At 71.1% G+C, this 56,316-nt stretch carries 52 protein-coding genes, 1 tRNA gene and 4 pseudogenes (1 of these 57 cut by a window edge); 39 read left to right on the forward strand and 18 right to left on the reverse strand.

What is annotated here, in order from left to right; translation table 11 throughout:
- Positions 1-269: 269 nt before the first annotated feature.
- Entirely contained in the window at positions 270-1,616 is a 1,347-nt protein-coding gene (murA, locus tag ACIRF9_RS00440) for a UDP-N-acetylglucosamine 1-carboxyvinyltransferase (protein ID WP_403814079.1), read from the reverse strand.
- 286 nt (positions 1,617-1,902) lie between these two features.
- On the opposite strand from murA, the gene ACIRF9_RS00445 reads away from it, so the two are divergent.
- The 11 genes and pseudogenes from ACIRF9_RS00445 to ACIRF9_RS00495 all read left to right on the forward strand — a co-directional run bounded on the left by ACIRF9_RS00445 (position 1,903) and on the right by ACIRF9_RS00495 (position 15,022).
- Positions 1,903-2,475: a YqgE/AlgH family protein gene (locus ACIRF9_RS00445; protein ID WP_133914983.1), complete on the forward strand. Its 573-nt coding sequence runs from the start codon at positions 1,903-1,905 to the stop codon at positions 2,473-2,475.
- A gap of 29 nt (positions 2,476-2,504) precedes the next feature.
- Positions 2,505-2,792, forward strand: coding sequence for a DUF3039 domain-containing protein (locus tag ACIRF9_RS00450; RefSeq protein ID WP_390821655.1), 288 nt, complete (start codon positions 2,505-2,507; stop codon positions 2,790-2,792).
- Between the two features lie 218 nt (positions 2,793-3,010).
- Entirely contained in the window at positions 3,011-4,303 is a 1,293-nt protein-coding gene (locus ACIRF9_RS00455; RefSeq protein WP_403814083.1) for an extracellular solute-binding protein, read from the forward strand.
- 38 nt (positions 4,304-4,341) lie between these two features.
- The gene (locus ACIRF9_RS00460; protein WP_403814085.1) at positions 4,342-5,283 is read left to right on the forward strand and encodes a carbohydrate ABC transporter permease; all 942 of its coding nucleotides are present in this window, start codon (positions 4,342-4,344) and stop codon (positions 5,281-5,283) included.
- Positions 5,280-6,100: pseudogene (locus tag ACIRF9_RS00465) on the forward strand (carbohydrate ABC transporter permease). Before ACIRF9_RS00460 ends, ACIRF9_RS00465 begins: the two are co-directional and overlap by 4 nt.
- Position 6,101: 1 nt before the next feature.
- Entirely contained in the window at positions 6,102-7,763 is a 1,662-nt protein-coding gene (locus ACIRF9_RS00470; RefSeq protein ID WP_403814087.1) for a beta-N-acetylhexosaminidase, read from the forward strand.
- A gap of 251 nt (positions 7,764-8,014) precedes the next feature.
- Positions 8,015-8,908, forward strand: a complete 894-nt coding sequence (locus tag ACIRF9_RS00475) for an FAD binding domain-containing protein (protein WP_403814090.1) — start codon at positions 8,015-8,017, stop codon at positions 8,906-8,908.
- Complete coding sequence (locus ACIRF9_RS00480) at positions 8,905-10,740, forward strand: 2Fe-2S iron-sulfur cluster-binding protein (protein ID WP_403814093.1); 1,836 nt, start codon at positions 8,905-8,907, stop codon at positions 10,738-10,740. The genes ACIRF9_RS00475 and ACIRF9_RS00480 overlap by 4 nt, the downstream gene beginning before the upstream one ends.
- Complete coding sequence (locus ACIRF9_RS00485; RefSeq protein WP_403814096.1) at positions 10,737-13,046, forward strand: xanthine dehydrogenase family protein molybdopterin-binding subunit; 2,310 nt, start codon at positions 10,737-10,739, stop codon at positions 13,044-13,046. Before ACIRF9_RS00480 ends, ACIRF9_RS00485 begins: the two co-directional genes overlap by 4 nt.
- Before the next feature lie 126 nt (positions 13,047-13,172).
- Positions 13,173-13,703 (forward strand): AAA family ATPase, encoded by a 531-nt coding sequence (locus ACIRF9_RS00490; protein WP_403814099.1) that lies wholly within the window; start codon positions 13,173-13,175, stop codon positions 13,701-13,703.
- A gap of 125 nt (positions 13,704-13,828) precedes the next feature.
- Entirely contained in the window at positions 13,829-15,022 is a 1,194-nt protein-coding gene (locus ACIRF9_RS00495) for an SUKH-4 family immunity protein (protein WP_403814102.1), read from the forward strand.
- Here ACIRF9_RS00495 and ACIRF9_RS00500 read toward each other — a convergent pair.
- Both ACIRF9_RS00500 and ACIRF9_RS00505 read right to left on the reverse strand, forming a co-directional pair.
- The gene (locus ACIRF9_RS00500) at positions 15,019-17,400 is read right to left on the reverse strand and encodes an endonuclease/exonuclease/phosphatase family protein (RefSeq protein ID WP_403816044.1); all 2,382 of its coding nucleotides are present in this window, start codon (positions 17,398-17,400) and stop codon (positions 15,019-15,021) included. The two genes, ACIRF9_RS00495 and ACIRF9_RS00500, sit on opposite strands and share 4 nt — an antisense overlap.
- A 318-nt stretch (positions 17,401-17,718) precedes the next feature.
- Positions 17,719-17,790 (reverse strand) — tRNA-Cys (locus tag ACIRF9_RS00505).
- Between the two features lie 209 nt (positions 17,791-17,999).
- On the opposite strand from ACIRF9_RS00505, the gene ACIRF9_RS00510 reads away from it, so the two are divergent.
- From ACIRF9_RS00510 to ACIRF9_RS00535, 6 genes are all read left to right on the forward strand, one after another.
- Positions 18,000-19,493 (forward strand): MFS transporter, encoded by a 1,494-nt coding sequence (locus tag ACIRF9_RS00510; protein WP_403814105.1) that lies wholly within the window; start codon positions 18,000-18,002, stop codon positions 19,491-19,493.
- Between the two features lie 43 nt (positions 19,494-19,536).
- Positions 19,537-19,737: a hypothetical protein gene (locus tag ACIRF9_RS00515; protein ID WP_403814108.1), complete on the forward strand. Its 201-nt coding sequence runs from the start codon at positions 19,537-19,539 to the stop codon at positions 19,735-19,737.
- Positions 19,734-20,156: a type II toxin-antitoxin system death-on-curing family toxin gene (locus ACIRF9_RS00520; RefSeq protein ID WP_403814111.1), complete on the forward strand. Its 423-nt coding sequence runs from the start codon at positions 19,734-19,736 to the stop codon at positions 20,154-20,156. Before ACIRF9_RS00515 ends, ACIRF9_RS00520 begins: the two co-directional genes overlap by 4 nt.
- Positions 20,157-20,299: 143 nt before the next feature.
- The gene (locus tag ACIRF9_RS00525) at positions 20,300-22,099 is read left to right on the forward strand and encodes a DEAD/DEAH box helicase (RefSeq protein ID WP_403814114.1); all 1,800 of its coding nucleotides are present in this window, start codon (positions 20,300-20,302) and stop codon (positions 22,097-22,099) included.
- A gap of 356 nt (positions 22,100-22,455) precedes the next feature.
- Entirely contained in the window at positions 22,456-23,097 is a 642-nt protein-coding gene (locus tag ACIRF9_RS00530; RefSeq protein WP_403814117.1) for an IclR family transcriptional regulator, read from the forward strand.
- Positions 23,098-23,550: 453 nt separating this feature from the next.
- A complete protein-coding gene (locus ACIRF9_RS00535; protein WP_403814120.1) occupies positions 23,551-24,342 on the forward strand; it encodes a PDZ domain-containing protein in 792 nt (263 codons plus the stop codon).
- A 3-nt stretch (positions 24,343-24,345) separates the two neighbouring features.
- Here ACIRF9_RS00535 and ACIRF9_RS00540 read toward each other — a convergent pair whose 3' ends face one another.
- From ACIRF9_RS00540 to ACIRF9_RS00560, 5 genes and pseudogenes are all read right to left on the reverse strand, one after another.
- On the reverse strand, positions 24,346-24,537 hold the full coding sequence (locus ACIRF9_RS00540) for a hypothetical protein (protein WP_403816046.1): 192 nt from the start codon (positions 24,535-24,537) through the stop codon (positions 24,346-24,348).
- Positions 24,537-25,136 (reverse strand): ArsR/SmtB family transcription factor, encoded by a 600-nt coding sequence (locus ACIRF9_RS00545; protein WP_403814123.1) that lies wholly within the window; start codon positions 25,134-25,136, stop codon positions 24,537-24,539. The genes ACIRF9_RS00540 and ACIRF9_RS00545 overlap by 1 nt, the downstream gene beginning before the upstream one ends.
- Before the next feature lie 179 nt (positions 25,137-25,315).
- Positions 25,316-25,948, reverse strand: a pseudogene (locus tag ACIRF9_RS00550) (ATP-binding cassette domain-containing protein); the annotation flags it as partial.
- The gene (locus tag ACIRF9_RS00555; RefSeq protein WP_403814126.1) at positions 25,941-26,396 is read right to left on the reverse strand and encodes an ABC transporter permease; all 456 of its coding nucleotides are present in this window, start codon (positions 26,394-26,396) and stop codon (positions 25,941-25,943) included. The gene ACIRF9_RS00555 and the pseudogene ACIRF9_RS00550, both read right to left, overlap by 8 nt.
- 23 nt (positions 26,397-26,419) lie before the next feature.
- A pseudogene (locus ACIRF9_RS00560) lies at positions 26,420-26,557 on the reverse strand (Lrp/AsnC family transcriptional regulator); the annotation flags it as partial.
- 145 nt (positions 26,558-26,702) lie between these two features.
- Here ACIRF9_RS00560 and hppD point away from each other — a divergent pair.
- Together hppD and ACIRF9_RS00570 are read left to right on the forward strand one after the other, a co-directional pair.
- Complete coding sequence (hppD, locus tag ACIRF9_RS00565) at positions 26,703-27,848, forward strand: 4-hydroxyphenylpyruvate dioxygenase (RefSeq protein WP_403814129.1); 1,146 nt, start codon at positions 26,703-26,705, stop codon at positions 27,846-27,848.
- 67 nt (positions 27,849-27,915) lie between these two features.
- Positions 27,916-28,740, forward strand: a complete 825-nt coding sequence (locus tag ACIRF9_RS00570; RefSeq protein WP_403814132.1) for a Teichoic acid biosynthesis protein C (Precursor) — start codon at positions 27,916-27,918, stop codon at positions 28,738-28,740.
- A 9-nt stretch (positions 28,741-28,749) separates the two neighbouring features.
- Here the strand turns inward: ACIRF9_RS00570 and ACIRF9_RS00575 are convergent, their stop codons facing one another.
- A complete protein-coding gene (locus ACIRF9_RS00575) occupies positions 28,750-30,207 on the reverse strand; it encodes a tetratricopeptide repeat protein (RefSeq protein ID WP_403814135.1) in 1,458 nt (485 codons plus the stop codon).
- A gap of 92 nt (positions 30,208-30,299) precedes the next feature.
- On the opposite strand from ACIRF9_RS00575, the gene ACIRF9_RS00580 reads away from it, so the two are divergent.
- Positions 30,300-31,706: an FAD-binding oxidoreductase gene (locus ACIRF9_RS00580; RefSeq protein WP_403814138.1), complete on the forward strand. Its 1,407-nt coding sequence runs from the start codon at positions 30,300-30,302 to the stop codon at positions 31,704-31,706.
- Between the two features lie 11 nt (positions 31,707-31,717).
- On the opposite strand, the gene ACIRF9_RS00585 is transcribed toward ACIRF9_RS00580, so the two are convergent.
- Entirely contained in the window at positions 31,718-32,194 is a 477-nt protein-coding gene (locus ACIRF9_RS00585; protein ID WP_403814141.1) for an SsgA family sporulation/cell division regulator, read from the reverse strand.
- A gap of 254 nt (positions 32,195-32,448) precedes the next feature.
- Between ACIRF9_RS00585 and ACIRF9_RS00590 the strand changes: the two are divergent.
- Positions 32,449-32,541: pseudogene (locus ACIRF9_RS00590) on the forward strand (DUF2510 domain-containing protein); the annotation flags it as partial.
- Here the strand turns inward: ACIRF9_RS00590 and ACIRF9_RS00595 are convergent.
- Positions 32,499-32,759, reverse strand: coding sequence for a hypothetical protein (locus ACIRF9_RS00595; protein WP_403816139.1), 261 nt, complete (start codon positions 32,757-32,759; stop codon positions 32,499-32,501). The pseudogene ACIRF9_RS00590 and the gene ACIRF9_RS00595 sit on opposite strands and share 43 nt — an antisense overlap.
- Positions 32,760-33,318: 559 nt before the next feature.
- On the opposite strand from ACIRF9_RS00595, the gene ACIRF9_RS00600 reads away from it, so the two are divergent.
- Both ACIRF9_RS00600 and ACIRF9_RS00605 read left to right on the forward strand, forming a co-directional pair.
- Entirely contained in the window at positions 33,319-34,320 is a 1,002-nt protein-coding gene (locus ACIRF9_RS00600) for an RDD family protein (protein WP_403816049.1), read from the forward strand.
- Positions 34,321-34,377: 57 nt separating this feature from the next.
- Entirely contained in the window at positions 34,378-35,100 is a 723-nt protein-coding gene (locus ACIRF9_RS00605; RefSeq protein ID WP_403814144.1) for an RDD family protein, read from the forward strand.
- Positions 35,101-35,172: 72 nt separating this feature from the next.
- On the opposite strand, the gene ACIRF9_RS00610 is transcribed toward ACIRF9_RS00605, so the two are convergent.
- Positions 35,173-35,463, reverse strand: a complete 291-nt coding sequence (locus ACIRF9_RS00610) for a hypothetical protein (RefSeq protein ID WP_403814147.1) — start codon at positions 35,461-35,463, stop codon at positions 35,173-35,175.
- Positions 35,464-35,819: 356 nt separating this feature from the next.
- Between ACIRF9_RS00610 and ACIRF9_RS00615 the strand changes: the two genes are divergently transcribed.
- The 3 genes from ACIRF9_RS00615 to ACIRF9_RS00625 all read left to right on the forward strand — a co-directional run bounded on the left by ACIRF9_RS00615 (position 35,820) and on the right by ACIRF9_RS00625 (position 39,537).
- Entirely contained in the window at positions 35,820-38,165 is a 2,346-nt protein-coding gene (locus ACIRF9_RS00615) for an immune inhibitor A domain-containing protein (RefSeq protein ID WP_403814149.1), read from the forward strand.
- 133 nt (positions 38,166-38,298) lie between these two features.
- Positions 38,299-38,634: a hypothetical protein gene (locus tag ACIRF9_RS00620; RefSeq protein ID WP_403814152.1), complete on the forward strand. Its 336-nt coding sequence runs from the start codon at positions 38,299-38,301 to the stop codon at positions 38,632-38,634.
- Between the two features lie 33 nt (positions 38,635-38,667).
- On the forward strand, positions 38,668-39,537 hold the full coding sequence (locus ACIRF9_RS00625; RefSeq protein WP_403814155.1) for a restriction endonuclease: 870 nt from the start codon (positions 38,668-38,670) through the stop codon (positions 39,535-39,537).
- On the opposite strand, the gene ACIRF9_RS00630 is transcribed toward ACIRF9_RS00625, so the two are convergent.
- Together ACIRF9_RS00630 and ACIRF9_RS00635 are read right to left on the reverse strand one after the other, a co-directional pair.
- Positions 39,534-40,121, reverse strand: a complete 588-nt coding sequence (locus ACIRF9_RS00630; protein WP_403814157.1) for an isochorismatase family protein — start codon at positions 40,119-40,121, stop codon at positions 39,534-39,536. The two genes, ACIRF9_RS00625 and ACIRF9_RS00630, sit on opposite strands and share 4 nt — an antisense overlap.
- A 79-nt stretch (positions 40,122-40,200) precedes the next feature.
- On the reverse strand, positions 40,201-41,529 hold the full coding sequence (locus tag ACIRF9_RS00635) for a nicotinate phosphoribosyltransferase (protein ID WP_403814160.1): 1,329 nt from the start codon (positions 41,527-41,529) through the stop codon (positions 40,201-40,203).
- Positions 41,530-41,586: 57 nt separating this feature from the next.
- On the opposite strand from ACIRF9_RS00635, the gene clpS reads away from it, so the two are divergent.
- The 4 genes from clpS (at position 41,587) to ACIRF9_RS00655 (ending at position 44,872) form a co-directional block, all read left to right on the forward strand.
- Positions 41,587-41,904, forward strand: a complete 318-nt coding sequence (gene clpS / locus ACIRF9_RS00640) for an ATP-dependent Clp protease adapter ClpS (protein ID WP_327320744.1) — start codon at positions 41,587-41,589, stop codon at positions 41,902-41,904.
- 11 nt (positions 41,905-41,915) lie between these two features.
- Entirely contained in the window at positions 41,916-42,524 is a 609-nt protein-coding gene (locus ACIRF9_RS00645) for a DUF2017 domain-containing protein (RefSeq protein ID WP_403814163.1), read from the forward strand.
- A gap of 355 nt (positions 42,525-42,879) precedes the next feature.
- Positions 42,880-44,316 carry an amino acid permease gene (locus ACIRF9_RS00650; RefSeq protein WP_403814166.1) on the forward strand — a complete coding sequence of 479 codons (1,437 nt, stop codon included), beginning with the start codon at positions 42,880-42,882 and terminating at the stop codon, positions 44,314-44,316.
- A gap of 133 nt (positions 44,317-44,449) precedes the next feature.
- Positions 44,450-44,872, forward strand: coding sequence for a Mov34/MPN/PAD-1 family protein (locus ACIRF9_RS00655; RefSeq protein ID WP_403814169.1), 423 nt, complete (start codon positions 44,450-44,452; stop codon positions 44,870-44,872).
- 12 nt (positions 44,873-44,884) lie between these two features.
- Here ACIRF9_RS00655 and ACIRF9_RS00660 read toward each other — a convergent pair whose 3' ends face one another.
- Positions 44,885-45,520 (reverse strand): hypothetical protein, encoded by a 636-nt coding sequence (locus ACIRF9_RS00660; protein WP_403814171.1) that lies wholly within the window; start codon positions 45,518-45,520, stop codon positions 44,885-44,887.
- Between the two features lie 190 nt (positions 45,521-45,710).
- On the opposite strand from ACIRF9_RS00660, the gene ACIRF9_RS00665 reads away from it, so the two are divergent.
- The 6 genes from ACIRF9_RS00665 to ACIRF9_RS00690 all read left to right on the forward strand — a co-directional run bounded on the left by ACIRF9_RS00665 (position 45,711) and on the right by ACIRF9_RS00690 (position 51,208).
- A complete protein-coding gene (locus ACIRF9_RS00665) occupies positions 45,711-46,733 on the forward strand; it encodes a LacI family DNA-binding transcriptional regulator (protein ID WP_403814173.1) in 1,023 nt (340 codons plus the stop codon).
- 106 nt (positions 46,734-46,839) lie between these two features.
- Positions 46,840-46,935, forward strand: coding sequence for a putative leader peptide (locus tag ACIRF9_RS00670; protein ID WP_020132206.1), 96 nt, complete (start codon positions 46,840-46,842; stop codon positions 46,933-46,935).
- Between the two features lie 98 nt (positions 46,936-47,033).
- The gene (locus tag ACIRF9_RS00675) at positions 47,034-47,312 is read left to right on the forward strand and encodes a MoaD/ThiS family protein (protein ID WP_403814177.1); all 279 of its coding nucleotides are present in this window, start codon (positions 47,034-47,036) and stop codon (positions 47,310-47,312) included.
- A gap of 16 nt (positions 47,313-47,328) precedes the next feature.
- The gene (locus tag ACIRF9_RS00680; RefSeq protein ID WP_403814180.1) at positions 47,329-48,279 is read left to right on the forward strand and encodes a PLP-dependent cysteine synthase family protein; all 951 of its coding nucleotides are present in this window, start codon (positions 47,329-47,331) and stop codon (positions 48,277-48,279) included.
- Positions 48,280-48,557: 278 nt separating this feature from the next.
- Positions 48,558-50,624, forward strand: a complete 2,067-nt coding sequence (locus tag ACIRF9_RS00685) for a putative Ig domain-containing protein (RefSeq protein ID WP_403814183.1) — start codon at positions 48,558-48,560, stop codon at positions 50,622-50,624.
- Positions 50,625-50,701: 77 nt separating this feature from the next.
- Positions 50,702-51,208, forward strand: a complete 507-nt coding sequence (locus ACIRF9_RS00690) for a hypothetical protein (protein WP_403814186.1) — start codon at positions 50,702-50,704, stop codon at positions 51,206-51,208.
- A 15-nt stretch (positions 51,209-51,223) separates the two neighbouring features.
- Here the strand turns inward: ACIRF9_RS00690 and ACIRF9_RS00695 are convergent, their stop codons facing one another.
- Positions 51,224-51,766 (reverse strand): type II toxin-antitoxin system PemK/MazF family toxin, encoded by a 543-nt coding sequence (locus ACIRF9_RS00695; RefSeq protein ID WP_403814188.1) that lies wholly within the window; start codon positions 51,764-51,766, stop codon positions 51,224-51,226.
- Positions 51,767-51,990: 224 nt separating this feature from the next.
- Between ACIRF9_RS00695 and ACIRF9_RS00700 the strand changes: the two genes are divergently transcribed.
- Positions 51,991-52,743, forward strand: a complete 753-nt coding sequence (locus ACIRF9_RS00700) for an MBL fold metallo-hydrolase (protein ID WP_403814191.1) — start codon at positions 51,991-51,993, stop codon at positions 52,741-52,743.
- A gap of 102 nt (positions 52,744-52,845) precedes the next feature.
- On the opposite strand, the gene ACIRF9_RS00705 is transcribed toward ACIRF9_RS00700, so the two are convergent.
- Positions 52,846-54,096, reverse strand: coding sequence for a PTS transporter subunit EIIC (locus ACIRF9_RS00705; protein WP_403814194.1), 1,251 nt, complete (start codon positions 54,094-54,096; stop codon positions 52,846-52,848).
- Positions 54,097-54,189: 93 nt separating this feature from the next.
- Positions 54,190-55,482, reverse strand: a complete 1,293-nt coding sequence (locus ACIRF9_RS00710; RefSeq protein WP_403814196.1) for a PTS transporter subunit EIIC — start codon at positions 55,480-55,482, stop codon at positions 54,190-54,192.
- A gap of 127 nt (positions 55,483-55,609) precedes the next feature.
- Between ACIRF9_RS00710 and ACIRF9_RS00715 the strand changes: the two genes are divergently transcribed.
- Together ACIRF9_RS00715 and rph are read left to right on the forward strand one after the other, a co-directional pair.
- Positions 55,610-55,843 carry a glucose PTS transporter subunit EIIB gene (locus ACIRF9_RS00715; RefSeq protein ID WP_133915021.1) on the forward strand — a complete coding sequence of 78 codons (234 nt, stop codon included), beginning with the start codon at positions 55,610-55,612 and terminating at the stop codon, positions 55,841-55,843.
- Positions 55,844-55,926: 83 nt separating this feature from the next.
- Positions 55,927-56,316, forward strand: partial view of a ribonuclease PH gene (rph, locus tag ACIRF9_RS00720; RefSeq protein ID WP_403814199.1) — the 5' portion only. Its footprint extends 348 nt past the window's final position; 390 of the gene's 738 nt are visible here — the first part of the coding sequence; its start codon is at positions 55,927-55,929; its stop codon lies beyond the right edge, outside the window.

The raw sequence follows: 56,316 nt of genomic DNA on the forward strand, positions 1-56,316 counted from the left end.
CCGAGTGCCTTGCCCGGCAGTTCCACCTTCGCTCCCAGCTCCACGAGCTTCTCCATGCTGTGCCTGCCCGGGGGACGACCCCCGGACCCCCGGCCGGGGGGCGGTGGCGTGGGCCGGTGCGGGGAGGCGGTGGTCAGCCGAGTGCCTTGCCCGGCAGTTCCACCTTCGCTCCCAGCTCCACGAGCTTCTCCATGCTGTGCCTGCCCGGGGGACGACCCCCGGACCCCCGGCCGGGGGGCGGTGGCGTGGGCGGTGCCGGGAGGCGGTGGTCAGCCGAGTGCCTTGCCCGGCAGTTCCACCTTCGCTCCCAGCTCCACGAGCTTCTCCATGAAGTTCTCGTAGCCCCGGTTGATGAGCTCGATGCCGTGGACGCGGGACGTGCCCTGGGCGGCCAGGGCGGCGATCAGGTAGGAGAAGCCGCCGCGGAGGTCGGGGATGACCAGGTCGGCGCCCTGGAGCTTGGTGGGGCCGGAGACGACCGCGGAGTGCAGGAAGTTGCGCTGGCCGAAGCGGCAGTCGGAGCCGCCCAGGCACTCGCGGTAGAGCTGGATGTGGGCGCCCATCTGGTTCAGCGCGGACGTGAAGCCCAGGCGGGACTCGTAGACCGTCTCGTGGACGATGGACAGGCCCGTGGCCTGCGTGAGCGCGACGACCAGCGGCTGCTGCCAGTCGGTCTGGAAGCCCGGGTGCACGTCCGTCTCCAGCGCGATGGACTTCAGCTGGCCGCCGGGGTGCCAGAAGCGGATGCCCTCGTCGTCGATCGCGAAGGCACCGCCCACCTTCCGGTAGGTGTTCAGGAACGTCATCATCGAGCGCTGCTGCGCGCCACGGACGTAGATGTTGCCTTCGGTCGCCAGTGCCGCCGACGCCCAGGAGGCGGCCTCCAGCCGGTCCGAGAGGGCGCGGTGGTTGTAGCCGCCGAGCTTGTCCACACCGGTGATGCGGATCGTGCGGTCGGTGTCGATGGCGATGATCGCGCCCATCTTCTGCAGCACGCAGATGAGGTCCTCGATCTCCGGCTCGATCGCCGCGTTGGACAGCTCGGTGACGCCCTCGGCGAGGACGGCCGTCAGCAGCACCTGCTCGGTCGCGCCGACCGACGGGTACGGCAGCCGGATCTTCGTGCCGCGCAGCCGCTGCGGGGCCTCCAGGTACTGGCCGTCGGCCCGCTTCTCGATCTTCGCGCCGAACTGCCGCAGCACGTCGAAGTGGAAGTCGATCGGGCGGCCGCCGATGTCACAGCCGCCCAGACCGGGGATGAACGCGTGCCCGAGACGGTGCAGCAGGGGACCGCAGAACAGGATCGGGATACGGCTCGAACCCGCGTGGGCATCGATGTCGGCGACGTTGGCGCTCTCGACATAGGTCGGGTCGAGCACCAGCTCACCCGGCTCCTCACCCGGACGGACCGTCACCCCGTGCAGTTGCAGCAGACCGCGTACGACCCGCACGTCACGGATGTCCGGAACGTTGCGCAGCCGACTCGGCTCACTGCCCAGCAGGGCGGCGACCATGGCCTTCGGTACGAGGTTCTTCGCACCGCGGACACGGATCTCGCCCTCGAGCGGGGTCCCGCCGTGGACAAGCAGTACGTCGTCAGAGCCGTTGACGGTCATGTATCTCGCGTTCCATGGGTGGTGGACGGGGGCAGGCCTGGATCGGTGCAAGGGCCAGAGGAGACAGGGTAATCGCCACCGGGGCCCCTCCCGTAAGCCCGAGGACGGCCCAGGAAGGTCATAGCTGTGTCACAACACGAACCGTTCCACAGCGGGCACATGGGGTCACCATGAGGAGGCTTCCGTGTTCGTGCGCCCGGACCGCATCCGTGCGCCCGACCTGCCCCTCGTCCCCGTGCCCGCATTGGCTCCCCACTTCTCGGCAAGATGCGGGATCATGTCTGGCATGACCGAGGTGTCCTCGCTCACAGGGCGGCTGCTCGTGGCCACTCCCGCCCTGGCGGACCCGAACTTCGACCGTGCGGTGGTGCTCCTTCTCGACCACGACGAGGAGGGTTCCCTCGGTGTCGTCCTCAACCGTCCGACGCCCGTCGGCGTGGGCGACATCCTGGAGGGCTGGGCCGACCTCACCGGGGAACCGGGCGTGGTCTTCCAGGGCGGCCCGGTGTCCCTCGACTCCGCGCTGGGCGTCGCCGTGATCCCCGGCGACTCCTCGGGTGACCGCGGCCCGCTCGGCTGGCGCCGGGTGCACGGCGCGATCGGCCTGGTCGACCTGGAGGCCCCACCGGAGCTCCTCGCCTCGGCCCTCGGCTCCCTGAGAATCTTCGCCGGGTACGCCGGCTGGGGCCCCGGCCAGCTCGAGGACGAGCTCGTGGAGGGCGCCTGGTACGTCGTCGAGTCCGAGCCGGGCGACGTCTCCTCCCCGTCCCCGGAAAGACTCTGGCGCGAGGTCCTGCGCCGCCAGCGCAACGAGCTCGCGATGGTGGCGACGTACCCGGACGACCCTTCGCTCAACTGATCCGTGTGCGCTTCAGTACCCTTGGCGGCATGAGCACTCTTGAGCCCGAGCGCGGCACCGGTACGGGGACCCTCGTAGAGCCGACACCGCAGGTGTCGCACGGCGACGGCGACCACGAGCGCTTCGCGCACTACGTCCAGAAGGACAAGATCATGGCGAGCGCCCTCGACGGGACGCCCGTCGTGGCGCTGTGCGGCAAGGTGTGGGTGCCCGGCCGCGACCCGAAGAAGTACCCCGTGTGTCCGATGTGCAAGGAGATCTTCGAGTCGATGGGCGTGGGCGGCGGAGACGACAAGGGCGGCAAGGGCGGCAAGTAGGCCCGAGCGACTCCTGATTCTCTGAGGCCCCCGGGGCGCGGTTTTGCGCGCCCCGGGGGCCTTTGGCCTGTTCTGGCTTTGCACGGAGTGCGTCCTCCGGTCACAGAGTGGTTGAGACCTCTTGTGGTCGTGTTCATGAAGTCCCTAGCCTCCCGTGTGTTGTGCACAGCGAAACCGTCATTGCGCATGTTGCAACGCATCTGCGGAGGCTCCCCCCCATGAAGCTCCCCGTCCGGCTCGCCGCGGTCACGGCCGTTCTTCTCACCGCCGCCTGCACCCCCCAGACCTCCTCCAACTCCTCCTCCGACACCGACGACAAGACCGGCACCCTGCGTGTCTGGCTCTTCCAGGAGGTCGGCAACAAGCCGAAGGAGAAGATCGTCGACTCCGTCGTCAGCGCCTTCGAGAAGGCCCACAAGGGCACCGAGGTCGACGTCGAGTACATCCCGGTCGACACCCGCGCCCAGCGGGTCAAGGCCGCCTTCAACGACCCCGGGTCCGCCCCCGACGTCATGGAGTACGGCAACACCGACACCGCCGGCTACGTCCACGACGGCGGCCTCCTCGACGTGACCGAGGAGTTCGGCGACTGGAGCGAGGCCAAGGACACCGACCCCACCGCCAGGCAGTCCGTCACCGTCGACGGCAAGATCTACGGCGCCCCCTTCTACGTCGGCGTCCGCGCCCTCTACTACCGCACCGACGTCTTCGAGGAACTCGGCCTCGACGTCCCGAAGACCATGGACGAGCTGGCGACCACCGCCCGCAGGATCCGCGCCGCGAAGCCCGACCTGTACGGCCTGGTCGTCGGCGGCGCCTACACGTACGGCGCGATGCCGTTCGTCTGGGCCAACGGCGGTGAACTCGCGACGGGCAAGAACGGCTCGTACGCCGCCGCCATCGACAGCCCGGCCGCCCAGAAGGGCATCACCGCCTACACCTCCCTCTTCGGCGACGACAACTGTCCCGCCGCCAAGTGCGCCGGCATGGGCGGCAACGACACGATCACCGCGTTCGCCGCGGGCAAGGCGGGCATGGCGATCGGCGGTGACTTCAGCCACACGGCCGTGGAGGCCGGCAAGGTGAAGGGCAAGTACGCGGTCGTCCCGCTGCCCGGTGTCACCTCAGGCTCGATCGCCCCGGCCTTCGCGGGCGGCAACAACATCGGCGTCCTCAAGAGCACCTCGCACCGCACCCTGGCGGTGCGGCTGATGGAGGCGCTCACCTCGAAGAAGACGCAGGCGTCGTTCTTCGACGCGATGGGCTTTCTGCCGACCTTCACGGACGTGCGGGAGCAGGCCGCCGCGAAGGAGCCGTTCGTGAAGCCCTTCGTGCGGACCCTGACCTCCGGCACCAAGTTCGTGCCCGCCTCGCCCGCGTGGTCGCAGATCGACTCCCAGCTGGTTCTGCCGACCATGCTGCAGGAGGTCGTCAGCGGGAAGAAGGGCGTGGCGGCGGCTTCGGGGGAGGCGGCGAAGAAGATGGACGAGGCGTTTGGCTCCGCCGGGTGAGTGCGCCTACTGAGTCGGGGGGCGCGTCGCGTGGGCGGGTGCGGGCCGTACGTGGCCGGTCGCGCCCACGCGGCGGAGCCGCACATGTCAGGGCCCCGCGCCCCTGGAGTGGGACCGGCACACCCTGGCTGTATCTCGCCCCCGCTCTTGTCGTCCTTGGTGCGCTGCTCGTCTACCCCGTCTGTCAGCTCGGGCTCATTTCCCTCTTCAAGTACACCCAGGCCCAGGTCAGTGGTGGTGAGCCGACTGTTTTCCTGGGGTTCGGGAATTACGCCGGGCTCTTCTCGGACCCGCGGTTCCGGTCGGTGCTGCTCGCCACCGTCCTGTTCGCCGCCGCCTGCGTCGTGTCCACCCTGTCCGTCGGGTGTGCGCTCGCCGTGCTGCTCACGCGCGTGCGTGCCGTGCCCCGGCTCGCCCTGATGCTGGCCGCGCTGGGAGCCTGGGCGACCCCGGCGGTCACCGGGTCCACGGTGTGGCTGTTCCTGTTCGATCCCGACTTCGGCCCGGTGAACAGGGTCCTCGGGATCGGCGACCACTCGTGGACGTACGGCCGGTACAGCGCCTTCTTCCTGGTCCTCCTCGAAGTGGTGTGGTGCTCCTTCCCGTTCGTGATGGTCACCGTGTACGCCGGGATCCGCGCCGTGCCCGCCGAGGTGCTGGAGGCGGCCGCCCTGGACGGCGCCTCGCAGTGGCGGATCTGGCGGTCCGTGCTCGCACCGATGCTGCGGCCGATCCTGACCGTCGTCACCATCCAGTCGGTCATCTGGGACTTCAAGGTGTTCACCCAGATCTACGTGATGACCAACGGGGGAGGAATCGCCGGGCAGAACCTCGTCCTGAACGTCTACGCCTATCAAGAGGCCTTCGCGTCCTCGCAGTACGGCCTCGGCTCGGCGATCGGCGTCGTGATGCTGCTGATCCTGCTCGCCGTCACCCTGGTGTACCTGAGGCTGCTGCGGCGTCAGGGGGAGGAACTGTGAGGCTTTCCCGGCGGTTGGCCGACGCGGTGGCGCTGCTCGTCGCCGCGCTGGTCGCCTTCCCGCTCTACTGGATGGTGCTCGGCGCCTTCAGACCGGCCGGCGAGATCGAGTCGGCCGAGCCGCGGCCATGGACCTGTCCCCTTCCCTGGATTCCTTCCGGCGCGTGTTCGGGCAGCAGGAATTCGGCCGTTACTTCCTCAACAGTCTTGTCGTCGCGGGCACGGTGGTGATCGCCTCCGGGATGATCGCGTTTCTCGCCGCGACCGCCGTGACGCGATTCCGGTTCCGCTTCCGGACCACCCTGTTGATCATGTTCCTGGTGGCCCAGATGGTGCCCGTGGAGGCACTGACGATCCCCTTGTTCTTCCTCATGCGGGACTTCGGTCAGCTGAACACCCTGGGGTCCCTGATCCTGCCCCACATCGCCTTCTCGCTGCCGTTCGCGATCTGGATGCTGAGGGGGTTCGTGAAAGGCGTCCCGGAGGCCCTGGAGGAGGCCGCCTACCTCGACGGGGCGAGCCGTACGCGCTTTCTGTGGCAGATCCTTTTCCCGCTCGTCCTGCCGGGTCTCGTGGCCACCAGTGTGTTTTCCTTCATCTCCGCCTGGAACGACTTCCTGTTCGCCAAGTCGTTCATCATCAGTGACACTTCGCAGTCGACCCTGCCGATGGCCCTGCTGGTCTTCTTCAAGCCGGACGATCCGGACTGGGGCGGCGTGATGGCCGGCTCGACGGTGATGACGATTCCGGTGCTCGTGTTCTTCGTACTCGTACAACGACGACTCGTCTCCGGCCTCGGCGGAGCGGTGAAGGACTGACGTGACTGAACTGATTCCAGAGCCCCGCGGCCTCGTCGCCGGTTCCGGCGGCGAGGTGAGGCTGACAGCCCGCTCCCGGCTCTACGCGGGCGACGCGACGGAAGGCGTCGGTCACTGGCTGCGCACCGCCCTCTGGCAGGCCACCGGCCTGCCCCTGCGTGAAGGGCGGGAACTCGACGACACCGACGGCGACGGCATCGGCCTCCGACTCGACCCCCGACTGGGTCCGGAGGAGTACCGCCTCGTCAGCGACTCGTACGGAGTCCTCATCGAGGGCGGCAGCGCGGCCGGTGTCTTCTGGGGAGCCCAGACCCTGCGGCAGCTCCTCGGCCCCGACGCGTACCGCAGGGCGCCGCTCAGCCGTGACCGCGTCTGGACCGTGCCGCACGTCAGGATCGAGGACAGCCCCCGATTCCGCTGGCGCGGCCTCATGCTCGACGTCGCCCGGCACTTCATGCCCAAGGAAGGCGTCCTGCGCTACCTGGACCTGATGGCCGCGCACAAACTCAACGTCTTCCACTTCCATCTGACGGACGACCAGGGCTGGCGGATCGAGATCAAGAGGTATCCCCGGCTCACCGAGGTCGGCTCCTGGCGGTCCCGCACGAAATTCGGCCATCGCGCCTCACCTCTGTGGGACGAGAAGCCGCACGGTGGCTTCTACACCCAGGACGACATCCGCGAGATCGTGGCGTACGCCGCCGAGCGGCATATCGCCGTCGTCCCCGAAATCGACGTACCGGGCCACTCGCAGGCCGCGATCGCCGCGTATCCGGAACTCGGCAACACCGACGTCATCACTGCGTCCATCGAGGGGGGCACCCGCCTCTCCGTCTGGGACACCTGGGGGATCAGCCCAAACGTACTCGCCCCCACCGACAACACCCTGCGCTTCTACGAGGGGGTGTTCGAGGAAGTCCTCGAGCTGTTCCCCGCGGACGCCGCCCGGTTCTCGTCGTTCATTCACGTCGGGGGTGACGAATGTCCCAAGGACCAGTGGCGGCAGTCGCCCGCCGTACAGGCCCGCATCGAGGAACTCGGGCTCGCGGACGAGGACGCACTGCAGTCCTGGTTCATCCGGCACTTCGACACCTGGCTCTCCGCGCGCGGGCGCCGGCTCATCGGCTGGGACGAGATCCTGGAGGGCGGGCTCGCCGAGGGCGCGGCCGTGTCGTCCTGGCGCGGCTACGCGGGCGGGACCGCCGCCGCGCGCGCGGGGCACGACGTCGTCATGTGCCCCGAGCAGCATGTGTACCTCGACCACCGGCAGCACGGCGGCCCGGACGAGCCGGTGCCCATCGGGTACGTGCGCACCCTGGAGGACGTCTACCGGTTCGAGCCCGTTCCCGCGGAGCTCACGTCCGAGGAGGCGGCGCACGTGCTCGGCACGCAGGCCAACCTGTGGACCGAGGTGATGGAGGATCACGCGCGCGTGGACTACCAGGCCTTCCCCCGGCTCGCGGCCTTCGCCGAGGTCGCCTGGAGCGCGCTGCCCGCGCCCGGGGAGCGGGACTACGCCGGCTTCGAGCGGCGGATGGAGGCCCACTACGGGCGGCTCGACGCCTTGGGCGTCGGCTACCGCCCGCCGCGGGGACCCCGTCCGTGGCAGCGGCGGCCCGGCGTCCTCGGGCGCCCGATCGACGGCCCGCCCCCGCACCGGTAGCCCCGGAGGCGGCTCCGGTGCGCGTCACGGAAAAACCCCGGCATGGTCACCAAAGAGTGGCAATTCACGCGCACCGGTGATGCCGTACGAAAACGGACCATCTCCAGGGTGAGGTGGGCGAATGCCTCCTAGCGGACCCCCGTCTTCGGGTGTGGCGAACATGTGCCAGAGTTGCCACGTCCGCCCTGTCAGCACGTACCGTACGGCGCACAGGTGGGACCACGTGGGGCAGCGGGAAGGGGCAGCCGGTTTTGAGCACGCACGCACCGCAGGCGGCGCAGGCCGTCACGCTGCCCACGACGCTGGACGAGGCGGTGGCGGCCCTGGCGGCCATGCCCGCCGCCGTGCCCGTGGCCGGCGGCACCGACCTGATGGCCGCCGTCAACTCCGGACAGCTCCGGCCCGCCGGACTGGTCGGCCTCGGCCGGATCAGCGAGATCCGCGGCTGGCAGTACCAGGACGGCCACGCCCTGCTCGGCGCCGGACTCACGCACGCACGCATGGGCCGCCCCGACTTCGCCGCCCTGATCCCGGCGCTCGCCGCCGCCGCGCGCGCCGCGGGCCCGCCGCAGATCCGCAACGCGGGCACCCTGGGCGGCAACATCGCCACCGCCGCCCCCACCGGCGACGCGCTGCCCGTGCTGGCCGCGCTGGAGGCGACCCTGATCGTCGCGGGCCCGGGCGGAGCCCGCCGGGAGGTCCCGGTGTCGCATCTGCTGGCCGGCATGGACATGCTGCGCGGCGGCGAACTCATCGGGTACGTTCGCGTGCCGCTGCTGCACGCCCCGCAGGTCTTCCTGAAGGCGACCGGCCGCACCGGCCCCGGCCGCGCCGTCGCCTCCGTCGCCCTGGTCCTCGATCCCGCCCGACGCGGGGTCCGGTGCGCCGTCGGCGCCATAGCGCCGATGCCGCTGCGGCCCCTCGACGCCGAGCAGTGGGTCGCGCGGCTCATCGACTGGGACAACAACCGTACGATCGTCCCGGAGGCGCTGAACGCGTTCGGGGAGTACGTCGCCGCGGCCTGCATCCCGGACCCGACCCCGGGCGTGGACGGTTCCGTACCGGAGCTTCCGCCCGCCGTACTGCACCTGCGGCGCACCGTCGCCGCGCTGGCCCGACGAGCACTGGGGAGGGCGCTGTCGTGACCGACGACCAGCACGGAGAGGGCACGCTGCCCCAGAGCGGCGGCCGCTGGGACCCGCTGCCCCAGGGCGACTACGACGACGGCGCCACCGCCTTCGTCAAGCTCCCCGAGGGAGGCATCGACGCCCTGCTGGCCGGCGACACGCCGCTCGCCGCGCCCGGGCACGGGTACGTGCCGCCGCAGATAGCGGCGGTGCCCCCCGCGACGGACGGCACCGGCACCTGGGCGGCCCCGGCGGGCGGCACCGAGTGGCCCGCTCCGCAGCTGCCGCCGGAGACCTCCGGTGGCGACCGGTTCACGTACAACCCGGGCTCGACCGGCCAGTGGAGCTTCACCGACAACGCCGCCGACGCGACGGGCGGGGCCGCTTCCGCCCCGGGCCACGACGTGACCGGCCAGTGGTCGATCCCGGTCGTCGGCGGCGACCTCCCCGACGAGTCGGGGGAGTTCACCGCGTCGTCCCTGGTCGAGCAGTGGGGCGGCACCCCGCCGGCCACCCTGCCGGGCGGCGCGCCCGCGCCCTGGGCGACCGACGCCACGAACGGCGCGGGCCGGCCCTGGGGGCAGGAGGCGGAACAGTCCGGCGTGGCCGAGGCCGCCACGCACACGGGTGTCCGGGAGACCGGTCACCGCGGGGCCCCCGCAGCGGGGCAACCGGCGCCGGAGTCGCCCGCGTTCGGGCACCCACAGCAGCAGGGCGCGGCGCACGGGACGGCGCGCGAGACGGCGTACGGGGCGGTGCACGACACGGCGCACGGGACCGCGTACGGCGTCGAACACACCCCGCCGTACGGTGTCGGCCACACGGCGGCGCGCGACACCGACCACACACCCCCGCACGGCGCCGACCACGCGTCCGCGCACGGTGCGGCACCAGCGGACGCCGCACCGCCGGCCTCCGGGCCCCGGCCCGGCGACCTGCCCGACGGACCGCGCCCGGGAGCGGCTGCGGCTCTGGACGCCGTGGAGGACGCCTCCGAGGCCGCTGGGGTCCCCGGAGCCCCGGGAGCCCCCGAGGACGCTCACGAGCCCGCAGAGGCCGCCCAGGGACCCGCCGAGCCCCCCGCCGGACACGAGCCGGAACCCGCGCCGTCCGCAGCCGACGACGAGGCCGGCCACGCGCGCGCGGAGGCCGCGGGAGCCGACGAGGACACCGCGCAGGAGCCCGAGGAGATCCCCCCGCCCCCGGCGGAGGAACACCCCCTCGCCTCCTACGTCCTGCGCGTCAACGGCTCCGACCGGCCCGTCACCGACGCCTGGATCGGCGAGTCGCTGCTCTACGTCCTGCGCGAGCGCCTCGGCCTCGCCGGCGCCAAGGACGGCTGCTCGCAGGGCGAGTGCGGGGCCTGCAACGTCCAGGTCGACGGGCGGCTCGTCGCCTCCTGCCTGGTCCCGTCCGTCACCACCGCCGGCAGCGAGATCCGCACCGTGGAGGGACTGGCCGTCGACGGACAGCCCTCGGACGTGCAGCGGGCGCTCGCCCGGTGCGGCGCGGTGCAGTGCGGCTTCTGCGTGCCCGGCATGGCGATGACCGTGCACGACCTGCTGGAGGGCAACCCCGCGCCCACCGAGCTGGAGACCCGCCAGGCCCTGTGCGGCAACCTGTGCCGCTGCTCCGGCTACAAGGGCGTCCTGCGGGCCGTCAAGGACGTCGTCGCCGAACGCGAGGCCCAGGCCGCCGCCGAGGCTGAGACGGACGGGGACGAAGCACGTATCCCGCACCAGGCGGGCCCGGGCGCAGGCGGCGTCCACCCGTCGGCGTTCGAGAACCCGGCACAGCCCCACCCGCACGACCCGGTGTACGGACAGGGCCAGGACGGAGGCCAGGCGTGACCAACGAAGCAGCCACCGCGACGACCACCGCGGAGGCCGCGCCGGCCCCCGAGCCGATCCCGCACGGCCTCGGCGCCTCACTGCAGCCGGCCGACGCGCGCGCGAAGACCGAGGGCACGTTCCCGTACGCGGCCGACCTGTGGGCCGAGGGCCTGCTGTGGGCGGCCGTACTGCGCTCACCGCACCCGCACGCGCGCATCGTGTCGATCGACACGTCCCACGCGCGCGAGATGCCCGGTGTCCGCGCCGTCGTCACCCACGAGGACGTGCCCGGCAGCCCGGTGCACGGCCGCGGCAAGGCCGACCGCCCCGTGTTCGCCTCCGAGGTGGTCCGCCATCACGGCGAGCCCATCGCGGCCGTCGCCGCCGACCACCCCGACACCGCGCGGATGGCCGCCGCGGCCGTCATCGTCGAGTACGAGGTGCTCGACCCGGTGACCGACCCCGAGCGGGCCTTCGAGGCCGACGCCCTGCACCCCGACGGCAACCTGATCCGGCACATCCCGCTGCACCACGGCGACCCGTCCGCCGCCGGCGAGATCGTCGTCGAGGGCCAGTACCGCATCGGCCGCGCCGACCCGGCCCCCATCGGCGCCGAGGCCGGGCTCGCCGTGCCCCGCCCCGACGGGGGCGTGGAGCTCTACCTGGCCTCCACCGACCCGCACACCGACCGCGACACGGCCGCGGCCGTCTACGGCCTGGCACCCGATCGGGTGAAGATCGTCGTCACCGGGGTGCCGGGCGCGACGGCCGACCGCGAGGACCAGGGCTTCCAGCTCCCGCTCGGCCTGCTCGCCCTGAAGACCGGCTGCCCGGTGAAGCTCACGGCGACCCGCGAGGAGTCCTTCCTCGGTCACGCCCACCGCCACCCGACCCTGCTGCGCTACCGCCACCACGCCGACGCCGAGGGCCGGCTGGTCAAGGTCGAGGCCCAGATCCTGCTGGACGCGGGCGCGTACGCCGACACGTCCTCCGAGGCCCTCGCCGCCGCCGTCTCCTTCGCCTGCGGCCCCTACGTCGTCCCGAACGCCTTCATCGAGGGCTGGGCCGTCCGCACCAACAACCCCCCGTCGGGCCATGTGCGCGGCGAGGGCGCCATGCAGGTCTGCGCCGCCTACGAGGCGCAGATGGACAAGCTGGCGAAGAGACTCGGGCTCGACCCGGCGGAACTGCGCATGCGCAACGTCATGGCGACCGGCGACGTCCTGCCGACCGGCCAGACCGTGACCTGCCCGGCCCCCGTCGCCGAACTCCTCCAGGCCGTCCAGGAGCACCCGCTCCCCCCGCTCCCCAAGGACACCCCCGAGGAGGAGTGGCTGCTGCCCGGCGGCCCCGAGGGCGCGGGCGAACCGGGCGCGGTGCGCCGGGGCGTCGGCTACGGCCTCGGCATGGTGCACATGCTCGGCGCGGAGGGCGCCGACGAGGTCTCCACCGCGACCGTGAAGATCCAGGACGGCATCGCGACGGTCCTGTGCGCGGCGGTGGAGACCGGCCAGGGCTTCACCACGCTGGCCCGTCAGATCGTCCAGGAGACCCTGGGCGTCGACGAGGTGCACGTGGCCCCCGTGGACACCGACCAGCCGCCGGCCGGCGCCGGCTGCCGCGGCCGCCACACCTGGGTCTCGGGCGGCGCGGTGGAACGCGCGGCGAAGATGGTCCGCACACAGCTGCTGCAGCCCCTCGCGCACAAGTTCGGCATGTCCACCGAGCTGCTCCAGATCACCGACGGCAAGATCACCTCGTACGACGGCGTCCTGTCGACCACCGTCGCCGAGGAACTGCACGGCAAGGAGCTGTGGGCGACGGCCCAGTGCCGCCCGCACCCCACCGAGCCGCTGGACGGCTCCGGCCAGGGCGACGCCTTCGTGGGGCTCGCCTTCTGCGCGGTCCGCGCGGTGGTGGACGTCGACATCGAGATCGGTTCGGTGCGGGTCGTGGAACTTGCGGTCGCGCAGGACGTCGGCCGCGTCCTCAACCCGGCGCAACTCGCCGCCCGTATCGAGGCGGGCGTGACGCAGGGTGTGGGCATCGCGCTCACCGAGAACCTGCGCACCCCGCGCGGCCTGATCCGCCACCCCGACCTGACCGGCTACTCCCTCCCCACGGCCCTCGACGCCCCGGACATCCGGATCGTCAAACTGGTCGAGGAACGGGACGTGGTCGCCCCCTTCGGCGCGAAGGCCGCCAGCGCGGTCCCGGTGGTGACGTCCCCGGCGGCCGTCGCCTCCGCCGTACGCGCCGCCACGGGCCGCCCCGTCAACCGTCTCCCGATCCGCCCGCAGGCCGCGGTGGTGACGGGCCAGTGAGCGATCCGCAGCGCTACGAACCCCCGCCGAGCGTGGGCAGGCTGCTGCTGTGGATCCTGGTGTTCGTGGTGGCGGCGCTGGCGGTCGTGCTGGGCGGCGTCTACCTCACGTGAGGGGCGTCCTCCCGTGAAGGGCGTCGTCCTCGTCACCGGGGTCATGGCGGCCGGGAAGTCGACGGTCGCGCAGGCGCTCGCGTCGCGGCTGCCCCGGGCGGCACACGTACGCGGGGACGTCTTCCGGCGGATGATCGTGTCCGGCCGCGAGGAGTACGTCCCCGGCGCCGGCGGTGAGGCCGAGGCGCAACTCCTGCTCCGGTACCGGCTGTCGGCCGCGACGGCGGACGCCTACGCGGAGGCCGGCTTCACGGCGGTGGTGCAGGACGTGGTCCTCGGCCCCGCCCTGCGGACGTACGTCGGACTGGTCCGCACCCGCCCCCTGTACGTGGTCGTCCTGGCGCCGGACGCGACGGCGGTGGCCGCCCGGGAGGCGGGCCGGGACAAGACCGGTTACGGGGCGGCCTGGACGGTCGCGGGACTCGACGGGGAACTGCGCGCCCGCACCCCGCGCATCGGGCTGTGGCTGGACACCGCGGAGTGGACGGTGGGGGAGACGGTCGAGGCGATTCTGGCGGGAAGGGAACGCGCCAGGGTGGTTTGACGTCTACTCAGTGTGGGCGGCTGCTGCCGCCGGTGCGTCGTCGCAGGTCGGGGCCGTTGTCAGTGGCTCCGCGTAGGCTGCGGAGCAGTGGGACGGCGCACGCACTTTTCACGCACGGGGGACCGATGACCACGACCAGGAGCACCACCACGATCGTTTTCACCGATGACGAGCTCAACCCGTACGTCACGCACGCCGCGACGCGCCGCTGGCTGACCGGCCCCGGACTGCCGGGCGAGGGCGGCCTGCTGACGTTCGAGGCACTGCGCACGGACGGACTGCGCACGGTCGCCGACTCCACCGGCGACCCCGAGGGCCGCCTCGCGGCGGAACTGCGCGACCGCCTGGTCATAGGCGGCATCCTGGGCATGGACGGCCGCGAGCACGAGTCCGTCCTGCTGGACGGAGCGACGGGCGAGATCTCGACGACGTACTTCCTGCACGACCGCCCCGACCTGATGGACACCCGCCCCCTCGCGCCCTCCCTGGAGAAGCTGGTGCGCTTCGCCACGGCCGTGGACGAACTGGCGGCCCTGCGCGGCCAGTTCGCCTCCTACGCGGGTCGGCTCGGCCCGCAGGCGGTGGCGGAGGCGACCCAGCAGCTGCTGGCGGTGTTCGAGGCGGGCGGCGGCACGGACGGCGAGCCGGGGCTCTTCTGGAAGCTGGCCGCGGTGATCCGCCCGCTGGCCCTGGTGGCCGGTCCCGGCACCACCTCCGGCCTCACCGTGGACCTGCCCTCCCGTCTCCTGGACGAGGAGTTCGGCCCGGGCGGGATCGTCCGCTTCGAGGACGTCGACTTCCCGAAGGCCCTCACCCACGCCCCGACCCGCCGCTTCCTGCGCGAGGTGGGCCTGCCGGAGGAGGTCGTCTGGTTCACGCTGGAGACGGACATGCCGCTGCAGACCCTCGCCGAGTACTGCGCGGACGCCCGCGAGGGCGTCTTCACCGACGAGCAGCTCCCGGCGAACGCGGACCGGCTGATCCGCCTCGGTCATCTGCTGGAGGACACCAGCCTGGTCGTCGACGGCGACACGGGCGCGGTGCTGAGCTGGAGCGAGCCGGACCTCGTACTGCGCCCGCTCAACGCCGATGTCTCGACCCTGGCGTTCACCTTCTGGCTGATACGGCGCGAGCACGCCCTGGACGCGGTGTACGAACTGACGGAGGCCTACGACCAGCTCGCCGAGACGATGTGCCGCACTCTGGCGGCCGTCGACCCGGTGGCCTGCGACCCGACCCCGAACACCCCGACCGACGACGGCTGGCGCTATTGGCCGGAGGTGTTCGAGGACGAGGCAGGCGGAGGGCTGTACGCCTAACGGCGGCACCTGCTGACGTCGATCCGCACGATCTGCGGGTCGTGGTCGCTGGCCTGGTCGGCGAACTCGGCGTTGAGGTGCACCACGTCGTAGTCGAAACGGGTGACGGCCGGGCTCGTCAGGATGTGGTCCAGGGTCTGCGAGTTGCCGTCGTACACATAGGTGTAGCGCTCGGCGGCCGGCAGGGTGGTGATCAGCGGGGTGAGGACGCCGCCGTCGGTGAGCGTGGTGACGGTCTGGGAGAACTCGTAGTCGTTGAGGTCCCCGAGGACGACCGCCTTGGCGTTCTTGTCCGCAGCGAGCAGCGACTTGACGAAGGTGTTCACCTCGGCGGCCTGCGCCTGACGCTGGGTCTCGGAGCTGCGGGCGGGAGGCTGGTAGCGGCCGTGCAGGGGCTGGTCGCCGCCCTTGGAGTTGAAGTGGTTGGCAATGACGAAGACGGTCTCGCCGTGGAAGACGAACTCGCCGACGAGCGGCTTGCGGCTGCTGTCCCAGGCGTCATTGGTCGGGTCGATCCGCCCGGGGGAGTAGGTGAGACGGGCACCCTTGCGCGTCTTCACCACACCGGTGGCCGTGGTGGCGTCACCGCCCGGCCGGTCGGTGAACGAAACCCGCTTGGGGTTGAAGAGGAAGACCTGACGGATGTTGCCGCCGGGCTCGCCGCCGTCCTGCCCGTCGGTGGGGGCGATGTAGCGCCACTGGTAGCGGGGCCCGCCGGCGGCGCGGATCGCGTCGGTGAAGCGGGTGAGCGTGGCCTCCGAGGTGACCGTGCCGTCGTTCGTGGCGCCGTTGTCGTCCTGGATCTCCTCCAGGGCGACGACGTCGGGCGAGCTGAGGTTGACCGCGACGCCCTGGGCGAGCCGGTCGAACTTCTCCTGGTCGTCCAGGGCGTCCAGGTTCTCCACGTTGTACGTGGCGACGGCCAGCTCGTCGCCCTTCTGCCGGCGGGTCACCTCCTGCTTCAGCCCGTTGTCGACCAGGGCGCCGAGCTGGGTGGCCTGGACGTTGTAGCCGCCGTAGGTGGAGTAGTCGAGCGGCCCCGTGGTGGTGCCGGACAGTTCGTCGCCGACATCGGCGGCGGGGAAGGAGGTGGTGGTGTCGAGCGACATCACCTCCAGACGGCCGGTGTTGGGCTGGTCGTAGGAGGAGTAGAGGGTGCCGCCGCGCAGGGTCGGGTTCTCGTCCGGCTTCAGCGTCACCCACAGCTCGCCGTACTCGTCGCTCGCGCCGACGACCCGCGCGTCGGAGAACGAGACCCGCATGCCCTCGGTGGACTCGTACAGGTCCTGGGCGTACACCGCGGGCTCGAGGGGCAGCGACTCGATGCTGCCGCCACCGGCAGTGGGGATGTAGGCGGAGGGAACGCTCGTGGCGTCCAGGGTGACGGCGGCGGGCAGGGCGTTGCCGCTGGTCAGCACGGTCGCCGTCGGTCCCGTGATCTCGGTGAGGGACTGGCTGGTGCTGCTCGGGTAGTACTCGCTGATCTTGCCGCTGACCAGCACCGAGTCCCCGACGGCGACCGTGGGCGTGACGGACCCGGTGTAGACGAAGATGCCTTCGCTGGTGCGGGGGTCGGAGTCGGCGGTCGGATCCTGGATCCAGTAGCCCTTCGACCCGGTGGTCCGCACCCCGGTGACGATGCCCGGCACGCGGGTGACGGTCTGTCCGGCGAGCGGGGAGAGACGGGTGGTGCCCTGGATGTCGTGGACGCGGACGCTACCGGGCTGTGTGGGATCGTCCCCGCCGCCGTCTCCGTCACCGTCCCCCGAACCGGGTGTCTGTCCCGCCGAGTTGACGGGGGAGGGGGTGCCGGAGGTGAGGTCGGCGGCGTTGTCGTCGGTGTCGGCGAGGGAGGCCCCGCGGGTGACGGAAGCGGTGTTGGAGGCCCCGGTGACCGGCCCGCTCCCCTCCCGGACGACGGCACTGCCGTACCCCACCAGGTCGACGATCCGGCTGTCGGCCGCGCAGTCGGCGGCGGTCTTGCAGGTCAGGGCGGTGGTGCCGGAGACGAGGGCGATGGTGCCGCTGGTGGCGCTCATGGCGATGGAGCCGGTGGCGTCGGGCGTGGGCAGCGCGGTCGTCCCCCCGGAACCCGCCGCCTCGGCGACGAGGAACCGCCCGCCCGGCGCGACGGACCCGCTGAGCGTGGTCACCTGCCACGTCGACGACGAGGACGGCGAACCGGGCAGGTACTGCACGCTGTAGCCGGCCAGGTCGTAGGCCGCCGACCCGGCGTTGCCGAGCTCGACGAAGTCCCGGGTCAGGGTCGCCCCCGAGTTCCCGCCACCGCCGTACACCTCGGAGACCACCACCGAGGCGGACGGCGTGGCGTACGCGGCGGGAAGGGAGACGATGGCGAACGCGCTCGCCACGCCCACGGATATCAGCGCACGGGCGGCACGGCGGGAGCCGCGGGCGCCGGCCGCGTCGGTGGTTCCGGTGGTTCCGGTGGTCCGGTGGTTTCCGGTGGCTCTGCTACCTGCGGGACTGGACACGCTGGCGATCTCCTCGTACGTCGTCGTGTACGGCCGGTGGTGTGGGGGAGGTCGGCTCAAGTTACGCGCGTAGAGAGGGGGTCGCCAAGGGGTCGTAGGTTAAATCCGGGGAACAGGAAGGGAATTGAGGGGGGAGATTGCAAGAGGGCGACACCCCCGGAAGGGTGCCGCCCTCTCTTTTTGTCTGGTCAGGCCAGGTAGAGGCCGTGGCGGGAATTGAACCCACGTACCTCGCTTTGCAGGCGAGTCCCTAAGCCACTCGGGCACACGGCCAGGTCGGGAGCGGGGGGTTGAGGCCCGATCCGTCTTGGTGAGATGAACGTACGGCGGGGGTGGGACCGGGCTCAAGGAGGAACGGGCCGCTGCAATGGGACTGCCATACGCCGTTCATGAAGGAGGGGGTGGGTGTACGACCAAGGGCGGAGGGGGAGTCCGTCTTCTGACAGGGGTCAATGTCGGTCGTGGACCTTACGCTGGCGGGCATGGCTGCCCTGGAACCCCGCGACACCGGTGTCGCAGACCTCGTCGAGAGCTACGGTCCGTCCGATGGTGAGGGTGTCCTGGGGCGGGCCTATCGGGCGCTGAGTGTCGGGATCGTCTCCGTGGTGCTGCTCATCGCCTTCGAGGCGACGGCGGTGGGGACGGCCATGCCGGTCGCCGCTCGGGAACTGGGCGGGGTGTCGCTGTACGCGTTCGCGTTCTCCGGGTACTTCACCACCAGCCTGTTCGGGATGGTGTTCGCCGGGCAGTGGTCGGATCGGCGGGGGCCGCTGGGGGCGTTGAGCAGCGGGATCGCGGCCTTCGGGGTGGGGCTCGTGGTGGCCGGGACCGCGCAGGACATGTGGGTGTTCATTCTCGGGCGGGCCGTGCAGGGGCTGGGGGGTGGGCTGGTCATCGTGGCGTTGTACGTGGTCGTGGGGCGGGCCTATCCGGAGCGGTTGCGGCCCGCGATCATGGCTGCCTTCGCCGCCGCGTGGGTCGTGCCGTCCGTGGTCGGGCCGCTGGCCGCGGGGACGGTGACGGAGCGTCTCGGGTGGCGGTGGGTGTTCCTGGGGATGCCCGTGCTCGTGCTGCTCCCGCTCGCGCTCGCCCTGCCTCAGATACGGCGGCGGGCCGGTGGGGCCGTTCACAGCGGCTCCGGCGGCTCCAGCGGCTCCGGTGGTTCCGATGGCTCCGGTGGTTCCTCCTCCTCGGACCGGCGGCGGATCCGGCTCGCTCTCGGGATCTCGTTCGGGGCCGGGCTGTTGCAGTACGGCGCCCAGGATCTGCGGCCCCTCTCCGTTCTGCCGCTCGCGGCCGGGCTCGCGCTGCTCGTGCCCGCCGTGCTCGGGCTGCTGCCGCGCGGGATCTGGCGGGCGGCCCGCGGGCTGCCGTCCGTGGTGCTGTTGCGAGGGCTGGCGGCCGGGGCCTTCATCTCCGCCGAGTCCTTCGTGCCGTTGATGCTCGTCACCGAGAGGGGGCTGAGTCCCACGCTCGCCGGGTTCTCGCTCGCGGCCAGCGGGGGGACCTGGGCGCTGGGTTCCTGGGTGCAGGCGCGGGCGCGTGTGGAGCCGTACCGGGAACGGCTGATGACGGTCGGGATGGTGCTGGTGGCCGGGGCCGTCGCCGCCGCGCCCAGTGTGCTGATCCACTCCGTGCCCGTCTGGACCGTCGCCGTCGCCTGGGGCTTCGGGTGTTTCGGGATGGGGCTCGTCATCTCCTCCACCAGTGTGCTGCTGCTCCAGCTCTCCGCTCCGGAGGAGGCGGGCGCCAACTCCGCGGCCCTGCAGATCTCGGACGGTCTGTCCAATGTGCTGCTGCTGGCCGCCGGGGGTGCCGCCTTCGCGGCGCTCGGCGGGGGGAGCGTGGCGCACGCGGCCACGGCGGCCGGCGGTTCCTCTCATCCGGCCGCCTTCGCCGCCGTGTTCCTGCCGATGGCCGGGGTGGCGCTGGTCGGGGCGTGGGTGACCACCCGGCTGCACGAGCGGCGCCCGTAAATCCCCTGGCCCGCGCGCCCTTCCGTTTCCTGACCTCGGCGGCATGCAGCACCTGACCCTCGCCCTCGACCCCGGCCTCCACCAGGCCCTCGCCGACCTCGCGGACGCCACCGGCCGCAGCCCGGAGGACATCGCGCTGGACGCCGTACGCGAGCGTCTGCGGGCGGAGGAGGCACGGGTGCGGGAGACCGCCGAGCGGCTCGCGGGAGCGCACACCGAACTGCTGCGGAGGCTGGGGGAATGAGCGAGCGCATCGGTCGGCAGCCGGCTGACCACACGGGCCCGCACGCCACCCGTCACCTGACCGTCGCCGAGGTCACCGACATCGCCCGCATCGCCTTCGGCGGGCGTGCCCCCGAGGCCCGGGCGCCCGGGCTGCTGGCCTCCGCCGTGCACCGGCCGCGGGCCCGGATGTTCGGCACGGCCGCCTACGACGACCTCCACGAGCAGGCCGCCGCGCTCCTGCACGCCGTCGCCACGAACCATCCCCTCGTCGACGGCAACAAGCGCGCCGCCTGGCTCGCCGCCGTGACGTTTCTCGCGCTGCACGGCGTGGACCTCGCCGGCTGCGACCAGGACGCGGCATACGACCTGGTCATCGATGTCGCTTCCGGTACGGAGCCGGAGGTCGGCCGGATCGCGGAGCGACTGCGGGCGCTGTGACGTGGGTCCCACCCTGCGGCGCCCCGGCCCCGTTGGCGGGTGGACGGTCCCGGGCCGCCGGTAGGGTGGCCCGGTTGTCATACGTAGCCGAGTCCTAGACCGAGACGCCCAGCCGAGCCGCCCGACCCCCGAACCCGGAGACCGTGACTACCACCGCCACCTCCTCCTCCCACTCCCACCACCTCTCTCCCGCCTTCCCCGGCCGCGCGCCCTGGGGTACCGCCAGCAAACTGCGGGCCTGGCAGCAGGGGGCGATGGAGAAGTACATCCAGGAGCAGCCGCGCGACTTCCTCGCCGTCGCCACGCCCGGCGCCGGCAAGACGACCTTCGCGCTGACGCTCGCCTCCTGGCTGCTGCACCACCACGTCGTGCAGCAGGTGACCGTGGTCGCGCCCACCGAGCACCTGAAGAAGCAGTGGGCGGAGGCGGCGGCGCGGATAGGGATCCGGCTCGATCCCGAGTACAGCGCCGGACCGCTCAGCAAGGACTACCACGGGGTCGCGGTCACGTACGCGGGCGTCGGCGTACGGCCGATGCTGCACCGCAACCGGAGCGAGCAGCGCAAGACCCTCGTCATCCTCGACGAGATCCACCACGCCGGTGACTCCAAGTCCTGGGGCGAGGCCTGCCTGGAGGCCTTCGAGCCGGCGACGCGACGGCTGGCCCTGACCGGTACTCCCTTCCGGTCCGACACCAACCCCATCCCCTTCGTGACGTACGAGGAGGGGGCGGACGGGATCCGCCGGTCCTCCGCCGACTACACGTACGGATACGGGTCCGCGCTCGCGGACAACGTCGTCCGGCCCGTCATCTTCCTCTCCTACAGCGGCAACATGCGCTGGCGGACCAAGGCCGGTGACGAGATCGCCGCGCGGCTCGGCGAGCCGATGACGAAGGACGCGATCAGCCAGGCGTGGCGTACGGCCCTGGATCCGCGCGGCGAATGGATGCCGAGCGTGCTGCGCGCCGCCGACCAGCGGCTGACGGAGGTCAGGAAGTCGATCCCGGACGCGGGGGCGCTCGTCATCGCCTCCGACCAGGACTCGGCGCGGGCGTACGCCAAGCTGATCCGGGAGATCACCGGCAGCAAGGCGACGCTGGTGCTGTCCGACGACGCCGGTGCCTCCGACCGCATCGACGAGTTCAGCGGCAACACCGACCGGTGGATGGTCGCCGTCCGGATGGTGTCCGAGGGCGTCGACGTGCCGCGGCTGGCGGTCGGGGTGTACGCCACCACCATCTCCACGCCGCTCTTCTTCGCGCAGGCCGTCGGGCGTTTCGTACGGTCCCGGCGGCGCGGCGAGACCGCGTCCGTGTTCCTGCCGACCGTGCCCGATCTGCTCGGCTTCGCCAACGAGATGGAACGCGAGCGCGACCACGTCCTCGACAAGCCCAAGAAGGAGGGCGAGGAGGACCCGTACGCCGAGGAGGAGAAGCTCCTCCAGGAGGCGGAGAAGCAGCAGGACGAGGACACCGGGGAGCAGGACATGCTGCCTTTCGAGGCGCTGGAGTCCGACGCCGTCTTCGACCGGGTCATGTACAACGGCGCCGAGTTCGGCATGCAGGCCCATCCGGGGAGCGAGGAGGAGCAGGACTACCTCGGCATCCCGGGGCTGCTCGAGCCCGACCAGGTGCAGCTGCTGCTCCAGAAGCGGCAGGCCAAGCAGATCGCGCACAGCAAGAAGAAGCCGGACAGCGAGGCCGATCTGCTGGAGGTGCCGGCCGAGCGGCGGCCCGTCGTCTCGCACAAGGAGATGATGGAGCTGCGGCGGCAGCTCAACACGATGGTCGGCGCGTACGTCCATCAGAGCGGCAAGCCGCACGGGGTCATCCACACCGAGCTGCGGCGGGTGTGCGGGGGACCGGCGAGCGCGGAGGCGACGGCCGGGCAGTTGCGGCAGCGCATCGCCAAGGTCCAGGAGTGGGCGACTCGCATGAAGTGAGTCCGTCCAGGATCCGTCCAGGACTTCCTCCGGGAGTCCGTCCGGGAGTTCTTCCAGGAGTTCTTCCAGGTGGGGCGACGTTTCAGGGCAAATGCGAGGTAAACACTAGTAGTCCGTACCGGCCAATGACCGGATTCTGGACGTTCTCTTCCGCTCAGCGAACCTGCTTCGCTACTGTCCCGCTACGCACACGCCCCGTGGCAGCGCCGCCGCGGAGCGCAGCCGTGAAGCGACTGGGCCCGGACAAGCTGGGCCCATCTGTCGATCGGCGGCCTCTGAAGCGCGTCACTGACGGGACTCGGTGACGCATCCGCCGCGACGGGGGCTGCCGACCTCACCACTAAGGAGTGGGCGTCGTGACCGCGGAGACCTCCCAGACGCTCGACCGGGGACTCAAGGTCCTCAAGCTGCTGGCCGACACGGACCACGGGCTGACCGTCACCGAGCTGTCCCAGAAACTGGGCGTGAACCGGACCGTCGTGTACCGGTTGCTCGCCACGCTGGAGCAGCACGCACTCGTACGACGTGACCTGGGCGGGCGAGCCCGGGTCGGCCTCGGGGTGCTGAGGCTGGGCCGCCAGGTGCATCCGCTGGTCCGCGAGGCGGCGCTGCCCGCGCTGCGGTCGCTGGCCGAGGACATAGGGGCGACCGCCCATCTGACGCTGGTGGACGGGACGGATGCGCTCGCCGTCGCCGTCGTCGAGCCGTCGTGGACGGACTACCACGTGGCGTACCGGGCCGGTTTCCGGCATCCGCTGGACCGGGGGGCCGCCGGCCGGGCGATTCTCGCTGCGCGGCAGAGGCTGCCGGGGGAGCCGGGGTACACGCTCACGCACGGGGAATGGGAGGCGGGGGCGAGTGGTGCCGCCGCGCCGCTGCTCGGTGTGACGGGGGTCGAGGGGAGTGTGGGTGTGGTGATGCTGGCCGATGCGGTGCCGGAGCGCGTGGGGCCGAGGGTGATGGATGCGGCTCGGGAGGTGGCGGAGGCGTTGCGCTGACGCTGGGTCTGGGCGGGTGCGCAGCGTGGGCACCGGTGCTGGTGTCGGGCGGGGGTGGGTCCGCTTGCCCGCGCCGGCGGGGTGCCGCCTGCGCCCACCCGTACCGCCCCAGCGGCACGCCTGCCCGCAGGCTGTGTGGGGTGAGTGCGCGCGGGCTGTGTGGGGTGAGTGCGCGCGGGCTGTGCGGGGTGAGCGCGCGCGGGTTGTGTGCGGCGACTGGCTGAGGGCTGTGTGGGGTGACTGGCCGCAGGCTGCGTGGGGTGAGTGCGCGCGGGCTGTGTGGGGTGAGTGCGCGCGGGCTGTATGGGGTGAGCGCGCGCGGGTTGTGTGCGGCGACTGGCTGAGGGCTGTGTGGGGTGACTGGCCGCGGGTTGTGTGGGGTGAGTGCGCGCGGGCTGTGTGGGTGGTGGCCGCCAGGTCGGGGGCTTGCCTGCGCCGGTTACATTTGGCCCCGTGCTCTCTCGTCTCACACGCCTCCAGGCTCTCGTCGTCTGCGCCGTGCCCTTTGTGGGGCTGCTCGCCACGGCGGTGTTCGCTCCGTTGCCGTTCTCGGTGGCGCAGCCCGGCATGACGGCGAACGTGCTCGGGGAGAACCAGGGCACCCCCGTCATCACGATCTCCGGCGCGCCCACCCGGGACACGTCCGGGCAGCTGCGGATGACGACGATCGAGGCGACCGGACCCGACGCCGACGTCAGGCTCGGCGATGTGATCGACGGCTGGTTCCGCAGCGACCAGGCGATCATGCCGCGCGACTCGGTCTACCCCAGCGGGCAGACCACCAAGGAGATCGAGGAGCACAACACCGAGCAGATGGAGGAGTCCCAGGACGCCGCGACCGACGCCGCGCTGAGGTACCTCGACCGTACCGACGACGGGATCAAGGTCACGCTGAAGCTGTCCGACGTGGGCGGCCCCAGCGCGGGGCTGCTGTTCTCGCTGGGCATCGTCGACAAGCTCGACGGGAACGGTGCGGGCGGCGACCTCACCGGCGGCCGCACCATCGCCGGTACGGGCACCATCGAGGCGAACGGGACGGTCGGCGCGGTCGGCGGCGTCGCCCTGAAGACGCAGGCCGCCCAGCGGGACGGGGCGACGGTCTTCCTCGTCCCGAAGGACGAGTGCGGCGACGCGAAGTCCGACCTGCCCAAGGGGCTCCGGCTGATCCCGGTGACCACGCTCAAGGGCGCGGTGAGCGCCCTCACGGCACTGGGGAGCGGGAAGGGGTCCGTGCCCAGCTGCTGATTGCTAGCTGCTAGGGGCGAGAATCGTGGGCTTGGGGGTGGCGAGGCGCAGGCCCACTTCCACGAGGGTCCAGCCGAGGCGGCTGCGGAGGCCGTGAGGGCGCCCGGCTTCCGCGGCGAGACGGTGGGCTTCGGCTAAGGCGTGGAGTTCGGCGGCTCGGGCGTGGTGCAGGGCGAGGTGGGTCTCGGGGGTGATCACTGGTGCCTCTCTCGGTCCGTCGTGAGGGGGAACGCGTGCGTGTGCAGGCGGACCTGCGCCGTGTCGGCGTCGTCCGCGTCGGAGGCGCGGTCGCGGTAGGTGTCGATCAACGTGTGCATCTTCTCGACGAGTTCGCGGGTCAGTTCCGGGGTCAGCCGTAGCGTCGCGCTGCTCATGTCCCAGACGCTGTTCCACTCGTCGGGCCAGGAGTCACGGTTGCCCAGCCAGGTCGACAGATCCCGGGTCTGGGTGGTCGCGACCTCGTGCAGATACATGTCGGCTGCCCCGCGTACGGCCGGGTCGGCGTCCGTGAGCAGTTCGTCGCCGAAGCGCAGACCCTGGTGGGCCGCCTTCCACCACCGCTCCCGGCCCTTGCCCCGCTCGGGGTCGTCCTCGACGAAGCCGTGGGCGGCGAGCTGGCGCAGGTGGTAGCTGGTGGCTCCGCTGGACTCACCCAGTTTCTCGGCCAGTTGGGAGGCGGTGGCCGGTCCGCCGAAGCGCAGGGCGTCGAGGAGCTGCATACGCAGCGGATGCGCCAGCCCTCGCAGCGACCGCGCGTCGAGCTGGCGAACCTGTGGATCCCGGGGCTCGTTCATGCATGCAAAGGTATCCTTGCAAAGAAGTCTATGCAAGGGTTTCTTTGCAACTGGGGCTCCCTTTGCCACTGCCGGTCGTCCTCCTGCAACTGCCGGTCGTCCTCCTCACCCCTCCAACCCCCTCGGCCGCAGCAACACCTCCCCCAGCGACGCCACCCAGTCGACCAGCAGGGCGAGGGCGACTTGCGCAGCTCGCCCTGGAGTCGGATCAGTTCGTCCTGGAGGTGCCCGCGGGTGGCCGGGTCCAGCCCGCCGAACGGCTCGTCCATCAGCAGCACGGGCGGATCGGCCGCGAGCGCCCGGGCCACGCCCACCCGTTGCCGCTGCCCGCCGGACAGCTGGTGCGGATAGCGGCCGTGGAAGGTGCCGGGGTCGAGCCCGACCAGGCCGAGCATCTCCTCCACCCGGTCCCTGATCCGCGCCTTCGGCCAGCCGGCCGTCCTGGGCACGAGCGCGATGTTCCGGGCGACGGTCATGTGCGGGAACAGCCCCGACGACCGGGTCGCGTACCCGACCTTGCGGCGCAGCCGCACCGGGTCGATGCCGGTGACGTCCTCGCCGTCGATGCGGATCCGGCCGCCGCTGGGCTCGATCAACCGGTTGATCATCTTCAGGGTCGTGGACTTCCCGCAGCCCGGCGGCCCCACCAGGACGACGGTCTCACCGGCCTCGATCCGCAGGCTCACGTCGTCCACGGACGGCCGCGGACTGCCGGGATACCGCTTGCTCAGGCTCTCCAGCTCGATGCCGGCGCCGTGCGAACCACCCTCGTGAGCACCGACTCCGCGAGAAGCGGACCGTGTCTCAGCCACGGATCCCCCCGGGAATCGTCAGCCGCCCGACGACGACATACGCGGCGTCGAACAGGAGCGCCAGGACGATGATCCCGAGCGTGCCCGCGAGGACCTGGTCGAGCGCGCTCGCGCTGCCCGGGGAGGCGATGCCACGGAAGATCTCGTTGCCGAGGCCGGGCCCGGAGACGTACGCGGCGAGCGCGGCGATCCCCATCAGCATCCGGGTGGAGACCCGGATCCCGGTCAGGATCAGCAGGCCGATCAGGGCGAGGGACGGAACGGTGAGGATCGTGGCGCCCGCGGTGGTGGCGAGGCCGCCGGCCCGGTCGCCGCCGCGGGTGACGACGGCGATCAGCACTCCCAGGACGGCGGTCGCGACCACGCAAAGGAAGACCACGAAGGCATGGTGGCCGGCGTCCGTGAGCAACTGCCGGTGCCGGGTGTCCAGGTACTCCCAGAAGCTCACAGGCCCTCACCACCCCAGGTCGGCTACGTCCTCTCCCGGCCCTCGGAGGCGGCCTGCTCCACCAGCGGGATGATCCGCAGCGGAACGGCGTTCTCCCTCACGATCGCGGTGGAGGCCCGGACGGTGCCATCAAAGCCCACGCCCTGGTCGATCGCCCCTTGGGTACGGCCGTAAGGGCAACGGAAGAGGGGCCGTCGACTGGGCCCCGCGCCTCACACGGTCGGCACTCCATGTCAACCGGGTCCATCGGCAGTAGCGAGAATTCAGCTGTTGCGTCTGCTTGTCGACACGTTGCAGGCTGTCACTGTGATCCAGGCCACACACCACACTCCCGACACCGCCCGGCAGGCAGACCCCTTCCCGGTCAGGGGAATGGACGCGGTCGTCTTCGCCGTGGGCAACGCCAAACAGGCCGCGCACTACTACTCCACCGCCTTCGGCATGAAGCTGGTCGCGTACAGCGGACCGGAGACCGGCAGCCGTGAGACCGCGTCGTACGTGCTCACCAACGGGTCGGCCCGCTTCGTCCTCACCTCCGTCGTCAAGGCCACCACCACCTGGGGCCACTTCCTCGCCCAGCACGTGGCCGAGCACGGCGACGGGGTGATCGACCTCGCCATCGAGGTTCCGGACGCCCGCGCCGCGTACGCCTACGCGATCGAGCACGGCGCCCGCTCGGTCGCCGAGCCGTACGAGCTGAAGGACGAGCACGGCACGGTCGTCCTCGCCGCGATCGCCACGTACGGCGAGACCCGTCACACCCTGGTCGACCGCTCCGGCTACGACGGCCCCTACCTCCCGGGGTTCGTCGCCGCGGCCCCGATCGTCGAACCGCCGGCCCACCGCACCTTCCAGGCCATCGACCACTGCGTCGGCAACGTCGAGCTCGGCCGGATGAACGAGTGGGTCGGCTTCTACAACAAGGTCATGGGCTTCACGAACATGAAGGAGTTCGTGGGCGACGACATCGCCACCGAGTACTCCGCCCTCATGTCGAAGGTCGTCGCCGACGGCACGCTCAAGGTCAAGTTCCCGATCAACGAGCCCGCCGTCGCCAAGAAGAAGTCCCAGATCGACGAGTACCTGGAGTTCTACGGCGGCGCGGGCGTCCAGCACATCGCGCTCAACACCAACGACATCGTCGCGACCGTACGGACCATGCGCGCGGCCGGGGTGCGGTTCCTCGACACCCCCGACTCCTACTACGACACCCTCGGCGAGTGGGTCGGCGACACCCGCGTGCCCGTGGAGACCCTGCGCGAGCTGAAGATCCTCGCCGACCGCGACGAGGACGGATATCTTCTCCAGATCTTCACCAAGCCGGTGCAGGACCGCCCTACGGTGTTCTTCGAGATCATCGAACGCCACGGCTCGATGGGCTTCGGCAAGGGCAACTTCAAGGCCCTGTTCGAGGCGATCGAACGTGAGCAGGCGAAGCGGGGCAACCTGTAGCAGCACGGGCCCCCGCCGAAGGCGAGGGTGGACCGTGGCCGACCGTTTCGACCTTACCGTACCGGCCGTGCGCTGGCTGAGTACCAAGGCCCTGCGGGAGGGCACGGTCCTGCAGTCCTTCGCCTTCGACGAGACCCACAAGCACCTCTACGTCCTCCAGGTCCGGGCGGACGGCGAGGCGGCCGGCAACCTGTGCCTCAACCGCCTCGACCACCAGGGCAACGCACTCGGCCACATGTACCTCCAGGGCTTTGGGCACGGCGTCAGCATGGGTGTGCAGAACGCGCCCGACGGCACCGTCTGGATCTGGACCGAGGCCGCCTCCAAGGGCGGCTACGGCCAGGGCGTCACCCGCTTCCGCTTCACCGCCGGTGCCGTCCGCACCGCCGAGGACGTCAAGGTCCGCAAGCCGATACCCGGGTCCACCAACAACCAGCCGTCGGTCTGCATGACCTCCAAGCGCGTCTCGGTCCGCTACCGCATGGACGGCAAGGCCCGCTACCGCGTCTGGGACCTCGAGTCCTTCGTCGACCGCGACTACGACGACCCCGTCGCCGACTTCGCCCAGACCGGCGCCCACCCCGACGCGACGATCCCCTTCCAGGGGTACGCCCTGCACGGCGACCACGTCTACCAGCTCGCCGGCACGGCCTACGACGCGAAGACGAACCCGCCCGCCGAGCGCGGCAACGCCTACCTCTCCTGCCTGGACATCCGCACCGGGAAGCTCGTCCAGCGCACCCGCACCGGGGCCGGCGCCTCCCTCACCTACCGCGAACCGGAGGGCCTCGCCGTCCGCGGCTCCCGCCTCTACATGGGCTTCGCCTCCGGCACGTCCGGCGCCCGCCGGTTCTCCCTCTACTACAAGCCGGCGGCCAAGAAGGACGCGTAGGCCCCGCGCTCACGGGGACGGCAACCCCGTGGGCGGCGGCACGTCCGCGGGCTCGCCGAGAGCCCCGAGCGCGGCCCGCGCCGTACGGGCGTGCAGCGGGGAGAAGTACGGGTTGAGCCGCAGCGCCTCCCGCAGGTGGCGGCGCGCCGACGACGTCCGCTTCAGACCCCGCTCGATCATGCCCCGGTGGTAGACGTACGGCGCGCTGAGCACCGCGCCGGCGTGCGTCCGGTCGGTGGCGATCACGGCGAACCGCAGCGCCTCCTCGTCGTTCCCGGCCCGGTGCAGCGCCCAGCCCAGCGCGTCCGCGACCGCGACGCCCGGCTGGCGCCGCCACTCGGCCCGCAACCGCCGTACCGCCGACGCCGGATCGCCGTGGTCCGCCTCGCACAGACCGAGCACCAGCTCCCCGTCCACGCCGCCCGCCGCGTCCTTCCGCACCCGCTCGCGCAGCAGGCCGTACTGCTCGCGCGCCTGCCGCGTCCGCCCCGCCGCCTCGTACAGTTCGCCCAGTTCGAGCGCGTACTGCGGCAGCGGCTGCCCGGCGAGTGCCTTCCGGTACGCGGTCACCGCCTCCGAGGTGCGGCCGAGCGCCGCCAGCGCCCGCCCCTGTCCGGCCCGCGCGGCCCCCAGGTCCGGGTCCAGCCGTACGGCCGTCCGGAAGTGCCGCAGCGCGCTCTCCCGCTCACCGCGCTCGAAGGCCAGCTGCCCGGCCCGCTCCAGCCACGCGGCCTCCTCGGCGGGGGAGGCGGCCCCGGCCGCCGCGTCGGCCAGCGCGGCCTGCGCGTCCTCCCGCCGGCCCTGGTCCCAGTACACGCCCGCCGCCCGCGCCAGCACCGGCGGACCTGACCGCAGCTCGGTCAGCCTCTCCAGCGCCTTGAGCGCCTTCTTGTGGTCGCCGAGACCCGTGTAGGCGCCGATGAGCTGCGCATACGTCGTCCAGCGCCTCGGCGCCTGCCGGCGCGCGCCGTCCGCCCAGACCAGCGCCGCCCGGAAGTCGCGACGCGCGTTGGCCAGCGCGGCCAGTGCGTCGAGGGCCTCGGCGTTGTCCTTCGGCCGCACCTTCAGCGAGGTGCGCAGCGCCCGCTCGGCCTTCGGGTAGAGGACGCCGGCCTTGGAGGTGCGCCGGCCCTGCTCGACGTAGGCCGCGCCCAGCACCGCCCACGACCGGGCGTCGCGAGGATGCTCCCGCACCCGGCTCTCCTGCGCGTCGATCAGCACCGCCAGATCGGGCAGCGCGGCCGGCGCCCCGGCCGCCACCGCCGCCCGCGCCCCCGGAGCCGGTGCGGGCGCCGCCCCGCGTTCCGCCCGCTCACCCGGCAGACACAGCAGCACCGCCCCGCCGGCCAGCACGAGACACCCCACGAGCGAGCCGACGAGCGGACGCCGGCGGTACCAGGGGGCCGCGCGAGGCGGCTCCTGCGCCGCGGGCGCGGTCTGTTCTTCATTCCGTACGACGCTGTCCATGGCGCTCACTGTGCGGCAGCGCCTGCGCCGCACCCGGGCAGGTGACGGCCGCCGTGGACGGGGTTCACACCGATGGCCCCGGGTGCGAACCTGTGATCATGAGCCGTATCGAAGCGCCACGCGACGAGGTCACGGGCAACCTCGTCGACCGTCTGCTCGCCGGCCTGCCCGCCGAGGCCGTCCTCACCGACCCCGACGTCACCGCCTCGTACGCCAACGACATGGCCAGCTTCTGCCCGGCCGGCACCCCGGCGGTCGTCGTGCTGCCGCGCACGGTCGAACAGGTGCAGCACGTCATGCGCACCGCGACCGAGCTGCGCGTCCCGGTCGTCCCGCAGGGCGCGCGCACTGGTCTGTCCGGCGGCGCCAACGCGACCGACGAGTGCGTCGTGCTGTCGCTGACGAAGATGGACCGCATCCTGGAGATCAACCCGGTCGACCGCATCGCCGTCGTCGAACCGGGCGTCGTCAACGCCGTCCTCTCCCGCGCGGTGGGCGAACACGGTCTGTACTACCCGCCGGACCCCTCCAGCTGGGAGATGTGCACCATCGGCGGCAACATCGGCACAGCCTCGGGCGGCCTGTGCTGTGTGAAGTACGGGGTGACGGCCGAGTACGTCCTCGGCCTCGACGTCGTCCTGGCCGACGGGCGGCTGATGTCCACCGGCCGCCGCACCGCGAAGGGCGTCGCCGGGTACGACCTGACCCGGCTGTTCGTGGGCTCCGAGGGCTCGCTCGGCATCGTCGTACGGGCGATCCTCGCCCTCAGGCCGCAGCCGCCGCGGCAGCTGGTGCTGGCGGCGGAGTTCGCGTCGGCGGCCGCCGCCTGCGACGCGGTGTGCCGGATCATGGCCGGCGGGCATGTGCCGTCCCTGCTGGAGCTGATGGACCGTACGACCGTCAAGGCGGTCAACGACCTCGCCCACATGGGCCTGCCGGAGTCCACCGAGGCCCTCCTGCTGGCCGCCTTCGACACCCCCGCACCGGCCGCCGACCTCGCCGCGGTGGCGGCGCTGTGCGAGGAGGCGGGCGCCACCCAGGTGGTCCCGGCCGACGACGCGGCGGAGTCCGAACTCCTCCTCCAGGCGCGGCGGTCGTCACTCGTCGCCCTGGAGGCCGTCAAGGGCACGACGATGATCGACGACGTGTGCGTGCCCCGGTCGCGGCTCGGCGACATGATCGAGGGCGTGGAGCGCATCGCGGAGAAGCACCGGCTGACCATCGGGGTCGTCGCCCACGCCGGCGACGGCAACACCCACCCCACCGTCTGCTTCGACGCACAGGACCCCGACGAGTGCGGGCGCGCCCGCGAGTCCTTCGACGAGATCATGGCCCTCGGCCTGGAACTCGGCGGCACGATCACCGGCGAGCACGGCGTGGGCGTCCTGAAGAAGGAGTGGCTGGCGCGCGAGATCGGCCCGGTGGGGGTGGAGATGCAGCGGGCGGTCAAGCAGGTGTTCGACCCGCTGGGGATCCTCAATCCGGGCAAGCTGTTCTGACCCACCCCCGTTCATTCACCGTCCTTGGACTCGTCCGAGAGCCATGGGTCGCGCAGCCACAGATCGTCCGCCGGGGTCGGGGTGAACAACTCGGCCAGGCCCTCGTCGAGACCGAGCTGCTCCGCCTCGGTCCCCGGCGGCACCACCCGCAGCGTCCGCTCCAGCCAGGCCGAGACCTGGGCGGCCGGCGCCTCCAGCAGGGCGTCGCCGCCGGGCGAGCTGAGCGCCATCAGCACGACGCCGCGCCCCTCCACCTTCGTCGGCCACACCCGCACGTCCCCGTGCCCGCACGGCCGGAACACCCCCTCCACCAGCAGCTCACGGGCGAAGGTCCAGTGGACGGGCTGCTCGGAGTTGATGTGGAAGGCCACGTGCACGGCGAAGGGGTCGTCGGCCCGGTAGCTCAGCAGGGCCGGGACGGGGATGCTCCGCTCCGGCGACAGGATGAGCTTCAGCTCCAGCTCGCGCTCCACCACGGTGTGATGCATGGTCGTTCTCCTCTCGGTACGGATGTGTACGGAGGGAGAGAGCGCGAGGGATGCGGAGCATTACGCGGGTTCGGAGAACTTTTTTCGTGAGTTCTGTCTGCTGATCTTCGGCCGGACGGTTCCGAACGTGTGAAGGGCGTGCACGGGGTTGCCCGGAAAGGGGCGGGTACGGCGGGACTGGCGGTGGGGGTTGCGTCCGTCTGATAGATGTGGATGCCCCCATCCCACCTCCGAGCAGATACGGGACGACGGACATGAGCGCCCCAACCCCGGCCCCCGGCGACGACAGGCCCCGCGAGGGGTATTACCCGGACCCGTCCATTCCCGGATACGTCCGGTACTGGAACGGTTCCGCCTGGGTACCGGGCACCAGCCGCCCGGCCCCGTCGGACGGCGCGCCGCTCACGCCTCCGGCCTCGCCCGTGGAGGAGACCGGCCCGCACTTCTTCGACGAGGACCCGAACCCGGCGGAGCAGTACGGCGGCGGCCGCCCCGAGCCCGCCTCGGCCTGGGGCGCCGACCGCTCCCACCAGTCCGGCTTCGGCGGCGACCAGGACCGCCGCATCTCCTGGGGCGCGGCCCCGAACAGCGACCCGAGGACCCGACTGACGGGCGGCCCCCAGCCGGGGGTTCCGGGGCAGCAGGCGGCCGCGGGCCAGGCTGGGGTTCCGGGGCAGGCTGGGGTTCCGGGGCAGGCTGGGGTCCCGGGCCAGGCTGGGGTCCCGGGCCAGGCTGGGGTTCCGGGGCAGGCTGGGGTCCCGGGCCAGGCTGGGGTTCCGGGGCAGGCTGGGGTCCCGGGCCAGGCTGGGGTCCCGGGCCAGCCGGGCGTCCCGGGCCAGTCGGGGGTTCCAGGGCAGTCGGGGTCTGCGGGCCAGTCGGGCGTCTTGGGCCAGTCGGGGGTTCCAGGGCAGTCGGGGTTCCCGGGCCAGGCAGGTGCCCCGGGCCAGTCGGGCGTCCCGGGCCAGGCAGGTGCCCTGGGCCAGTCGGGCGTCTCGGGCCAGTCCGGCGTCCCGGGCCAGCCCGGGGACCTGGGCGTGCAGGCGGCCGGCGGGCGTCAGGCGGGGGCTCCGGCCCAGCCCGACGGGTGGGCCGCCAGTACGGACGGTACGGCGACGATTCCGCCGGTGGAGCCGGAGACGGGTGCCGATGACGTGGCGTCGCCCGGCACCTTCGTCTTCCGGCGCCCCACGCCCGGGGACGCGCCCGCCGACACCGGCCGCGCCAAGCCCGGGTTCGCCGCGGGCAAGGCCGCCGCCGAGCGCGCGGCCGCGGCCCAGTCGGCCCAGGCGGCTCACTCGGCCCAAGCGGCCCAGCCGCAGGCTCAGTCCGGCCCAGGTCTTCAGGCCCCCGCCTCCCCGGCGGCCCAGGGCCCGGCCCAGCAGGGCCCCGCCGTGTTCCCGCCCGCCGCAGGGCAGACGGGCGGCCCCTCAGGGGCCCCGCAGCAGTCCACCCCGGCCCAGGCCGCCGCCCAGGCACCCGCACCCGTGCCCACCCCCGCGTCCACTCCCATGGCCCCCGGTCCGGGTGGGGGACAGTCCTCGTGGGCGCAGCAGGTGCACCGGCTCGCGGGGGCCGACGAGCAGCCCGGCCCCTGGAAGCCGCCGGTCGAGGACATCTTCCAGGCGGCCGCCCGCAGGCAGGCGGCGGCCCGTCCGGCGGGGCTCGGGAAGCGGTTCGCCGCCCGTCTGGTCGACACGCTCGTCCTCGCCGCCGTCACCTCCGCCGCCGCCGTCCCCCTCGGCGTGAAGGCCGTCGACCACGTCAACGAGAAGATCGACGAGGCCAAGCTCACCGGACAGACCGTCACCGTGTGGCTGCTCGACGGCACGACGTCCGTGTACCTCGGCATCGTCGTCGGCGTCCTCCTCGTCTTCGGGATCGTGTACGAGGCCCTGCCCACCGCCAAGTGGGGGCGCACGCTGGGCAAGAAGCTGTTCGGTCTGGAGGTGCGGGACATCGAGGGCCACGAGCCCCCGTCCTTCGGGGCCGCCCTGCGCCGCTGGCTCGTCTACAGCGTGCCCGGGCTGCTCGTGATCGGTGTCGTGGGCGTCGTATGGGGCGTGTTCGACAGGCCGTGGCGCCAGTGCTGGCACGACAAGGCCGCACACACGTTCGTGGCCGGCTGACACCCGTATAGCCGCTCGCCGGATGCGGCCCCGTGGGCCCCGGGTTCCACTCGGGCCATGACCACCGAACCGCCCCCCGGCTCCGGCGGCCCGCCGGAGGAGGACCCGCTCCGGAAGAAGCCCCCGCAGGAACCGCCGCAGGAGCCCTCCCAGGAGCCTCCGCGGCAGCCCCCGCAGGGTCCGCCGCCCTCGTCCGGCGAGGGGCGGGGCGGCTCGCCGTACGACACCCCGTACGACGGGGAGCCGCCCCCGCCGTACTCGGGCGGCGGCGGCCCCTACGGGGGCCAGGGCGGTGACGCGTACGGCGGCCACCCGGCCGACCCGCTCGCCGGGATGCCCCCGCTGGCCGAGAGCGGCAAGCGCACGATCGCCCGGATCATCGACATGGTCCTGGTGTACATCGTGGTGGCGCTGCTGGTGTGGGCGTTCCGCGTCGACCAGTACACGGTGGACGCGGACGAGATCGAGTTCGGCAAGACCTTCGGGCGCGAGGTCATCACGGCCGTCCTGTACGTCGCGTACGACACGATCCTGATCGCCCGGACCGGCCAGACCCTCGGCAAGAAGTGGTTCGGCATGCGGGTCGCCAACCTGGACAACGGCTCCACGCCCTCCGTGCAGACCTCGCTGGTCCGCGCCCTGGTGCTGTGGATCCCGTTCGCGTTCTGCTGCGCCTGTGTGTGGACGGCGATCGCGGGCGGCTGGAGCTACTTCGACAAGCCCTACAAGCAGGGCCTGCACGACAAGGCGGCCAAGACGGTGGTGGTCGGCCTCACCTGACGCCCCGTCCGTACCGGGGCATGAAGAAGGGCCCGCGAGCCACCTCCTGGCACGGGCCCTCCCTCACGCCGTTCAGGGCGCCGTCGGCTCCCGGACGGGCTCGGGCGCGGCGGAGGCCGCGGCGACGGAGGCGGTTACCGGCACCGGCTCGGGCGCCGCCGGCTGCTGTGCCGCCGTCGGGACGGGCGACGACCGCGTCACCGGCACCGTCAGCGCGACGAGCACACCGAGCGCGAGCGCGGCGACGGCGATGACCGCGATCCCGGGTCCCGAACTCGTCTGTGACAGCAGCAGCATGGCGAGCGTCGAGAAGATGACGGTGCAGGAACCGTACGTGAGCTGTGCGACAGTCGGACGAGGCATGGCAATCGTGTCCTCGGAAGCGGGGGAGATCTCGACTCTATTCGGCTGCATGCCCGAGTGGAACGAACGGTAAGCGTGACCTAACCCACGGTGCCGGTGCACAGGGGGCGCACGGAGTCATGGCGTCCAGCAAGTGGACGGTCCCGCGCGCCCGTTCGGGTTACAGTCATGTGTCCGTAATGCGAACACCCGCTCTCAATAATGCACTTGATCTGTCCAAGTCAAGGTCTGTCTTTTCTCGTAAACCAGTAGTCAAATGGCGTCACTTGACTACACGCGTATAACAGCGCGCGGACCTTCCTTGACAGGGATCCCCCCTTTTCCGCGCGTACGGGCGCGTTAGGGGAGGACATCAAGTGACCAGTAGATCCTGGACGTTCAGAACGGCCGCGACGGTCGTCGCCCTTGCGGCGGCCACGACGACGTTCACCACGTTCGCCGTGGCGCAGGCCGCGGAGCGTGGCACGGGCGCGGCGGTGGACCGGCAGGACCCGCAGCCGGCCAAGGCCAAGGAGCACGACTTCGACGGCCCGCTCAGCAAGACGCAGGAGGCGCAGCGCGAGGAGGCCCTCAAGCAGGTCATATCCGGCGAGGCGACGGTCAAGGACCGCGACGGCTCGAAGGTGGTCAAGCTCGACAGCCGCAAGGGCGACAGCAAGTACGTCGAGCTCGGCCGTGAGAAGACCGACAAGATCTTCACGATCCTGGTCGAGTTCGGCGACCAGATCGACTCCCGCTACGGCGGCACGGTCGGCCCGCTGCACAACCAGATAGCCGCGCCGGACCGCACGAAGGACAACTCCACGGCCTGGCAGGCGGACTACAACCAGGCGCACTTCGAGGAGCTGTACTTCGGCACCGGCAAGAAGACCGAGTCGCTGAAGAAGTACTACGAGAAGCAGTCCTCGGGCCGCTACTCGGTCGAGGGCGAGGTGACCGACTGGGTCAAGGTCCCGTACAACGAGGCCCGTTACGGCTCCAACGACGCCCCCACCGGCGCCTGGTACGCGGTTCAGGACGGCGTCACCGCCTGGGTCGCCGAGCGCGAGGCCGCGGGTGACACGGCCGCCGAGATCAAGGCGGAGCTGGCCGAGTTCGACCAGTGGGACCGCTACGACTACGACGGCGACGGCGACTTCAACGAGTCCGACGGCTACATCGACCACTTCCAGATCGTGCACGCCGGCGAGGACGAGTCCGCGGGCGGCGGCGCCCAGGGCGCGGACGCCATCTGGGCGCACCGCTGGTACGCCTTCGCCACCGACGCCGGCGCGACCGGCCCGGACACCAACAAGCTCGGCGGCACCCAGATCGGCGACACCGGCATCTGGGTCGGCGACTACACCATCCAGCCGGAGAACGGCGGCCTGGGCGTCTTCGCCCACGAGTACGGCCACGACCTCGGCCTGCCGGACGAGTACGACACCTCCGGCGGCGGCGAGAACTCCACCGGTTTCTGGACCCTGATGTCCTCCGGTTCCTGGCTGGGCACCGGCAAGGAGTCCATCGGCGACCTGCCCGGCGACATGAACGCCTGGGACAAGCTCCAGCTGGGCTGGCTGGACTACGACGTCGCCGTGGCCGGCAAGAAGTCCACGCACAAGCTGGGCGTCGCGGAGTACAACACCAAGAACCCGCAGGCCCTCGTGGTCCAGCTGCCGGAGAAGACGGTCACCACCGACGTCGTCGCCCCGGCGCAGGGTGCCACGCAGTGGTGGAGCGGCAGCGGTGACGACCTGCGCAACACCCTGACCCGCACGGTCGACCTGACCGGCAAGTCGTCGGCGTCCCTGACCCTCGACGGCTGGTGGGACATCGAGCAGGACTACGACTACCTGTACACCGAGGTCTCCACCGACGGCGGCGCCAGCTACACGCCGATCGACGGCACCCTGGCCGACGGCACCGCCATCCCGCGCGACGGCAGCGACAAGCCCGCCCTCACCGGCACGGTGGCCGCCTACCAGAAGCTGACGTTCCCGCTGGACGCCTACGCGGGCAAGCAGATCAGCCTGCGCTTCCGCTACGCCACCGACGGCGGCGTGGCCCAGAAGGGCTTCGCGGCCGACGAGATCACGGTGACCGCCGACGGCGCGACCCTGTTCTCCGACAACGCGGAGGCGGCGGACGCCGCTTGGACCGCGAACGGCTTCTCCCGTATCGGCGCGGCCATCACGGACGACTACGCGCAGTACTACATCGCCGAGAACCGCCAGTACGTGTCGTACGACAAGACCCTCAAGGTCGGCCCGTACAACTTCGGCTTCTCGACGACCCGCCCCGACTGGGTGGAGCACTACGCGTACCAGAACGGTCTGCTGATCTGGAAGTGGGACACCTCCCAGGCGGACGACAACACCAGCGCCCACCCGGGTGAGGGCCTGATCCTCCCGATCGACTCGCACCCGACCCCGCTGAAGTGGTCCGACGGCACCCTGATGCGCAACCGCATCCAGTCCTACGACTCCACCTTCAGCTGGTACCCGACGGACGCGATCACGCTGCACAAGGCGGACGTCGCGACCAAGATCAAGTCGCGTCCGGGCGTCCCGGTCTTCGACGACGGCAAGTCGTCGTACTACGACGCCACGAACCCGCTCGCGGGCGTGAAGGTCACTGACACCAACACCTCGATCAAGATCGTCAACGAGCCCCTGAGTGGCTCGACGATCACGGTGAAGGTCGGCCCCTCGGTCAAGTGATCTGAGAAACCGCAGGTCAGAAGCGTATCGGCGGCAACCCCTTGGCGGGTTGCCGCCGGTCGTGTTTAGGTGCCTCCTGTGACTCCGTTATTGACGCCGACCTCGATACCGACTCGCACGGGGGTGTGACCGCATGGCCGCAGGAGGCTTCTGCAGACTGCCGAACGGCAGGGTGGTGGTGGCGCTGAACCTGCCCAGCCCGACCGCCGCCGACCCGGTCGCGGGCGTCCGCGTCCTGGTCCACGCCCAGAACCGGGCACGGGCCCTGACCAGGCTCCGCAACCTCGGCCTGCGGGCCGTCTACCTCCGCGGCAACACGGCACCCCCGACCCCGGACGAGGTCACCGCCGTACTCCACCACCCGGACGGGCTGATATGGCGGACGGCACCGGACGCCACCGTCCCGCCGCCGACGGCCCCGGAACTGTGGAGGCCGATCAGATCCCTGCTGCGGGGAGCGGCGGCCTAGGCCGGGTCCCCGAGACCCCGTCGGCGATACTTCATGGCTGTGACAAGCCAGAACGCCCCCGTGGGCAGAAGACCCCAGCCGCCTGCCAGACGTCAGATCCAGTCCTGGCAGGAGGCCGAGCACAACGCGGCGGCCTGGATGCGCCACTGGGGGTACGGGGACGCCCGTGCCCAGCCGGGCGGCAGCGACGGCGGGGTCGACGTACGGTCGCGGCGGGCGCTGGGGCAGGTGAAGTACCAGGGGGCCGCGGTGGGGCGGCCCGAGCTCCAGCGTCTGTTCGGGGCCCGCGGCCGGGCCATGGACAAGGATCTGCTCTTCTTCACGGGCAGCAGCTACGCCGGCACGGCGGTCGAGTACGCCGCCGAGAACGGCATCGCGCTGTTCGTCTACGGCCTGGACGGCTCGATGAAGGCGGTCAACGCCCCGGCCCGCCGGATCGCCACGGCCCCGGCACCGGCACCGGCATCGACCCCCGCTCCGACCCCTCCCGCGGCACCGGCCGCCGCGCCTCCCGCCCCGCCCCGGGAGAGCCGCCCCGGCACCGGGCGGATCGTGCTCGGTCTCGTCCTGACCGTCGTCGCGCTGTTCATCCCCGGCAGCGAGAGCTTCGACCCCCGTCCGAACCGCACGCTGGTGACACTGCTGCTGCTCGTCGTCCCCGGCATCCTGATCGTCTCGGGCATCCGCGAGAAGTCCCGCCGCCGCTACTGGCCGACCGGACTGGGCCTGGTCCTGCTGGACCTTCCGGCGGCCTGGGTCGGCAACGCGCGGCTGTGGCGCGGCGACACCGCCGACATCCTGGTGCCCTCGACGCTGACCGTGCTGGCCCTCACGGCCGCGACCCTGCTGCTCCGCTGGAACAGCCGTGGTTCGAGCGAACCGGCGGCCCGGAGCCTGGCCTAGGCCACCACCGGCTTCCCCGACAGCTCCACCCCGGCCCCGCGCAGCTCCTCGATCGCCCGCTCGGTGGTCTCCGGGGCCACCCCGGCGGTCAGGTCGAGCAGGACCGTCGTACGGAAGCCGTCGCGGGCCGCGTCCAGCGCGGTCGCCCGCACGCAGTGGTCCGTGGCGATCCCGACGACGTCGACCTCGTCGATCTGCCGGGCCCGCAGCCAGTCGCCCAGGGTGACGCCGTTCTCGTCGGCGCCCTCGAAACCGCTGTACGCGGCCGCGTAGGCGCCCTTGTCGAAGACGGCGTCGATGGCGCCGGAGGCGACGGCCGGGGCGAAGTTCGGGTGGAAGCCGACGCCCTCGGTGCCGGCGACGCAGTGCGCGGGCCAGGAGTGGACGTAGTCGGGGTTGTCGGCGAAGTGGCCGCCGGGCGCGATGTGGTGGTCGCGGGTGGCCACGACATGCCGGTACCCGGCGGGGGCCTGCCCGATCAGCTCGGTGATCGCGGCGGCCACATCGGCACCCCCGGCCACCGCGAGGCTGCCCCCCTCGCAGAAGTCGTTCTGCACGTCTACGACGATCAAGGCGCGGCGCATTTTCGGTGTCCTTCGACTATGGGTGAAGTAAGCAAGCCTAGAGATTTTCCGGGCCGTCCGGGAGGGGGCGTCGCCCTGCCTATGCGTACTCGGTCGGCAGGACGGGTTCGCCGCGGGAGAGCTGGGTGGCGGAGAGCGGGAGGTTGGCGCGGGCCGCCGCGTGGCGGTCGCGTACGACGTCCAGGGGCTCGCGGGCGACCGTCTCGCCGCCCTTGACCAGCTCCACCAGCAGCTGCCGGTCCGCCAGCTCGGCCGGCACCGCGCCGGTGCCGATCACCTCGGCCTCCGCGACCCCGTCCGCGTCCCGCCGCCGCGCCGCCCACTTGCGGCCGCCGATGGACGTCTTGCCGCCGGTCGACTTCTTCGCCACCGGCACCAGCGGGGCCCGCGGATCGGCGGACTCGGCGCGGGCGACCAGCTTGTAGACCATCGAGCAGGTCGGGTGCCCGGAGCCGGTCACCAGCTGCGTACCGACGCCGTACGCGTCCACGGGCGCCGCGGCGAGCGAGGCGATGGCGTACTCGTCGAGATCGGAGGTGACGATGATCCGGGTGTCCGTCGCGCCGAGCTCGTCCAGCTGCTGGCGCACCCGGTGGGCGACGAGGAGCAGGTCGCCGGAGTCGATGCGGACCGCGCCCAGCTCGGGCCCGGCCACCTCCACCGCCACCCGTACGGCCTCGGCGACGTCGTATGTGTCGACGAGCAGGGTGGTGCCCCGGCCGAGGGAGTCCACCTGGGCCCGGAAGGCGTCCCGCTCGCTGTCGTGCAGCAGGGTGAAGGCGTGGGCGCTCGTGCCCACCGTCGGGATGCCGTAGCGGAAGCCGGCGGCCAGGTCGGAGGTGGTGGTGAAGCCGCCGATGTACGCGGCGCGGGAGGCGGCGACCGCGGCCAGCTCGTGGGTGCGGCGCGCCCCCATCTCGATGAGCGGGCGGTCGCCCGCCGCCGAGGTCATCCGGGAGGCGGCGGCCGCGATCGCGGAGTCGTGGTTGAGGATGGACAGGATCACCGTCTCGAGCAGCACGCACTCAGCGAAGGAGCCCTCGACCCGCATGATCGGGGAGCCCGGGAAGTAGACCTCGCCCTCCGGGTAGCCCCAGATGTCACCCGAGAAGCGGTACGCGGCCAGCCAGTCCAGGGTCTCCTGGCCGACGATGCCCCGCTCGCGCAGGAAGCGCAGCACGCCGGCGTCGAAACGGAAGTTCTCGACGGCGTCCAGGACCCGTCCGGTGCCCGCGACGACGCCGTACCGCCGTCCCTCCGGCAGCCGCCGGGTGAAGACCTCGAACACGCTGCGCCGCTCGGCCGTACCGGCCTTCAGTGCGGCCTGCAGCATCGTGAGCTCGTACTGGTCCGTGAAGAGCGCCGTAGAGGGAACGTCCACCGGCAGCCCAAGGTCCGCTGTGTTCATGGCAGGAATGCTACACCCCTTTGCGTCAGTGTGACGATTTGTAGGGGCCGTGGCAGCATGGGCCTTGTGACGTCACCCGCTCCCCTTGAGATCGAACGCACCGAATCGGCGGAGGAGGTCTTCGCCGTCCCCGAGCCGGACGTCCCCTGGGTCACCATCGTCCACAACGACCCGGTCAACCTCATGAGCTACGTGACGTACGTCTTCCAGACGTACTTCGGCTACTCCAAGGACAAGGCCACCAAGCTCATGCTCGACGTCCACCACAAGGGCCGGGCGGTCGTCTCCAGCGGTTCCCGCGAGGAGATGGAACGCGACGTGCAGGCCATGCACGGCTACGGACTGTGGGCCACCCTCCAGCAGGACCGGAAGTAGCCTCCTCACTGATGCCTGGACACTTCGAACCGCTCCCCGGCGGCGGCGCGGCCGTCGCGCTCGACGACGTCGAGATCTCGATCATCCGCTCGCTGGCCGTCCAGCTCCTGGAGCTGATCGGCCCCGGCCCCGCCGAGGACGCCCCCGACGACCCGCTCGCGGAGCTCTTCGCCGAGGGGCCGAGCGAGCCCCCCGCCGACCCGGTGCTGCGCCGCCTCTTCCCGGACGCCTACTCCGACCCGGAGGGCGCATCGGGGCCCCAGCAGGCGGACGAGCAGAAGGCGCACTCCGCCGAGTTCCGCCGCTTCACCGAGAACGACCTCAGGGCGGGCAAGCGCGACAACGCCCTCGCGGTGGTCCGCTCGCTGGACGCGCTGGCCTCCGAGGCGGCCGTCGGCGGCGGCGCGGTGCTCAAACTGGCGCCGGGCGAGTCCCGGCAATGGCTCGGCGCGCTCAACGACCTGCGGCTGGCGATCGGCGCCCGCCTGGAGATCACCGACGAGGACGACACCGACGTCCTCTACGGGCTGCCGGACGAGGACCCGCGCAAGCCGATGGTGATGGCGTACCTGTGGCTGGGCGGCCTCCAGGAGACGCTCGTGACCACCCTTATGCCGTAATTCACCCCGCTTTGGGGTGCGCCCCGTGTTCGCTCAGAGGACGCTCAAATCCGGATAACGATCGCGTCACCGCGACGGCCGGGAGTGTCCTCTTTGTGTCCCATTCATCCTCTTCTTCCTGTGTCGTGTCCCACACCCGCCCCGGGCGATCCATGTTTCAGGCGTGATAAATCTTCACGACCGCCCGGCGAACACCACCCGTATGTTCCGCCGGGTGCGCCACCGAGCCGACCATCGTCGGCCAGGCACGGGCGGGCCCGCACAGTCCGCCCAGCTCCATCAATCCGGGGGGATCGAAACCCGATCCGAGGCCGACGAGAGGCCCGGTTCGGCATGGAGAAAGGCGCACCACCACATGACCTCCGCTCAGGTCAACACGGAGAAGAAGGCCTCCGAAGCGTCCGAAGAGGGGTACGAGCGCGGGCTCGGCAGCCGTCAGGTCCAGATGATCGCGATCGGCGGCGCCATCGGCGTCGGTCTCTTCCTGGGCGCCGGCGCGAACATCGCCAAGGCCGGTCCCAGCCTCATCCTCATGTACGCCCTCGCGGGCGCGATCGTCTTCTTCATCATGCGAGCGCTCGGCGAGCTGCTGCTGTACCGCCCGGTCTCGGGCTCCTTCGCGGAGTACTCCCGCGAGTTCCTCGGCCCGTTCTTCGGCTACTTCACCGGCTGGACGTACTGGCTGATGTGGGTCGTCACCGGCATGGCCGAGCTGACGGCCGCCGCGATCTACGTCAACTACTGGTTCCCGTCCGTCCCCCAGTGGGTGACGGCGCTGGTCTTCCTGGTGATCCTCTTCGGGGTCAACCTGATCTCCGTGAAGCTCTTCGGCGAGCTGGAGTTCTGGTTCTCGATGGTCAAGGTCACCGCCCTGATCGGCATGATCGTCATCGGCCTCGGCGTCCTCACCTTCGGCTTCAGCAGCGCCGGTGACACGGCCGCCGTCTCCAACCTGTGGGAGTTCGACGGCTTCTTCCCCAAGGGCATCGGCTCCTCCCTGATGACCCTGCAGGGCGTGATGTTCGCCTACCTCGCCGTCGAACTGGTCGGCGTCACGGCGGGCGAGTCGGAGAACCCGGAGAAGACGCTCCCGAAGGCCATCAACACCCTCCCGTGGCGCATCGCGCTGTTCTACGTCGGCGCGCTCACCGTCATCCTCTGCGTCGTGAAGTGGACCGAGTTCGCCCCCGGCGTCTCGCCCTTCGTCGAGGCCTTCGCGAAGATCGGCATCCCGGCCGGCGCCGGCATCGTCAACTTCGTCGTGCTGACCGCGGCCCTGTCCTCCTGCAACTCGGGCATGTACTCCACCGGCCGCATGCTGCGCAACCTGGCCGACAGCGGCGAGGCCCCCGCGGCCTTCAAGAAGCTGTCGTCGACGAAGACCCCGGCCTTCGGCATCACGATCTCGGTCCTCTTCATGGGCATCGGCGTCGTCCTCAACTACGTCGTCCCGGAGAAGGCCTTCGCCTACGTCACCTCCGTGGCCACCGCGGCCGGCATCTGGACCTGGCTGATGATCCTGATCAGCCACGTCCTCTACCGCCGCGCGGTCGTCGCGGGACGCCTGCCCGCGTCCTCCTTCCCGGCCCCGGGCGGCGCGGCGTTCAGCTGGGTGGCCATCGTCTTCCTGCTGTTCGTCACCGGCCTGATCGCCTACGACGCGGACTCCCGCATCTGCCTCTACGTGATGGCCGGCTGGGCCGCCGCGCTCGCCATCGGCTGGGTGATCCTCAAGGGCCGCAACCCGGAGGTCACGAGCCGCCGCGAGCCGGAACTGGAGAAGATCGGCTGACCTCGGTCACGGACGTCCAGCCGCAGGGAGCTCTCGTGGCGCCCCCTGCGGCTGCCGCTCAGGACGTCCGGCATGTGGGCCGTCCCGTACCGCACCTCGGTACGTGGCGGCCCCTCTGCTTATCCTGACGACCATGCTGACCATTACCCAGGCCCTCGTCGACCAGATCGTCGCGCACGCGCGCAAGGACCACCCCGACGAGGCGTGCGGCGTCGTCGCGGGCCCGGCCGGCTCCGACCGCCCCGAGCGCTTCATCCCCATGCTGAACGCGGCCATGTCGCCCACGTTCTACGAGTTCGACTCCGGGGACCTGCTCAAGCTCTACCGCGAGATGGACGACCGCGACGAGGAGCCGGTCGTCATCTACCACTCCCACACCGCCACCGAGGCCTACCCCTCCCGCACGGACATCTCCTACGCCAACGAACCCGGCGCCCACTACGTCCTCGTCTCCACCGCCGACACGGACGGCCTGGGCGACTTCCAGTTCCGCTCGTACCGGATCGTGGAGGGGAAGGTCACGGAGGAGGAGGTACGGGTGGTCGAGGCCTACTGATCCCGACCGGGCTCAGGGCGCCTCGACACTGAAGTCCTGGTTGCTGACGTTGGCGGCGCCGGGGCTGTTGATGTTGTTGTTCGTGGTGATGTTGTTGTACATCGGGATGAGGCCGTTGAGATCGACGAGGGAACCTCCGGCGCCGTTGCCGCCATCGCAGTCGGGGCCGGGGATGTCGGTCGGGTCGCTCACCGTGTCGCCGATGCCGGTGCCGAGGTCGATCACGGAGGCCTGGTTGGTGACGGTGCAGGGGGCGTCGGCGGCGACATCGACGGTGATCTGGGCCGTGTAGCTCGCGCCGGGCGCCAACGAGGCGGCGAAGCAGTCGGTCCTGTTGAGGTTGGGGAAAGCCGTACAGTTCGCCATGACGTCGTCGGGGCTGGTGCTGATGACGACCGACGAGACGATGGTGAGCCCGTCGGGCAGGATGTCCGTCATCTGCGATCCGAGGGCGCTGGTCGGCTCAATCCCCGAGTTGGTGACGGTGACGCGGTAGACGCCCTGCCCGCCGCGGGGGAAGTTCCCCACGTGGGTCTTCGTGATCGTCAGTTGGGCCTGCGCATGGGCGGGCGTGACCCCTGCCGCGAACGGCAGCGCGATGCCCAGCCCCAGTACGGTGAGTCTCCGCTTCAACATGTGGACGGCCATGGTCGGTCTCCTGTCGGGTGAGGTCCGTGGTGAACGGACGCCTGCACCCCCGAGAACAAGTCCGGTCACCCCCGGATCACGACCCCGCCGCCCCCACCACCCGTTCGGCACCCGCTCCTCACACGTATGCCGCACACCCCGGCTACCGTTCCGGTAAGCGCTTCCACAACTCGCCCCCACGGAGACGGTGTTGACTCAACGTACGAACGCAAGGCGCCCCACCCTCGAGGACGTCGCCCGGCAGTCAGGGGTGTCGCGGTCCACCGTCTCGCGGGTCGTCAACGGTGAGGCGCGGGTGAGTGCGGAGGTCGTCGAGAAGGTCCGTCAGGTGATCGCCGAGTTGGGTTACGTGCCCAATCAGGCCGCCCGTCAGCTCGTCACCCGCCACACCAACGCCATCGCGGTCGTGGCGATCCCGCCCGAGGGCCGGCTCTTCCTCGACCCCTTCTTCGACCTCCTGTTACGCGGCATACGCCGGGAACTGGCCACCCACGGCGCCCAGGCCGTCCTCCTCTTCCTGGAGGAGCCCGACGACGCGGCCCGCGTGGCCGACTACCTCGGTGGCGGGCACGTGGACGGCGCCGTGCTGTTCTCGCTGCGCCCCGGCGACCTGCTCCACACGATGGTCGACCGGCTCGACATCCCCGCCGTCTTCGGCGGCCGCCCGCTGCTGCGGGACGGCGCCACCGTCCCCGGGCACGCGTACGTCGACGGCGACAACCGAGGGGGAGCGCGGGAGGCCGTACGGCACCTCGTCTCCCTCGGGCGCCGCCGTGTCGCCACCGTCGCCGGCCCCTACGACCAGGAGAACTCCGCCGCGGACCGGTTGGCCGGCTACCGGGACGTCCTGCCCGACGCCCCGCCCGACCTCGTCGAGAAGGCCGACTACAGCCGCGAGGGCGGCGCCGAGGCGATGGCCGTACTGCTGGACCGCCGCCCGGACCTGGACGCCGTCTTCGTCGCGTCCGACTTCATGGCCTCCGGAGCCCTGCGGACGCTGCGCGAGCGCGGGCGGCGGGTGCCCGAGGACGTGGCCGTGGTCGGCTTCGACGACCTGACGTCCATCGCCGAGACGACCGATCCGCCGCTGACCACCGTCCACCAGGACGTCACGGAGATGGGCCGTCTCATGGCCCGGCTGCTGTTCGAACACACCACCCCGGAGGCCTCCGTGGTGGTGCCGACCCGCCTGGTGCGCCGCCGGTCAGCCTGACGCCGCTCGCCCGCCGACCCGAGCGGGTCTCACGCATCGGCCCGATTCCGTCCACCATATGGGATCACATTCCGGAAGCCGGGACGGGAATCGATACGATGAGCCCATGGTTTTGAACGACGTGAGCGAGAAGACGCCGGGCGCACTGCTCGTGGCGCGGCTGCACGTCGACCTGTGCAGGCTCGCCAGCGCCATCTGTTGACGCCCGCGCCTGCCGCCGCGCACGGTCGTGAGCCGCGGCGACGCTCCCGCACGTATCCCGCGCTGCCCACACCTTCCTCCCGACAGGAGCCCTGAGCCATGGCCATCGAGGTCCGCATCCCCACCATCCTCCGCCAGTACACCGACGGTCAGAAGGCGGTGGAGGGCAGCGGTGACACCCTCGCCGACCTCTTCAACGACCTCGAGACCCGGCACGCGGGTATCCACGCCCGCATCGTGGACGACGGCAAGCTGCGCCGCTTCGTCAACGTCTACCTCAACGACGAGGACGTCCGCTTCCTCGACGGCATCAACACCAAGCTGTCCGACGGCGACACCGTGACGATCCTGCCGGCCGTCGCCGGCGGCATGGCCTAGGCCGGCAGACCCGGTCATGCGTTACGACTCCCCGTTGGCCGCGGTGGGCAACACCCCTCTGGTGCGCCTGCCGCGGCTGTCGCCGTCCGCCGACGTCCGTATCTGGGCGAAGCTGGAGGACCGCAACCCCACCGGCTCGGTCAAGGACCGCCCCGCGCTGCACATGGTCGAGCAGGCGGAGAAGGACGGCCGTCTGACGCCCGGCTGCACGATCCTGGAGCCGACCTCCGGCAACACCGGCATCTCCCTCGCGATGGCGGCCAAGCTCAAGGGCTACCGCATGGTCTGCGTGATGCCGGAGAACACCTCGCAGGAGCGCCGGGACCTGCTCGCGATGTGGGGCGCCGAGATCATCTCCTCGCCGGCCGCGGGCGGCTCCAACACCGCCGTGCGCGTCGCCAAGGAGCTCGCCGCCGAGCACCCCGACTGGGTGATGCTCTACCAGTACGGCAACCCGGACAACGCCGGCGCCCACTACGCGACGACCGGCCCGGAGATCCTCGCCGACCTCCCCTCCGTCACCCACTTCGTGGCGGGCCTCGGCACGACCGGCACCCTCATGGGCGTCGGCCGCTATCTGCGCGAGCACAAGCCGGACGTGAAGATCGTCGCCGCCGAGCCGCGCTACGACGACCTGGTGTACGGCCTGCGCAACCTCGACGAGGGCTTCGTACCGGAGCTGTACGACGCCTCCGTCCTCACCACCCGCTTCTCGGTCGGCTCGGCGGACGCCGTGACCCGCACCCGGGAACTCCTCCAGCAGGAGGGCATCTTCGCCGGAGTTTCCACGGGCGCCGCGCTGCACGCCGCGATCGGCGTCGGGAAGAAGGCCGTCAAGGCGGGGGAGAGCGCGGACATCGTGTTCGTCGTCGCGGACGGCGGCTGGAAGTACCTCTCCACCGGGGTCTACACGGCGGCCACCACCGAGGAGGCCATCGAGACGCTCCAGGGTCAGCTCTGGGCATAGCGCCGGCATAGGACTCATCAACCACGCGCCAGCCCCCTCCTATGAGGGGGCTAAACGCTTTCTATGGGGCGGCAAAGAAGTTCCTGCGGTACTGCCGGTCGGCCCGCGGCCCGGGCTACGTTCTGGCGCGCACCCTGTCATGTCACGATCACCGGTCATCCACAGGGTGTGCACGGAGTTCCAAGTGTCATGCCCATGACCGCGCCTCCATCCGCCGCTACGCGCGTCACGTGCCTGCACCCCATGCGAGATCCCCACTCCCGATGGAGGCAGTACCCATGCGTGAGTCACGCCTGCGAAGACTCCTGAGCGTCGCCCTCCCCGCGCTCACCCTCACCGTCGCCGGACTCCTCGCGGCCCCCGCCGCCGGAGCCCAGCCCACCGCCACCTCCGCGTCCGCCACCGCGCACACCTCCCGCGCCACCCAGAACGCCCGGGCCCTCACCGCCCCCGACCGGCAGACCTTCCACTCCACCGGCAAGGCCGGCCAGCAGGTCCCCACCACCCACCTCTGCTCGGACCCGGCCCCCGGCCACGCGTCCTGCTTCGCCCAGCGCCGCACCGACATCAAGCAGCGCCTCGCCTCCGCCCTCGCCGCCGCGGCCGCCGCGCCCTCCGGCCTCAGCCCCGCCAACCTGCACAGCGCCTACAACCTGCCCTCGACCGGCGGTTCCGGCCTGACCGTCGCCGTCGTCGACGCCTACAACGACCCCAACGCCGAGGCGGACCTCGCCACCTACCGCTCGACGTACGGCCTGTCCGCCTGCACCAAGGCCAACGGCTGCTTCAAGCAGGTCAGCCAGACCGGCTCCACCACCTCGCTGCCCTCCAACGACACCGGCTGGGCCGGCGAGGAGGCGCTCGACATCGACATGGTCAGCGCCGTCTGCCCCAACTGCAGCATCATCCTCGTCGAGGCGAACTCGGCCACCGACTCCGACCTCGGCACCGCCGAGAACGAGGCCGTCGCCCTCGGCGCCAAGTTCGTCTCCAACAGCTGGGGCGGCGACGAGTCCTCCTCCCAGACCAGCGAGGACACCTCCTACTTCAAGCACCCGGGCGTCGCCATCACGGTGAGCGCGGGCGACTCCGGCTACGGCGCCGAGTACCCGGCCACCTCCCAGTACGTGACCGCCGTCGGCGGCACCGCCCTCTCCACCTCGTCCAACTCCCGCGGCTGGACCGAGTCCGTGTGGAAGACCTCCAGCACCGAGGGCACCGGCTCCGGCTGCTCCTCGTACGACCCCAAGCCGAGCTGGCAGACCGACACCGGCTGCACCAAGCGCATGGAGGCCGACGTCTCCGCCGTCGCCGACCCGGCCACCGGCGTCGCGGTCTACGACACCTACGGCGGCTCGGGCTGGGCGGTCTACGGCGGCACGAGCGCCTCGGCCCCGATCATCGCCGGCGTCTACGCCCTCGCGGGCACCCCGGGCTCGAGCGACTACCCGGCGAAGTACCCCTACAGCCACACCGGCAACCTGTACGACGTCACCAGCGGCAGCAACGGCTCCTGCTCCACCTCGTACTTCTGCACCGCCACCACCGGCTACGACGGCCCGACCGGCTGGGGCACCCCCAACGGCACCACCGCCTTCACCTCCGGCACCAGCACCGGCAACACGGTGACCGTCACCAACCCCGGCAGCCAGTCGACGACGACCGGCGGCTCGGTCAGCCTGCAGATCAGCGCCAGTGACAGCGCGGGAGCCACCCTCACCTACAGCGCCTCCGGCCTGCCCACCGGCCTGTCCATCGGCAGCTCCACCGGCAAGATCTCCGGCACCGCGTCCACCGCCGGCACCTACCAGGTCACCGTCACCGCCACGGACTCCACCGGCGCCTCCGGCTCGGCCTCCTTCACCTGGACGGTCGGCTCGAGCAGCAGCACCTGCACCTCCGCCCAACTGCTCGGCAACCCCGGCTTCGAGTCCGGCAGCACCACCTGGACCGCCAGCTCCGGCGTCATCACCAACTCCAGCAGCGAGTCCGCGCACGCCGGCTCCTACTACGCCTGGCTGGACGGCTACGGCTCCTCGCACACCGACACGCTCTCCCAGTCCGTGACCGTCCCGAGCGGCTGCAAGGCGACCTTCACCTTCTACCTGCACATCGACACCGCCGAGACCAGCAGCGGCACGGCCTACGACAAGCTGACGGTCACGGCCGGCTCGACCACCCTGGCCACGTACTCCAACCTCAACGCCGCCACCGGCTACACCCAGAAGTCCATCGACCTGTCCTCCTACGCGGGCTCCACGGTCACGCTGAAGTTCAGCGGGGTCGAGGACTCCAGCCTCCAGACCAGCTTCGTCGTCGACGACACCGCCGTCACGACGAGCTGATCCCGCCGCACGTCACCCGTACGTCCGGCACGGATCCGGACGTACGGGTGGTACGTCGAAGGGGAGAGGAGGCCCCCATGCGCCGTACGACCCGTACAACCCGTACGACCCGTAGGACCCGTTCGATTTGTTCTGCGAATCTCGCCCTCGCGGTGCTGACGCTCGCCTTCACCGGCTGCGCCACCGACAGCGACGGTGCCACGTCACCCCCGTCCTCCTCGACGGCGGGCTCCTCCCCGACGGCCGGCGACCAGGACTGCACGGCGTCCGCGCCCGCCGAGCTCACCACCGCCGACGACGGCCGCACGTTCTGCCTGGCCGTCGGTGGACAGCTCCGCCTGAACCTCGACGGCACCGCCGAACGCCCCTGGTCGACCGTCAAAACCACGGGTGACGTGCTGAAACCCACCAACGCGGGCATCGTCGTACTGCCGGGCGACGCCGTCGCCGCCTACGACGCGGTGGCGGCCGGCACGACCCGGCTCTCCGCCTCCCGCCCCCTGTGCGCCGTCCCCACCGGCCCCGACGAGGTCTCCTGCAAGGGCATCCAGGAGTGGACCGTCACCGTCCGGGTGACCGGGTGACGGGACAAAGGTCGCTCAGGTCGCCAGATGCCGGACCTGGTCCCACAGCACCGGATCGACCACGCCCACCCGGCGCCGGAAGTCCCCCACCGGGACCTGCCGGAGCTCGTCCGTCTCCAGGAAACTCGGCCGCCCCCGCGCGTCACCGACCGCGCCCGGCGGCAGCGGGATCACGCCGGCCCGCTCGTCGCGGTACCTGCTGGTGATCTTCGCGACCGTCACCCGTTCGCCCCGCACCCCCAGGACCAGGCACGGCCGGTCCTTGGCCCGCCCGTCTCCCACCACCGCCCTACCTGACGCTCCCCCAGTGCCGAAAGCCTGGGGGGACCCCCATCGCGCGGCCCCTCTCGACTCCGGCCCGTCCTCGAACGGCACGCACGCCCACCAGATCTCCGCCGGCTGCGGCCGCCCCCGGGCCCCGCGGCCGCGCGCCGGCCGTCCCGGCGGCCGGGTCCTGCGCCCCTTCGGACGCCGCCCCCGCCCCCAGCCGTCCAGGAGCGAGGCGACGAGCGCCAGCAGTACCACCGCCGCGAGCGCCAGCCACCAGGACGTGTCCATACGACGACGTTACCGGCGCGCGTACGACAATGCGCGCCCTCTCACGCGCTTCGCGCGCCCCGCTTCCAGCCGAACCGGTGACAGCACAGGTGAGTTCGCCCACAACAGCCCCTGGTGGAGGAGCGACCCGGGGTTTTGCGCCTTACGCTCGACAAACCGCACGAGCCCCGTCGCCCCATATCTCTCTATTCTCTTCATATCCCGCCAGCGGAGGTTTCTGCTTTATGAAGCTCACCGTCGTCGGCTGCTCGGGGTCGTTCCCGTCCGCGGAATCGGCCTGCTCGAGCTACCTCGTCGAGGCCGACGGCTACAGGCTGCTTCTCGACATGGGCAACGGCGCCCTGGGCGAGCTGCAGCGCCACTGCGGTCTCTACGACCTCGACGCGATCTTCCTGAGTCACCTGCACGCCGACCACTGCATCGACATGTGCGCCTATTTCGTCGCGCGCTACTACCGCCATGACGGCGGGCGCTGCGACCCCATCCCGGTCTACGGCCCCGAAGGCACCGAACACCGCCTGACCACGGCCTACGCCGACACCCCCTCCGCCTCCTCGATGAGCGAGGTCTTCGACTTCCACACCGTGAAGCCGTCCACCTTCGACATCGGCCCGTTCACCGTGCACACCGAACGCGTGGCCCACCCTGTCGAGGCCTACGGCATCCGGGTCGAGCACGGCGGCCGGTCGCTCACCTACTCCGGCGACTCCGGCGTCACCCCGGTGTTGGAGGAACTCGCCCGCGACACCGACCTCTTCCTGTGCGAGGCGGCCTTCACGCACGGCAAGGAGAACATCCCCGACCTGCACCTCAACGGCCGCGAGGCGGGAGAGACGGCGGCCCGGGCGGGCGCCCGCCGCCTGGTCCTCACCCACATCCCCCCGTGGACCGACCCCCAGGTCAACCTCGCCGACGCCCGCGAGGTCTACGACGGCCCGGTCGAACTGGCGACGCCGAGGGTGTCGTACGAGATCTGAACGCGTCGTCAGCGAAGCATCCAGGCCGTACGAGGTTCAGGCGTACGGCAAGCGGAAGGCCCCGGAGCACGACTGCTCCGGGGCCCTTTCCGTACCGGGCGGCTACGCCTTGGTGAGGTCCTCGATCTCCTCCTCGGGCTCACGGCCCGGGGTGGGGAGGTTGAACTTCGTGATGGCGAAGCGGAAGACGAAGTAGTAGATCGCGCCGAACACCAGACCGATGGGGATGATCAGCCAGGGCTTGGTGGCGAGGTTCCAGTTCAGGGCGTAGTCGATGAAGCCCGCGGAGAAGGTGAAGCCCGTGTGCACACCCAGCGCCCAGGTGACCGCCATGGAGAGCGCGGTGAGCACCGCGTGGATGGCGTACAGCAGCGGGGCGATGAACATGAACGAGAACTCGATCGGCTCGGTCACACCGGTCACGAACGAGGTCAGCGCGACGGAGATCATCATGCCCATCACGGCCTTGCGGCGCTCGGGGCGGGCGGAGTGGGCGATGGCGATCGCGGCGGCCGGCAGACCGAACATCATGATCGGGAAGAAGCCCGTCATGAACTGACCGGCGGTCGGGTCCCCGGCGAAGAAGCGGGTGAGGTCGCCGTGGACGATGTCGCCGGAGGCCTCCTTGAAGTCACCGAGCTGGAACCAGGCGACGGAGTTCACGAACTGGTGCATGCCGACCGGGATCAGCGCGCGGTTGATCAGACCGAACAGAGCGGCGCCGAAGGCCCCGAGACCGGTGATCCACTCGCCGACGTCGGAGATGCCCTCGCCGATCGGCTTCCAGACCAGGCCGAAGAAGACACCCATGAGCGTGCCGACGAAGGCCATGATGATCGGCACCAGGCGGCGGCCGTTGAAGAAGCCGAGCCAGTCCACCAGCTTCTTGCGGTGGTAGCGCTGCCACAGCACCGCGGACAGCAGACCCATCAGGATGCCGCCCAGAACACCGGGGTTGTTGTACGTCGCGGCTATGTCCGCGCCCGCCTGGACCTTGGCCTCGGTGACCGGGAACGCCTTCAGGACGTTGCTGTAGACCAGGAAGCCCACCAGCGCGGCGAGGGCGGTCGAGCCGTCGGCCTTCTTGGCGAAGCCGATCGCGACGCCGATACAGAACAGCATCGGGAGGTTGTCGAAGATGGCGCCGCCGGCCGTGGCGAACACCGCCGTGACCTTGTCCGGCAGGTGGAGCTTTTCTTGCACGTCCGCCTGACCGAGGCGGAGCAGGATGCCCGCCGCCGGTAGCACGGCGATGGGAAGCTGAAGGCTGCGGCCGACCTTCTGCAGGCCCTGGAGCAGGCCGGATCCCCACTTCTTCGAGGGGGCCGCCGTAGGCGCGGTGGCGGTGGTCATGGTTCCTCCATCTGGGTGATGGTCTACACCACTCAGTGGTGTAGACCATGTTGTAGCAGATGAAGAACGCATAAGGAACCCACTGCGCGAGCGCTATGCCTTTGTGACGTCTTCGTGCTCTTCGTCTCGCTCCCGGCCGGGCGTTTTCAGATCGAACCGGGTGATCGCGAAGCGGAAGACCACGTAGTAGACCGCCGCGAAGCACAGCCCGATCGGGATGATCGCCCATGGCTTGGTCGCGAGGTTCCAGTTGATGACGTAGTCGATCAACCCGGCGGAGAAGCTGAAACCGTCGTGCACCCCGAGCCCCCACGTCACCGCCATCGACGCCCCCGTCAGCAGCGCGTGCACCGCGTACAGCAGCGGCGCGACGAACAGGAACGAGTACTCGATCGGCTCGGTGATCCCCGTGACGAACGAGGTCAGCGCGACCGACAGCATCAGCCCCCCGACCTCCTTGCGGCGCTCCGGACGGGCCGTGTGCGTCATGGCGAGCGCCGCCGCCGGGAGCGCGAACATCATGATCGGGAAGAAACCCGAGGTGAACTGGCCGGCCCCCGGGTCGCCCGCCAGGAACATGTTGATGTCACCGTGCACCACCGTCCCGTCCGGCTTGGTGTAACTGCCGAACTGGAACCAGATGGGCACGTTCAGGAACTGGTGCAGCCCGATCACCAGCAGCGCCCGGTTCGCGACCCCGAACACTCCCGCACCCCACGCGTCCAGCCCGTCCAGCCAGTCGCTGAAGCTCTCCAGCGCGTCACCGATCGGCGGCCACACCCACAGACACAGCGCCGCGAACCCGATCGCCACGAACGACATGATGATCGGCACCAGCCGCCGCCCGTTGAAGAAGCCCAGCCAGTCCACCAGCTTCGTACGGTGATACCGCTGCCAGAAGAACGCCGACAGCAGCCCCATCACGATCCCGCCGAACACCCCCGGATTCTCGTACGTGAACGCCACGACCGTCTGGTCGACCGTCGCCAGGCAGCCGATGTTCGGAATCGCCGTCGACCCGCTCGGACAGTCCTCCGGGAACTGGCGCAGCACGTTGTAGTAGACGAGGAACCCCGCCACCGCCGCCAGCGCCGTCGAACCGTCCGCCTTCTTCGCCATCCCGATGGCCACACCCACACAGAACAGCAGCGGCAACCCCAACTCCGCGTTCAGCAGCGCCCCGCCCGCACCCGCCATCACCTTCGAGAGGCCGTCCCACCCCAGCCCCTCGTCCCCGAACACATCCGGCTGTCCCAGCCGGTTGAGGATCCCCGCCGCCGGCAGCACCGCGATCGGCAGCTGCAGACTCCGCCCCATCTTCTGCAGTCCCTGGAAGGCGCGCTGTCGTCGCGCCCGGGCGGCACTCACCTCACTGTCGGAACTCATGGGTTGGCGACCGCCTGTCATGTGGTGTAGACCAGTTACCGACGATTGGGTTGCTGTGACGTCATCTTTCGGTACGCACGACACAATCGCTCGCGAAGTTGGGCCAACAGTGCGTGAGGAGACCGACATGGCCACCAAGGCAGAGAAGATCGTCGCCGGGCTCGGCGGCATCGACAACATCGAGGAGATCGAGGGCTGCATCACCCGTCTCCGCACCGAGGTCTCCGACGCCTCGCTGGTCGACGACGCCGCCCTCAAGGCCGCCGGCGCCCACGGCGTCGTCAAGATGGGCACCGCCATCCAGGTCGTCATCGGCACCGACGCCGACCCCATCGCCGCGGAGATCGAAGACATGATGTGAGCCACCCGGCTCACCGACGGACGAGGGGGCTCCTTCCCACCGGGGGAGGAGCCCCCTCCCCGTCTACGACTAGGCTCGGCGCCATGTCACGCATCGACGGCCGCACCCCCGACCAGCTCCGCCCCGTCACCATCGAACGCGCCTGGAGCAAGCACGCAGAAGGCTCCGTCCTCGTCTCCTTCGGCGACACCAAGGTCCTCTGCACCGCCTCCGTCACCGAAGGCGTCCCCCGCTGGCGCAAGGGCAGCGGCGAGGGCTGGGTCACCGCCGAGTACGCCATGCTCCCCCGCGCCACCAACACCCGCGGCGACCGCGAGTCCGTCCGCGGCAAGATCGGCGGCCGCACCCACGAGATCTCCCGCCTCATCGGCCGCTCCCTGCGCGCGGTCATCGACTACAAGGCGCTCGGCGAGAACACCATCGTCCTCGACTGCGACGTCCTCCAGGCCGACGGCGGCACCCGCACGGCCGCC

The organism is Streptomyces sp. NPDC096132 (genome assembly GCF_044763345.1).
Lineage (GTDB): Bacteria > Actinomycetota > Actinomycetes > Streptomycetales > Streptomycetaceae > Streptomyces.

Excerpts from the sequence above, each read along its gene's own strand:
- murA (WP_403814079.1), bottom strand. The coding sequence starts at position 1,616 with ATGACCGTCAACGGCTCTGACGACGTACTGCTTGTCCACGGCGGGACC.
- ACIRF9_RS00445 (WP_133914983.1), top strand. The coding sequence starts at position 1,903 with ATGACCGAGGTGTCCTCGCTCACAGGGCGGCTGCTCGTGGCCACTCCC.
- ACIRF9_RS00450 (WP_390821655.1), top strand. The coding sequence starts at position 2,505 with ATGAGCACTCTTGAGCCCGAGCGCGGCACCGGTACGGGGACCCTCGTA.
- ACIRF9_RS00455 (WP_403814083.1), top strand. The coding sequence starts at position 3,011 with ATGAAGCTCCCCGTCCGGCTCGCCGCGGTCACGGCCGTTCTTCTCACC.
- ACIRF9_RS00495 (WP_403814102.1), top strand. The coding sequence starts at position 13,829 with ATGACCACGACCAGGAGCACCACCACGATCGTTTTCACCGATGACGAG.
- ACIRF9_RS00510 (WP_403814105.1), top strand. The coding sequence starts at position 18,000 with ATGGCTGCCCTGGAACCCCGCGACACCGGTGTCGCAGACCTCGTCGAG.
- ACIRF9_RS00515 (WP_403814108.1), top strand. The coding sequence starts at position 19,537 with ATGCAGCACCTGACCCTCGCCCTCGACCCCGGCCTCCACCAGGCCCTC.
- ACIRF9_RS00520 (WP_403814111.1), top strand. The coding sequence starts at position 19,734 with ATGAGCGAGCGCATCGGTCGGCAGCCGGCTGACCACACGGGCCCGCAC.
- ACIRF9_RS00545 (WP_403814123.1), bottom strand. The coding sequence starts at position 25,136 with ATGAACGAGCCCCGGGATCCACAGGTTCGCCAGCTCGACGCGCGGTCG.
- ACIRF9_RS00575 (WP_403814135.1), bottom strand. The coding sequence starts at position 30,207 with ATGGACAGCGTCGTACGGAATGAAGAACAGACCGCGCCCGCGGCGCAG.
- ACIRF9_RS00585 (WP_403814141.1), bottom strand. The coding sequence starts at position 32,194 with ATGCATCACACCGTGGTGGAGCGCGAGCTGGAGCTGAAGCTCATCCTG.
- ACIRF9_RS00595 (WP_403816139.1), bottom strand. The coding sequence starts at position 32,759 with ATGCGGCGGTCCTGGTCGCCGCCGAAGCCGGACTGGTGGGAGCGGTCG.
- ACIRF9_RS00605 (WP_403814144.1), top strand. The coding sequence starts at position 34,378 with ATGACCACCGAACCGCCCCCCGGCTCCGGCGGCCCGCCGGAGGAGGAC.
- ACIRF9_RS00610 (WP_403814147.1), bottom strand. The coding sequence starts at position 35,463 with ATGCCTCGTCCGACTGTCGCACAGCTCACGTACGGTTCCTGCACCGTC.
- ACIRF9_RS00620 (WP_403814152.1), top strand. The coding sequence starts at position 38,299 with ATGGCCGCAGGAGGCTTCTGCAGACTGCCGAACGGCAGGGTGGTGGTG.
- ACIRF9_RS00625 (WP_403814155.1), top strand. The coding sequence starts at position 38,668 with ATGGCTGTGACAAGCCAGAACGCCCCCGTGGGCAGAAGACCCCAGCCG.
- ACIRF9_RS00630 (WP_403814157.1), bottom strand. The coding sequence starts at position 40,121 with ATGCGCCGCGCCTTGATCGTCGTAGACGTGCAGAACGACTTCTGCGAG.
- ACIRF9_RS00635 (WP_403814160.1), bottom strand. The coding sequence starts at position 41,529 with ATGAACACAGCGGACCTTGGGCTGCCGGTGGACGTTCCCTCTACGGCG.
- clpS (WP_327320744.1), top strand. The coding sequence starts at position 41,587 with ATGGGCCTTGTGACGTCACCCGCTCCCCTTGAGATCGAACGCACCGAA.
- ACIRF9_RS00645 (WP_403814163.1), top strand. The coding sequence starts at position 41,916 with ATGCCTGGACACTTCGAACCGCTCCCCGGCGGCGGCGCGGCCGTCGCG.
- ACIRF9_RS00650 (WP_403814166.1), top strand. The coding sequence starts at position 42,880 with ATGACCTCCGCTCAGGTCAACACGGAGAAGAAGGCCTCCGAAGCGTCC.
- ACIRF9_RS00655 (WP_403814169.1), top strand. The coding sequence starts at position 44,450 with ATGCTGACCATTACCCAGGCCCTCGTCGACCAGATCGTCGCGCACGCG.
- ACIRF9_RS00660 (WP_403814171.1), bottom strand. The coding sequence starts at position 45,520 with ATGGCCGTCCACATGTTGAAGCGGAGACTCACCGTACTGGGGCTGGGC.
- ACIRF9_RS00670 (WP_020132206.1), top strand. The coding sequence starts at position 46,840 with ATGGTTTTGAACGACGTGAGCGAGAAGACGCCGGGCGCACTGCTCGTG.
- ACIRF9_RS00675 (WP_403814177.1), top strand. The coding sequence starts at position 47,034 with ATGGCCATCGAGGTCCGCATCCCCACCATCCTCCGCCAGTACACCGAC.
- ACIRF9_RS00680 (WP_403814180.1), top strand. The coding sequence starts at position 47,329 with ATGCGTTACGACTCCCCGTTGGCCGCGGTGGGCAACACCCCTCTGGTG.
- ACIRF9_RS00685 (WP_403814183.1), top strand. The coding sequence starts at position 48,558 with ATGCGTGAGTCACGCCTGCGAAGACTCCTGAGCGTCGCCCTCCCCGCG.
- ACIRF9_RS00690 (WP_403814186.1), top strand. The coding sequence starts at position 50,702 with ATGCGCCGTACGACCCGTACAACCCGTACGACCCGTAGGACCCGTTCG.
- ACIRF9_RS00695 (WP_403814188.1), bottom strand. The coding sequence starts at position 51,766 with ATGGACACGTCCTGGTGGCTGGCGCTCGCGGCGGTGGTACTGCTGGCG.
- ACIRF9_RS00700 (WP_403814191.1), top strand. The coding sequence starts at position 51,991 with ATGAAGCTCACCGTCGTCGGCTGCTCGGGGTCGTTCCCGTCCGCGGAA.
- ACIRF9_RS00705 (WP_403814194.1), bottom strand. The coding sequence starts at position 54,096 with ATGACCACCGCCACCGCGCCTACGGCGGCCCCCTCGAAGAAGTGGGGA.
- ACIRF9_RS00710 (WP_403814196.1), bottom strand. The coding sequence starts at position 55,482 with ATGAGTTCCGACAGTGAGGTGAGTGCCGCCCGGGCGCGACGACAGCGC.
- ACIRF9_RS00715 (WP_133915021.1), top strand. The coding sequence starts at position 55,610 with ATGGCCACCAAGGCAGAGAAGATCGTCGCCGGGCTCGGCGGCATCGAC.